Source organism: Xanthomonas sp. BRIP62409 (genome assembly GCF_003992965.1).
GTDB lineage: Bacteria > Pseudomonadota > Gammaproteobacteria > Xanthomonadales > Xanthomonadaceae > Xanthomonas > Xanthomonas euroxanthea.
On the sequence record NZ_QEZJ01000011.1, the window covers coordinates 1 to 57075 of the forward strand.

Annotated in this window: 51 protein-coding genes (1 of these 51 only partly in view); 24 read left to right on the forward strand and 27 right to left on the reverse strand. The window is 66.7% G+C overall.

The features are described from left to right. Positions 1 to 511 precede the first annotated feature (511 nt). Positions 512 to 1063, reverse strand: a complete 552-nt coding sequence (locus tag EO170_RS01905; protein ID WP_104583213.1) for a hypothetical protein — start codon at positions 1061 to 1063, stop codon at positions 512 to 514. 166 nt (positions 1064 to 1229) lie between these two features. Between EO170_RS01905 and EO170_RS01910 the strand changes: the two genes are divergently transcribed. Then, a complete protein-coding gene (locus tag EO170_RS01910) occupies positions 1230 to 1496 on the forward strand; it encodes a DUF3297 family protein (RefSeq protein ID WP_104650193.1) in 267 nt (88 codons plus the stop codon). Positions 1497 to 2025: 529 nt separating this feature from the next. Here the strand turns inward: EO170_RS01910 and EO170_RS01920 are convergent. The 4 genes from EO170_RS01920 to EO170_RS01935 all read right to left on the reverse strand — a co-directional run bounded on the left by EO170_RS01920 (position 2026) and on the right by EO170_RS01935 (position 6515). Beyond that, a complete protein-coding gene (locus tag EO170_RS01920; protein ID WP_126942126.1) occupies positions 2026 to 2787 on the reverse strand; it encodes an ABC transporter permease in 762 nt (253 codons plus the stop codon). Then, positions 2784 to 3728 (reverse strand): ABC transporter ATP-binding protein, encoded by a 945-nt coding sequence (locus tag EO170_RS01925; RefSeq protein WP_126942129.1) that lies wholly within the window; start codon positions 3726 to 3728, stop codon positions 2784 to 2786. Before EO170_RS01925 ends, EO170_RS01920 begins: the two co-directional genes overlap by 4 nt. 442 nt (positions 3729 to 4170) lie before the next feature. Continuing rightward, on the reverse strand, positions 4171 to 5808 hold the full coding sequence (locus EO170_RS01930; RefSeq protein ID WP_104583208.1) for a Na+/H+ antiporter: 1638 nt from the start codon (positions 5806 to 5808) through the stop codon (positions 4171 to 4173). A 386-nt stretch (positions 5809 to 6194) separates the two neighbouring features. Further along, on the reverse strand, positions 6195 to 6515 hold the full coding sequence (locus tag EO170_RS01935; RefSeq protein WP_206513969.1) for a hypothetical protein: 321 nt from the start codon (positions 6513 to 6515) through the stop codon (positions 6195 to 6197). A 324-nt stretch (positions 6516 to 6839) separates the two neighbouring features. Between EO170_RS01935 and EO170_RS01940 the strand changes: the two genes are divergently transcribed. Beyond that, a complete protein-coding gene (locus EO170_RS01940; RefSeq protein ID WP_164739931.1) occupies positions 6840 to 7397 on the forward strand; it encodes a fasciclin domain-containing protein in 558 nt (185 codons plus the stop codon). A gap of 472 nt (positions 7398 to 7869) precedes the next feature. Here EO170_RS01940 and EO170_RS01945 read toward each other — a convergent pair whose 3' ends face one another. The 4 genes from EO170_RS01945 to EO170_RS01960 all read right to left on the reverse strand — a co-directional run bounded on the left by EO170_RS01945 (position 7870) and on the right by EO170_RS01960 (position 12230). Continuing rightward, positions 7870 to 9309, reverse strand: coding sequence for a UdgX family uracil-DNA binding protein (locus EO170_RS01945; RefSeq protein ID WP_126942132.1), 1440 nt, complete (start codon positions 9307 to 9309; stop codon positions 7870 to 7872). 192 nt (positions 9310 to 9501) lie between these two features. Further along, positions 9502 to 10746: a putative DNA modification/repair radical SAM protein gene (locus tag EO170_RS01950; protein ID WP_104650190.1), complete on the reverse strand. Its 1245-nt coding sequence runs from the start codon at positions 10744 to 10746 to the stop codon at positions 9502 to 9504. A gap of 244 nt (positions 10747 to 10990) precedes the next feature. After that, entirely contained in the window at positions 10991 to 11788 is a 798-nt protein-coding gene (locus EO170_RS01955; RefSeq protein ID WP_126942135.1) for a class III extradiol ring-cleavage dioxygenase, read from the reverse strand. 25 nt (positions 11789 to 11813) lie between these two features. Then, on the reverse strand, positions 11814 to 12230 hold the full coding sequence (locus EO170_RS01960) for a DoxX family protein (RefSeq protein WP_104650188.1): 417 nt from the start codon (positions 12228 to 12230) through the stop codon (positions 11814 to 11816). Positions 12231 to 12335: 105 nt separating this feature from the next. On the opposite strand from EO170_RS01960, the gene EO170_RS01965 reads away from it, so the two are divergent. The 5 genes from EO170_RS01965 to EO170_RS01985 all read left to right on the forward strand — a co-directional run bounded on the left by EO170_RS01965 (position 12336) and on the right by EO170_RS01985 (position 18139). After that, positions 12336 to 13229 (forward strand): LysR family transcriptional regulator, encoded by an 894-nt coding sequence (locus EO170_RS01965; RefSeq protein WP_126942138.1) that lies wholly within the window; start codon positions 12336 to 12338, stop codon positions 13227 to 13229. A 92-nt stretch (positions 13230 to 13321) separates the two neighbouring features. Beyond that, positions 13322 to 13891 (forward strand): flavodoxin family protein, encoded by a 570-nt coding sequence (locus EO170_RS01970; protein WP_104583203.1) that lies wholly within the window; start codon positions 13322 to 13324, stop codon positions 13889 to 13891. A 219-nt stretch (positions 13892 to 14110) separates the two neighbouring features. Further along, complete coding sequence (locus EO170_RS01975) at positions 14111 to 15106, forward strand: aldo/keto reductase (protein ID WP_104583202.1); 996 nt, start codon at positions 14111 to 14113, stop codon at positions 15104 to 15106. Positions 15107 to 15224: 118 nt separating this feature from the next. Further along, positions 15225 to 15920 (forward strand): glycosyltransferase, encoded by a 696-nt coding sequence (locus EO170_RS01980; protein ID WP_126942141.1) that lies wholly within the window; start codon positions 15225 to 15227, stop codon positions 15918 to 15920. 149 nt (positions 15921 to 16069) lie between these two features. Beyond that, positions 16070 to 18139, forward strand: coding sequence for a M13 family metallopeptidase (locus tag EO170_RS01985; protein WP_164740883.1), 2070 nt, complete (start codon positions 16070 to 16072; stop codon positions 18137 to 18139). Between the two features lie 110 nt (positions 18140 to 18249). Here EO170_RS01985 and EO170_RS01990 read toward each other — a convergent pair whose 3' ends face one another. Then, positions 18250 to 19176: an oxygenase MpaB family protein gene (locus EO170_RS01990; RefSeq protein ID WP_104583318.1), complete on the reverse strand. Its 927-nt coding sequence runs from the start codon at positions 19174 to 19176 to the stop codon at positions 18250 to 18252. Between the two features lie 543 nt (positions 19177 to 19719). Here EO170_RS01990 and EO170_RS01995 point away from each other — a divergent pair. Then, positions 19720 to 20349 (forward strand): hypothetical protein, encoded by a 630-nt coding sequence (locus EO170_RS01995; RefSeq protein WP_208411946.1) that lies wholly within the window; start codon positions 19720 to 19722, stop codon positions 20347 to 20349. A gap of 240 nt (positions 20350 to 20589) precedes the next feature. On the opposite strand, the gene EO170_RS02000 is transcribed toward EO170_RS01995, so the two are convergent. The 4 genes from EO170_RS02000 to EO170_RS02015 all read right to left on the reverse strand — a co-directional run bounded on the left by EO170_RS02000 (position 20590) and on the right by EO170_RS02015 (position 24811). Continuing rightward, entirely contained in the window at positions 20590 to 22185 is a 1596-nt protein-coding gene (locus EO170_RS02000) for an APC family permease (RefSeq protein ID WP_104583200.1), read from the reverse strand. A 162-nt stretch (positions 22186 to 22347) separates the two neighbouring features. Continuing rightward, positions 22348 to 22719, reverse strand: coding sequence for a hypothetical protein (locus tag EO170_RS02005; protein WP_119128265.1), 372 nt, complete (start codon positions 22717 to 22719; stop codon positions 22348 to 22350). A 35-nt stretch (positions 22720 to 22754) separates the two neighbouring features. Next, positions 22755 to 23531 carry a LytTR family DNA-binding domain-containing protein gene (locus tag EO170_RS02010; protein ID WP_126942147.1) on the reverse strand — a complete coding sequence of 259 codons (777 nt, stop codon included), beginning with the start codon at positions 23529 to 23531 and terminating at the stop codon, positions 22755 to 22757. Next, positions 23528 to 24811: a histidine kinase gene (locus EO170_RS02015; RefSeq protein ID WP_126942149.1), complete on the reverse strand. Its 1284-nt coding sequence runs from the start codon at positions 24809 to 24811 to the stop codon at positions 23528 to 23530. The genes EO170_RS02010 and EO170_RS02015 overlap by 4 nt, the downstream gene beginning before the upstream one ends. A 308-nt stretch (positions 24812 to 25119) precedes the next feature. Here EO170_RS02015 and EO170_RS02020 point away from each other — a divergent pair, with 308 nt between their 5' ends. Further along, positions 25120 to 26334 (forward strand): FAD-dependent oxidoreductase, encoded by a 1215-nt coding sequence (locus EO170_RS02020; RefSeq protein WP_126942152.1) that lies wholly within the window; start codon positions 25120 to 25122, stop codon positions 26332 to 26334. A gap of 23 nt (positions 26335 to 26357) precedes the next feature. Here EO170_RS02020 and EO170_RS02025 read toward each other — a convergent pair whose 3' ends face one another. Next, the gene (locus EO170_RS02025; protein ID WP_119131869.1) at positions 26358 to 26552 is read right to left on the reverse strand and encodes a hypothetical protein; all 195 of its coding nucleotides are present in this window, start codon (positions 26550 to 26552) and stop codon (positions 26358 to 26360) included. A gap of 512 nt (positions 26553 to 27064) precedes the next feature. Between EO170_RS02025 and EO170_RS02030 the strand changes: the two genes are divergently transcribed. Together EO170_RS02030 and EO170_RS02035 are read left to right on the forward strand one after the other, a co-directional pair. Further along, on the forward strand, positions 27065 to 27571 hold the full coding sequence (locus tag EO170_RS02030) for a ferritin-like domain-containing protein (protein WP_104583195.1): 507 nt from the start codon (positions 27065 to 27067) through the stop codon (positions 27569 to 27571). 134 nt (positions 27572 to 27705) lie between these two features. Beyond that, positions 27706 to 28605 (forward strand): manganese catalase family protein, encoded by a 900-nt coding sequence (locus tag EO170_RS02035; RefSeq protein WP_104583194.1) that lies wholly within the window; start codon positions 27706 to 27708, stop codon positions 28603 to 28605. Between the two features lie 242 nt (positions 28606 to 28847). On the opposite strand, the gene EO170_RS02040 is transcribed toward EO170_RS02035, so the two are convergent. Both EO170_RS02040 and EO170_RS02045 read right to left on the reverse strand, forming a co-directional pair. Next, positions 28848 to 29417, reverse strand: coding sequence for a hypothetical protein (locus EO170_RS02040; protein ID WP_115677836.1), 570 nt, complete (start codon positions 29415 to 29417; stop codon positions 28848 to 28850). Positions 29418 to 29679: 262 nt separating this feature from the next. Continuing rightward, entirely contained in the window at positions 29680 to 33234 is a 3555-nt protein-coding gene (locus EO170_RS02045) for a CheR family methyltransferase (RefSeq protein WP_164740874.1), read from the reverse strand. 205 nt (positions 33235 to 33439) lie between these two features. Between EO170_RS02045 and EO170_RS02050 the strand changes: the two genes are divergently transcribed. Continuing rightward, complete coding sequence (locus EO170_RS02050; RefSeq protein ID WP_126942155.1) at positions 33440 to 33823, forward strand: response regulator; 384 nt, start codon at positions 33440 to 33442, stop codon at positions 33821 to 33823. On the opposite strand, the gene EO170_RS02055 is transcribed toward EO170_RS02050, so the two are convergent. The 3 genes from EO170_RS02055 to EO170_RS02065 form a co-directional block, all read right to left on the reverse strand. Beyond that, positions 33817 to 34044 carry a hypothetical protein gene (locus tag EO170_RS02055; RefSeq protein ID WP_164740875.1) on the reverse strand — a complete coding sequence of 76 codons (228 nt, stop codon included), beginning with the start codon at positions 34042 to 34044 and terminating at the stop codon, positions 33817 to 33819. The two genes, EO170_RS02050 and EO170_RS02055, sit on opposite strands and share 7 nt — an antisense overlap. Continuing rightward, positions 34045 to 35325: a sigma-54 dependent transcriptional regulator gene (locus EO170_RS02060; protein WP_164740876.1), complete on the reverse strand. Its 1281-nt coding sequence runs from the start codon at positions 35323 to 35325 to the stop codon at positions 34045 to 34047. 573 nt (positions 35326 to 35898) lie between these two features. After that, entirely contained in the window at positions 35899 to 36084 is a 186-nt protein-coding gene (locus tag EO170_RS02065) for a hypothetical protein (RefSeq protein WP_104535190.1), read from the reverse strand. 213 nt (positions 36085 to 36297) lie between these two features. Here EO170_RS02065 and EO170_RS02070 point away from each other — a divergent pair, with 213 nt between their 5' ends. Beyond that, positions 36298 to 37164 (forward strand): glucose 1-dehydrogenase, encoded by an 867-nt coding sequence (locus tag EO170_RS02070; RefSeq protein WP_104583190.1) that lies wholly within the window; start codon positions 36298 to 36300, stop codon positions 37162 to 37164. Between the two features lie 517 nt (positions 37165 to 37681). On the opposite strand, the gene EO170_RS02075 is transcribed toward EO170_RS02070, so the two are convergent. Then, the gene (locus EO170_RS02075; protein ID WP_126942161.1) at positions 37682 to 38326 is read right to left on the reverse strand and encodes a DUF4142 domain-containing protein; all 645 of its coding nucleotides are present in this window, start codon (positions 38324 to 38326) and stop codon (positions 37682 to 37684) included. A 263-nt stretch (positions 38327 to 38589) separates the two neighbouring features. Here EO170_RS02075 and EO170_RS02080 point away from each other — a divergent pair, with 263 nt between their 5' ends. Next, the gene (locus EO170_RS02080; RefSeq protein ID WP_104583183.1) at positions 38590 to 39753 is read left to right on the forward strand and encodes a zinc-dependent alcohol dehydrogenase; all 1164 of its coding nucleotides are present in this window, start codon (positions 38590 to 38592) and stop codon (positions 39751 to 39753) included. Between the two features lie 86 nt (positions 39754 to 39839). Here EO170_RS02080 and EO170_RS21410 read toward each other — a convergent pair whose 3' ends face one another. Next, positions 39840 to 40007 (reverse strand): hypothetical protein, encoded by a 168-nt coding sequence (locus tag EO170_RS21410; RefSeq protein ID WP_164740877.1) that lies wholly within the window; start codon positions 40005 to 40007, stop codon positions 39840 to 39842. Positions 40008 to 40489: 482 nt separating this feature from the next. Between EO170_RS21410 and EO170_RS02090 the strand changes: the two genes are divergently transcribed. Next, entirely contained in the window at positions 40490 to 40906 is a 417-nt protein-coding gene (locus EO170_RS02090) for a YkgJ family cysteine cluster protein (protein WP_104650172.1), read from the forward strand. Positions 40907 to 40916: 10 nt separating this feature from the next. Further along, positions 40917 to 41135 (forward strand): hypothetical protein, encoded by a 219-nt coding sequence (locus tag EO170_RS02095; RefSeq protein ID WP_104583181.1) that lies wholly within the window; start codon positions 40917 to 40919, stop codon positions 41133 to 41135. A 54-nt stretch (positions 41136 to 41189) separates the two neighbouring features. On the opposite strand, the gene EO170_RS02100 is transcribed toward EO170_RS02095, so the two are convergent. After that, positions 41190 to 41402, reverse strand: coding sequence for a hypothetical protein (locus tag EO170_RS02100; protein ID WP_104583180.1), 213 nt, complete (start codon positions 41400 to 41402; stop codon positions 41190 to 41192). A gap of 346 nt (positions 41403 to 41748) precedes the next feature. Between EO170_RS02100 and EO170_RS02105 the strand changes: the two genes are divergently transcribed. Genes EO170_RS02105 through EO170_RS02120 form a run of 4 tightly spaced genes read left to right on the forward strand, consistent with a single transcriptional unit; the run spans position 41749 to position 46499 of the window. Next, positions 41749 to 42498, forward strand: a complete 750-nt coding sequence (locus tag EO170_RS02105; RefSeq protein ID WP_164740878.1) for a DUF3348 domain-containing protein — start codon at positions 41749 to 41751, stop codon at positions 42496 to 42498. A 10-nt stretch (positions 42499 to 42508) separates the two neighbouring features. Beyond that, positions 42509 to 45181 carry a DUF802 domain-containing protein gene (locus EO170_RS02110; RefSeq protein WP_164740879.1) on the forward strand — a complete coding sequence of 891 codons (2673 nt, stop codon included), beginning with the start codon at positions 42509 to 42511 and terminating at the stop codon, positions 45179 to 45181. Further along, positions 45178 to 45852: an OmpA family protein gene (locus EO170_RS02115; protein ID WP_126942167.1), complete on the forward strand. Its 675-nt coding sequence runs from the start codon at positions 45178 to 45180 to the stop codon at positions 45850 to 45852. Before EO170_RS02110 ends, EO170_RS02115 begins: the two co-directional genes overlap by 4 nt. Next, positions 45849 to 46499 carry a DUF2894 domain-containing protein gene (locus EO170_RS02120; protein ID WP_126942170.1) on the forward strand — a complete coding sequence of 217 codons (651 nt, stop codon included), beginning with the start codon at positions 45849 to 45851 and terminating at the stop codon, positions 46497 to 46499. Before EO170_RS02115 ends, EO170_RS02120 begins: the two co-directional genes overlap by 4 nt. Positions 46500 to 46684: 185 nt before the next feature. Here EO170_RS02120 and EO170_RS02125 read toward each other — a convergent pair whose 3' ends face one another. From EO170_RS02125 to EO170_RS02140, 4 genes are all read right to left on the reverse strand, one after another. Further along, positions 46685 to 48823, reverse strand: coding sequence for a TonB-dependent siderophore receptor (locus tag EO170_RS02125; protein ID WP_126942173.1), 2139 nt, complete (start codon positions 48821 to 48823; stop codon positions 46685 to 46687). An 83-nt stretch (positions 48824 to 48906) separates the two neighbouring features. Then, the gene (locus EO170_RS02130) at positions 48907 to 50175 is read right to left on the reverse strand and encodes a DUF3526 domain-containing protein (RefSeq protein ID WP_126942176.1); all 1269 of its coding nucleotides are present in this window, start codon (positions 50173 to 50175) and stop codon (positions 48907 to 48909) included. Beyond that, positions 50175 to 51611, reverse strand: a complete 1437-nt coding sequence (locus tag EO170_RS02135) for a DUF3526 domain-containing protein (RefSeq protein ID WP_126942179.1) — start codon at positions 51609 to 51611, stop codon at positions 50175 to 50177. The genes EO170_RS02130 and EO170_RS02135 overlap by 1 nt, the downstream gene beginning before the upstream one ends. Next, the gene (locus EO170_RS02140) at positions 51608 to 52348 is read right to left on the reverse strand and encodes an ABC transporter ATP-binding protein (RefSeq protein ID WP_126942182.1); all 741 of its coding nucleotides are present in this window, start codon (positions 52346 to 52348) and stop codon (positions 51608 to 51610) included. The genes EO170_RS02135 and EO170_RS02140 overlap by 4 nt, the downstream gene beginning before the upstream one ends. A gap of 415 nt (positions 52349 to 52763) precedes the next feature. Here EO170_RS02140 and EO170_RS02145 point away from each other — a divergent pair, with 415 nt between their 5' ends. From EO170_RS02145 to EO170_RS02160, 4 genes are all read left to right on the forward strand, one after another. Further along, positions 52764 to 54551, forward strand: coding sequence for a M14 family metallopeptidase (locus EO170_RS02145; RefSeq protein WP_241239376.1), 1788 nt, complete (start codon positions 52764 to 52766; stop codon positions 54549 to 54551). Positions 54552 to 55095: 544 nt separating this feature from the next. Beyond that, positions 55096 to 56265 (forward strand): hypothetical protein, encoded by a 1170-nt coding sequence (locus tag EO170_RS02150; protein ID WP_104583172.1) that lies wholly within the window; start codon positions 55096 to 55098, stop codon positions 56263 to 56265. Positions 56266 to 56275: 10 nt separating this feature from the next. Further along, the gene (locus EO170_RS02155) at positions 56276 to 56704 is read left to right on the forward strand and encodes a substrate-binding domain-containing protein (RefSeq protein WP_104583171.1); all 429 of its coding nucleotides are present in this window, start codon (positions 56276 to 56278) and stop codon (positions 56702 to 56704) included. After that, positions 56701 to 57075 carry the start of a methyl-accepting chemotaxis protein gene (locus tag EO170_RS02160; protein ID WP_126942185.1) on the forward strand. The gene runs 1758 nt beyond the window's last position, so only the first 375 of its 2133 coding nucleotides appear in the window; its start codon is at positions 56701 to 56703; its stop codon lies off the right edge, out of view. Before EO170_RS02155 ends, EO170_RS02160 begins: the two co-directional genes overlap by 4 nt.

Below are 57075 nucleotides of genomic sequence, written 5' to 3' on the forward strand. Positions count from 1 at the left end.
CCTTACCATGAGGCTTACACGGCCCAGCGATTGCCCCGTAGGAGCGTGCCTGCGCGCGCCGAGCGCGAAGGGCTGTCCCGGTAACGCCCGTCGCGCGCAGGCACGCTCCTACGGGGCAATCGCTGGGCCGTGTAAGCCTCATGGTAAGGAGGCCTGCAACATCACGACGGCGGCATCCCCCTCTACACCATGACGCCACGCCGTTGTAGGCGCGCGCCCGAGCGCGAGGGGCTGTCCCGGTAACGCCTGTCGCGCGCAGGCACGCTCCTACCGGGCAATCGCTGGGCCGTGTAAGCCTCCTGGTAAAGAGGCCTGCAACGTCACGACGGCGGCATCCCCCTCTGCACCATGACGCCACGCCGTTGTAGGAGCGCGCCTGAGCGCGAGGGGCTGTCCCGGTAACGCCTGTCGCGCGCAGGCACGCTCCTACGGGGCAATCACCTGGCCGCGGACAATGCCAGCCAGACGCACGCACCCGGGGACCGCTCTCGCGAATCCCCACTCCCGGCCCTCAGAATGCTTCGTTCCCCAGCCGCACCTCGACCCCCAGCAGCGAGGTCAGCGCCAGCATGGCGTCGTCGTCGCGGCTGAGGGCGATCCAGCCGGCATAGGCGTCGCCACCTGTGTTCCAGTTCCACAGCGAGTAGCCGTGCTCGCGCAGACGATCGTAGGCCACCGCCATCAGGTCCGGCACACTCAGATCGCTGGCAAACTCCTCGTCATCCAGGTCGCCACCCCAGTCGATGCGCAGGTTCCAGCGCGCGCTGAGTTCGTCGATGGCGGCAATGAACGCGTCGGTGTCCTTCCAGTCCACAAAGAAACCCGAGCGCCAGTCGATCGCATCCTTCAAGGCCCACAACCAGGCATCGTCGCCCTCGTCGTCATCCAGGTCGGCCTGCGCTTCGCGCCAGGTATCGAACTGACCCAATGCGGTGTCTTCGTCGCCGGGGTTGATCAGCACCAACAGATTCCACACCCGCGCCGGGTGGTCGTCGACATCGTCTTCGTCGCCCTCGGGCTGCAGGCCTTCGTCGTCTTCGTAGTCGGCGCTGTTATCGGGCATGGCGGTCTGGGTCCTCAGGAGTGCAGGCGTGAAGTGTGGAGGCCTGGCGGCGCGCACGCAAACCGCCCGGCGCATGCGCACGCAGTGCCGGGGCTGATCTTCGCAGCGCGGGCCCGTATCCTGTGCGGCCGAAGACGGCCATCCCGGCCGCCATGACGCCTTTCCCATGAGCGATACCCCTCCCGATCATCTGGCCATCGATGCACGCAGCCCGTTCCACGATGCCGACGCCCTCAACCGCGGCATCGGCGTGCGCTTCAACGGTGTCGAACGCGACAACGTGGAGGAGTATTCGGTCAGCGAAGGCTGGATCAAGGTGCAGGTCGGCAAGGCCCGCGACCGTCGCGGCAACCCGATGACGATGAAGATCAAGGGCGAGGTGGTGGCCTACTTCCTGGACACCAAGGGCGACGCCAAGCCTGCTGCCGAGTAAGCGCGGCTGACCAAACTACCTCACGCTGTTCCATTGCAGAGCTGCCGGGCGGCGAGTTTGCTGCGGGGCCCTTGCCCGCCCACCCTCGCAGGACACGCTGCAAGGACGTTCGTGTAGCAGCGATGACTGGCGCATTCGCAACTGATCTGCGACTTGGCTGCAGGGTCCTTGCCCGCCCGCCATCCCGGGACATGCCGCAAGTACGTCCATGCAGGCTCTTACGCGGCATCCATGCCGCGTAAGGTCCCGCCACGGTAGGCGCGCAAGGACCAGTCGCGATGGTCGGTGTTCATGGCTTTCAAACAACCAGCAGACTTTCTGGTGCGGTGTCCTCACCGGTTGCGGGACCGTGTGGCGGCATGGATGCCGCCACCGAGCCTACATGGATGGGTTTACGGCGTATCCCGCGAGCGGCGAGGGCACCGCGCACTCGACCCACTCCGCGATTGATCTGACTTCCGACGCGTTTGACCTGGACGTCCGACGGCATCCACCAGGATGCGGCCGACCAAACCACTGCATCCACCCCTCAGGCCTTGAGCCGGTAACCGCTGCGGAAGATTGCCGCCACCACGCCCAGGCACACCAGCAGGAACAGGAAGGTCATGCCGGTGCTCACTGCGATGTGCACGTCGGCCTTGCCGTAGAAACTCCAGCGGAACCCGCTGATCAGGTACACCACCGGATTGAACAAGGTGACCTTCTGCCACAGCGGCGGCAGCATGTTGATCGAGTAGAAACTGCCGCCCAGGAAGGTCAGCGGCGTCACCACCATCAGCGGGATCACCTGCAGCTTCTCGAAGCCGTCGGCCCAGATGCCGATGATGAAACCGAACAGGCTGAAGGTCAGTGCGGTGAGCACCAGAAAGCCCAGCATCCACACCGGGTGCGCGATCTGGTACGGCACGAACAGCCGCGCGGTGAGCAGGATCAGCAAGCCGAGCAACACCGACTTGGTCGCCGCCGCGCCCACATAGCCGATCACGATCTCCCACCACGCCACCGGCGCTGACAGCACCTCGTAGATGGTGCCGGCCCAGCGCGGCATGTAGATGCCGAACGAGGCATTGGAGATGCTCTCGTTGAGCAGCGACAGCATCACCAGCCCGGGGATGATGAAGGCGCCGTAGCTGATGCCGTCGATGTCGCCCATGCGCGAGCCGATCGCCGCGCCGAACACCACGAAATACAGCGAGGTCGACAACACCGGCGAGGCGATCGACTGGGTCAGCGTGCGGAAGGCGCGCGCCATTTCGAAGCGGTAGATCGCCGCGATCGCATGCCGGTTCATGCGCGCACCTCCACGTTGCGGGCGCCATGCACCAGGTTGACGAAGATCTCCTCCAGCGAGCTCTCGCTGGAATGCAGATCCTTGAAGTCGATGCCCTGCTCGTTGAGCCGGCGCAGCAATGCGCCGATGCCGGTCTGCTCGGCCTGGGTGTCGAAGGTGTAGACCAGGCTGTTGCCGTCGGCCGCCAGTTCCAGCGGCAGATCGCCCAGCGCGGCGGGGATGGCCTGCAGCGGCGCCTGCAGGCTCAGCGTGAGCTGCTTCTTGCCGAGCTTGCGCATCAGCGTGTGCTTGTCTTCCACCAGCACCAGCTCGCCGCGGTTGATCACCCCGACCCGGTCGGCCATGTCTTCGGCTTCCTCGATGTAATGGGTGGTCAGGATCACCGTGGTGCCCTGCTCGCGCAGCCGCCGCACCATCTGCCACATGTCGTGACGCAACTCCACGTCCACGCCGGCGGTGGGCTCGTCCAGGAACAGGATGCGCGGCTCGTGCGCCAGCGCCTTGGCAATCAAGACGCGCCGCTTCATGCCGCCGGACAGCGTGGAGATCTTGTTGTGGCGCTTGTCCCACAGCGAAAGTTCGCGCAGCACCGTTTCCAGATACGCCGTATTGGCCGGCTTGCCGAACAGGCCGCGGCTGAAGCGCACGGTGGCCCACACGGTTTCGAACGCGTCGGTGGCCAGCTCCTGCGGCACCAGGCCGATGCTGGCACGCGCGGCGCGGTAGTCGCGCACGATGTCGTGGCCGTCGGCCACCACGGTGCCGGTGCTGGGGTTGATCAGCCCGCAGATGATGCTGATCAGCGTGGTCTTGCCGGCGCCGTTGGGACCGAGCAGCGCGAAGATCTCGCCGCGCTGGATGTCCAGATCCACCTGCTTGAGCGCCTGGAAACCGCCGGCGTAGGTCTTGCTCAATCCCTGGATGGAAACGATGGGTGTCATGGGCTGTGCATGGCAACGATAAGCGCCACAGGTTAGGCCGCGTGCCGTGACGATGGGAGGGGGTCTGGTGGGATGGTGTCTCCCGACCCGTGGTTTGCCTGGTGCCTGGTGCCCGCTGCACACGGATAAGACCGGCAGGTTGCGCATTGCGTCGGCTCAAGGGCTGCGATGCTTACATCCTCGTGGCGCGCGCGGTGTCGTAGGAGCGCACCTGGGCGCGACGGGGCTGTCCAGAGAACGCCTCTCGCGCCCGGGTGCGCTCCTAGCGCAGCCGTAGTCATCGTCCTGGCCGCTGCGATTTCCGATTCCCGAGCCGGTACGCCTGGACGTGTGTCGGGACAGCCCGGTCGCGCCCTGGTGCGCTCCTACGATGGCCGTGGCCATTGCCTGGCTTTTGCGATTCCCGATTCCCGATTCCCGATTCCCGCGCGCGCAAGCGCGCTCAAGCGCGCTTGCGCGACTCGATCAGATCCAGGTTGCGCACCAGCCGGCGCGACAGGTCATCGGAAATCTCGCGGCGCCTGGCCAGCTTGAACAACTCGTTGCGCTCGGCCACCAGCGCGGCATGGCGGAACTGGCGCAGCGCCTGTTCGTAGGCACCGGCCTCTTCCGGATCGGTCTCGGCCATGTCCACCGCACCGAGCTTGCGTTGATAGCGCTGGCTGACCTGGTTGGCGGCGGCGTTGTAGCGCTCGGCATGCCGGCTGTCCTCCACCAGGCGCTGGCGCAGTTTTTCCACCGCCTCCAGCGCAGCCTGCGAGGCGGCCTTCACCGCCAGGTCTTCCTTGAGCTGTTCGTCTTCCTCTTCGGGCAGCTCCAGCCCGCGCAGCAGCCGCGGCAAGGCCACGCTGGCCACCAGCAACGACACCAGGATCACCGAGGCGGCCAGGAAGATCGCCAGCTGGCGCGCAGGAAACGGCGAGCCGTCTTCCAGCATCAACGGCAGCGTGAGCACGCCGGCCAGGGTGATCGCACCGCGCACGCCGGCCAGCGAGACCGCCACCACGATGCGCCACGGCGGGCTGACATGCTGCTCGCCGCGCCACTGCGCCTTGAAGATGTTCCAGCGCAGCGACAGGAAGACCCATACGAAGCGCAGCGCCATCAGGCTGGCGCTGATGGTGGCCACGTACACCGCCAGCCACCACGGATTGAGGTGCCCGGCTTCCTGCACGCTGCGCACCGCCCCGTCCAGGATGCCCGGCAACTGCTCGCCCAGCAGCACGAAGATGATGCCGTTGAAGGTGAACTGCACCGTGTCCCACACCGCCGAACGCTGCAGCCGCATGTTGCCCGGCGCGTTGCCGGCCATTTCCACGTAGCTCATGGTGACGCCAGCCGCCACTGCGGCCAGGATGCCGGAGGCATGGAAGGCCTCGGCCAGCAGATAGGCCGCGAACGGGGTCAGCAGATTGACCAGGATCGCCGAACCCGGCTCCTCGCCGAAGTGGCGCCAGATCCAGGCCTGGATGCGGCTCAGGCCGAAGGTGGTGGCCACGCCCAGCGCCAGCCCGGCCAAGGCCACCCACAGGAAGGTCAGCGAGGCGGTGGCGATCGAGAAGCTGCCGGTCAGCACCGCGGCCACCGCAAACTGGAAGCACACCAGCCCGGAGGCATCGTTGAGCAGCGACTCGCCTTCCAGGATGTGCATCAGCCGCTTGGGGATCGGCACCTTGGAGGCGATCGAGGACACCGCCACCGGATCGGTCGGCGAGATGATCGCCGCCAGCGCGAAGGCCACCGCCAGCGGCATCGCCGGGATCAGCCAATGGATCAGCAGGCCCGCGCCGACCACGGTGAACACCACCAGCCCCAGCGCCAGCTCGAGGATGGCGGCCTTGTCGCGGAACAGGCCTTGTTTGGGAATGCGCCAGCCATCCAGAAACAGCAGCGGCGGCAGGAACAGCAGGAAGAACAGCTCCGGTTCCAGCTCATGCCCGGCATCGAACACACCCGAGACCACCGCGCCAAGCGCAATCTGGACCAACGGCAGGGGCAAGGAGAACGGCAGGATGCGGATCAGATAACCGCTGGCCGCGACCGCCAGCAACATGGCGAGGACGACATCGATCGAATGCATGGAAAACCCGGAAGAAAAAACAGTGCGCGTGCGGCAACGCAGAGTGCAACGCACCACCACGTGCCAACGGAAACATACCGGTTTGCACCCGGCGATGAAACCTCTGTGCCCCCTGACTGGCGCGCCACAGGCTGCGGCAGAGCTGCCATGCGCCCGTGTCGATGCCACGCGGTTGCCCATCCGTATGGCGCTGGCGCCGTTGGATACGCCAGCGGATGGACGCCGGCCCGATGGTGCGGCAGTACCCTGCCCAGGCCCACGGCCTGACCCGATGGTCGGCCGCTGCAACGCCAGCAACGGCAACACTGCCGACCACGCACACCGCCTGCGAAAAGCGCAGTTGCTGCGTTAGCCGCCTTGCAGGCAGCTCACCGGCGACAACGCGATCAGGCGTGGCGAACGTGCTTCTTCGCATGCAGCGTCGATTGCCGCGTGGTCTCGACCGCGACGATGAAGGTTGCTTCCTGCAGTGTCAGCCTGGAAGCGAGGTGACTCCCCATCACCTCGACCACCCTGGGCTTCTGCCTGAAGGCATACGGCCACTGCGCACCGACCATCTGCTGGCCGATCGTCTTGCCGCTGGCATCTTCCACGAGCGTGAGGTGCACCGGGTAGTTGCCTGCGCCGCCATTGTCGGCATCGTCGGCATCGACCACCTCGATGTGGGCCCGCGAAAACGCGTGCCGTCGATTTTCCGCGTCATGCATCTACGAGCTTTGTGCGTGAGTCGAATTTTCCGCTTCATGCATCTAAGACCTTGTGCGTGATTCGGTGCGCCATGTCGCCCGCGAATGCGGATGCCGGACAGCGACTTTCAACACCATGATCTGCATCCGCCCCCAACAAGGATGGCCGCCGTTGGCGCGAGGCTACACGGCGCAAGTGCGACGTCGCGCGCAGGAGCGTGCCCTGAATGCTGTATCGCGCACGCCTGTGTAAACACGGCGTGATGCATCCGCGCTGCATCCACCCGCGTATCTGAGCACACGATTGCCAACCGGGCAGTCGCCTACCCAAAGGATCGATGCCTCATGAAGACCTCATTCCAGTCGCTTGCCGTCGCCACTGCCATCGCCCTGACCAGCGCAATGGCCCCCGCCTACGCCGCATCGAACCCGACCGTGGGCGGTGCGCCGATGCTGGTGACCAAGGACATTGTCGACAATGCCGTCAACTCCAAGGACCACACCACCCTGGTCGCCGCGGTCAAGGCCGCCGGCCTGGTCGACACGCTGAAGGGGCCGGGCCCGTTCACCGTCTTTGCCCCGACCAATGCCGCATTCGCCGCACTGCCGGCCGGCACGGTGGACACCCTGCTCAAGCCCGAATCCAAGCCCACGCTGACCAAGGTGCTGACCTACCACGTGGTACCGGGCAAGGTCGACGCTGCCTCGTTGATCGCCAAGATCAAGGCCGGTGGTGGGAGCGCGACGCTGACCACCGTGCAGGGCGAGGCACTGACCGCCAAGCTCAACGGCAAGAAGGTCACCATCACCGATGCCAAGGGCAACACCGCCAACGTCACCATTGCCGATGTCATGCAGAGCAATGGCGTGATCCATGTGGTCGATAAGGTGTTGATGCCGTAACTGGGTCTTGCTGTGAAGCAGGCGGTTGCATGCACATGCCTCCCTCGGCGGAACGCAGCCACGTTCCGTCGGTGGATCGACAACGATTTGCGCAAGCCGGCGGTTTAAGCGTGGAGATGAGGCATGACAAGCACTCCGGTAAGCGCGGACGGTGCGCTCGACGCCGGGCGTTCCGGCGGTGCATGCCGATTTCGCACACTGGCCGCACCTGCCTGACGGCCATGTAGCAGTCCTTACGGGCCGCTCTTGCTTGACGTGTTTGGCTACGCTGGCGTTGCACTACAACGCCAGCGCATCAGCTGCACGTTACAACGTGCAGACATTGTTCAATTGCGAATCCGCGTGTGCCTGGAAACAGGGTCCAGGCAGCGCCACCACACCGCGAAGCGGCGGTGAGGACCACTGGCTCGCCAGTGGCCCACTTGGTGTCATCATTCTCCGACACCGTGCGCGTGCACTTGCACGCGCATTTTTATGTCCGCGCCGCGCGCGCTGCAGCGCTCGGTGCATCCAGCAACTGGCGCAGGTCGGCGACAAATCCGCGGTAGCCGTCCTCGCGCGCGGCCTCCGAGCCCTGCCGCAAGACCCATGAGGGATGCACGGTGGTCAGCACCGGCGTGCCGTCGTCCAGCCGCAGCCACTGGCCACGCTGCTGCATCAGGCGGAAGCTGTTTCCCAACACCGCCTGTGCGGCGGTCGCACCCAGGCACACGATCTGTGCCGGACGCAGCTGCGCGCGCTCGGCCTGCAACCAGCCACTGCAGGCCTGCACATGCGAGCGTTCCGGGTTGCGATGCAGACGCCGCTTGCCACGTTGCTCGAAACGGAAATGCTTGACCGCATTGGTCACGTAGACCGTGGTGCGATCGAGACCGATCTCGTCCAGTGCCCTATTGAACAAACGCCCGGCCGGCCCGACGAACGGACGCCCGCTCAGATCCTCTTCGTCGCCGGGCTGCTCGCCGATCACCATCACCGACGCATCGCTCGGCCCCTCGCCGAACACCGTCTGCGTTGCCGGTTGCCATAATGCGCAGCGCCGGCAATCGCGCGCGGCCACGCGCAACTGCGCCAGGCTTTGCGTGGCCACTTCCGGGATCGGCGTTGGCGCTACCGGCACGCGCCGCCGCACCGGCTCGGGCGCACGCTCGGCCATCTCGCGCACGCGCACGCCGGCCTCGCGGATCAGCTCCGGCAGCAAGCGCGCCTCGGGCAGGTTCTTCCAGTATTTCTGCGGCATTTCCTGCCGCATCATGGTCGGGTTGAGCCGCGCCGGATTGAAGATATGCGCGTAGTAGGTGCGCCAGAGCGTCTCCTGCGCATCGTCGGCCGGCACCTGGGTACGCACGGCGCCCTCGCCGAACGTCAATGCCTCGCCATCCCAGCGCACGCTGCGATACGGGGTGAGGATCGCCCAGCGCATGCCGGCGAAGCGGCGCGCGAAAAACGGCCCCACCCGGTCCACGATCCAGTGCTCGGGCTCGAACCACGCCACGAAGTCTTCCTCTTCCACCGGCAAACGCCGAAAGCGCACGAACGCCTTCATCTTGTGGGTGTCGCGCTGCACCGCCTTTTGCCACTGCGTCACCCGATGCACATCGACATCGGTGGCCCGCTCCAGCAGCGCGCGCTCTCCGCTCGCCACCCGCCACAACAAGCGGTACAGCACCGCATGGCGCTGCGGATCGCGATGACACAGCACTGCCCCCGCCATCTGCAGGAACGCGGCCGACACCCGCGGCGGCGCAACCACGGCCGGCAGATCCAGCAGCCCCTGCCCCATCAACAGGCCGCCCTGCGCTCCGCCATTCCACGCGATGGAGTCCGGCTCCACCTGCGCGCACCACCCCGCCCGCGCCAGCGCACGCCATGCGTCAAGGCTCCAGCCCGGCGCAACGTCAGCGTTGAACATCGCGGTGGTCGGGATTGGGGATTGAGGGATTGGGGATTGGCAACAGCGTCGTGTTCCTGGGTAAGCACTGGTGCTGGGTGGCGCCTTTGCGCTTGATGCCATCCTTATCCGCCCTTCGGGCGCCTTGGCCGGCAACAGGGGAGAAGCCAGCCGAAGCGGCGATACGCCGAACGCTGGCGGAGAGCTGCGATCTCAATCGAACAGACTCGCCTGCCTGGGCGCTGGCGCCAGTTGCGCGCGCAAGCGTACCGGATCGTCCAGGCGCTGGCGCGGATGATGGTCCAGCACACTCACGAACGGCAGCAGCTTCTTCATCGGCACCCGCAACCGCGCCAGATCGCCCACCCGCAGGCGCGCATGCCGGCGCGACAACAGCAGCCGGTCCACGTTGCGGGTGCCCAGGCCTGGCACCCGCAGCAGCATCTCGCGCGGCGCCACGTTCAGGTCCACCGGAAAGCGCTCGGGATTGCGCAGCGCCCAGGCCAGCTTCGGGTCCACGTCCAGGTCGAGCATGCCGCTGGACTGGGTTGGCGCGATTTCCTCCACGCTGAATTCGTAGAAGCGCAGCAGCCAGTCGGCCTGATACAGCCGGTGCTCGCGCTGCAGCGGCGGCGCCTGCAACGGCAGTTTGGACGAGGCATCCGGGATCGGGCTGAAGGCCGAGTAATACACCCGACGCATCCGGTAGTTGCCGTAGAGATTGTGGCTGGTGTCCAGGATGCTGCGGTCGTTGGCATCGTCGGCGCCGACGATCATCTGCGTGCTCTGCCCGGCCGGCGCAAAGCGCGGCGGCTTGGCACGGCGCACCTTTTCGGCCTTGCGCTCCAGCTGGTTTTCTTCGATGCGCCAGCGCAACTCGCCCATGGCCGAACGGATGCCGCCGACGCTTTTTTCCGGCGCCAGCAGCGTCAACCCCTGCTCGGTCGGCAGTTCCACGTTGATGCTCAGGCGGTCGGCATAGCGGCCGGCGGCAGCCAGCAGGTCGGGCGCGGCATCGGGAATGGTCTTGAGGTGGATGTAGCCGGCGAAGTGATGCACCTCGCGCAGCTGCCGCGCCACTTCCACCAGCTGCTCCATCGTGTAGTCGGAGTTGCGGATGATGCCGCTGGACAGGAACAGGCCTTCGATGTAATTGCGCTTGTAGAAGTCCAGCGTCAGCGTGACCACTTCTTCCGGCGTGAAGCGCGCCCGGCGCACGTTGCTGGAGACACGGTTGACGCAATACGCGCAATCGAACACGCAGAAGTTGGTGAGCAGGATCTTCAACAGCGACACGCAGCGGCCGTCGGGTGTGTACGAGTGGCAGATCCCCATGCCCTCGGTGCTGCCGACCCCGCCGGTCCCGAGCGAATTGCGCTTGTTCGCGCCACTGGAGGCGCAGGACGCGTCGTATTTGGCCGCATCGGCCAGGACTGCGAGTTTGTCGAGGATTTTCACGCGAGCAGCATGTCGCGCTGCAGTCTCAGCCTGTGAGACTGCAGCGCGCGTCATCGTGAATGCTTCAGAGCGCTGCGCTGCCGATGCTTATCGGCACCATACCTGGTGGTGGCTGCAGTGCCGGCGGTTGCGCGGTGCCCCGTGGCCGCCGGTCCGGCGCGCTGCCTGCACCGTAGACAATGACCACGGTGCAGGCGTGCCGCGCTCGCCACGGCTCAGGCGACGACCGGGCCCGCACACGCGATCAGCATGGATCGCCATCGAACCGGTAGATATCCATCGCCAGAAACCCCGCATCGATGCCGGCATCGATGCGCTGTGCGCCGAGCCGGTCCCCGCCGGCCGCGCCCATCGCCACGTACAGCGGCAACAGGTGCTCGTCGGTGGGATGCGCGCGCGCGGCGTGCGGCGCCTGCCGGCGATAGTCCAGCAGCGCGGCGATGTCGTCCTGGACCAGCTTGCGCTCGGTCCACTCGATGAAGGGCCGCACATACGGCGCCTCGCGCTCGGCGCTGTAACCGTGGCGGAAGTCGTGCAGGTTATGGGTGATGCTGCCGGAGCCGACCACCAGCACGCCGTCCTCGCGCAGCGGTGCCAGCGCGCGGCCGACCGCAAACTGGTGCGCCGGCCCCAGCTCGGGCTGGATCGACACCGACACCACCGGAATCCCGGCGGCCGGATACAGCAGGCGCAGCGGCACCCACACGCCATGATCGAAGCCGCGCTGCGGGTCCAGGTGCGGATGCAGGCCGGCCTGCTCCAGCCGGCGCACGATCTGCTGCGCCAGCGCCGGCTCGCCGGGTGCGGGATACTCCAGTTCGTACAGCGGTGCCGGAAAACCGCCGAAGTCATGGATGGTCGGCGGCTGCAGCGCGCCACTGACCAGCGGGCGGCGGCCCAGCCAATGCGCGGACGCCACGACGATCGCGCGCGGCTGCGGCAAGGTCTGCGCAAGCTCGGCCAGGCGCTCGCCGACCTGCCCCGGCTGCAAGGCGGTCATCGGCGATCCGTGCGAGATGTACAGGGAAGGCAAACGGCTCATGGCGCACTCCTCGGAAGAACGATCATCAGCCTCGACGCGCCGGCTTCAGCGCCCACGCGCCCTCGCCAAGCAGCGATTGCACGACCAGCAACACCGCCCACAGCGCCGGGTATTCCCAGCCGCCGCCCGGATTGGAGAAGCCGAAGCCATTGCCGCCATGCACGCTGATGATGGTGCCCAGCAGCAGCGGCACCCCCAGCAGCCCGACCCAGCGTGCGTAGATGCCCAGCAGCATGGACAGGCCCAGGCCGAGCTCCAGCGCGATGGTGAGGTAGGCCAGCGCGCCCGGCAGGCCGAGCGACTGGAAATAGGCCACGGTGCCGGCCGGGGTGAACACCAGCAACTTGATTAGGCCATGCACCAGAAACAGCGCGCCCAGACTGATGCGCAGCAAGGCCGCGCCATAGGCGGCGGTACGCGGGGAAGCGAGGGAGGTGGACATTGGACGGACTCCAGTGAGGACCTGCACAGCGTATTGCTTACAAATTTCTGATAAATAGCTTCACTTCGGATAATTTATTGCACTCAAGGCAACAATCGGATACCGATGGATACCCTCGATGCGATGCGCGTGTTTGCAGCGGTAGCCGAACGCAGCGGCTTCAGCGCCGCCGCCGATGCGCTGGACCGTTCCACCGCCAGCGTGACCCGGCAGGTCGCCGCGCTCGAGCAACGGCTGGGCACGCGCCTGCTCAACCGCACCACCCGGCGGGTCAGCCTGACCAGTGCCGGCACTGCGTACTACCAGCGCTGTCTGCAACTGCTGGCCGACCTGGACGATCTGGAGGCCACGGTCGGCGCGCAGGCACTGGAGCCGGCCGGCGTGCTGCGCGTCAACGCGCCGGTGAGTTACGGCATCGAGCGCCTGGCCGCGCTGCTGCCGGACTTCTGCGCGCGCTACCCGCAGGTGGAACTGGACCTGTCGCTGTCGGACCGGCTGGTCGACATGGTCGAGGAAGGCTTCGATGTGGCCATCCGCATCACCCGCCAGCCGGCGCCGACCTTGATCGCCCGGCGCCTGGGCACGGTCCGCCTGGTGCCCTGCGCGGCGCCGGCCTACCTGGCTCGTGCCGGCACCCCGATGCATCCGTCCGACCTGGCCGGCCACGACTGCCTGCTGTACCACTACTCGCCCAACGGCGACGAGGTGCGCTTCCATGGGCCCGAGGGCGATAGCGAGGTGCGCCTCCACGGCAACCTGCGTGCCAACAACGGGCATGTGCTGAGCGCGGCGGCGGTGGCCGGCCTGGGCATCGCGATGCAGCCGGACTTCCTGGCCGACGAGCACCTGGCCGCCGGCCGGCTGGTGCGCATCCTTCCGCAGTACGCGCTGGGGGAGATCGGCATCTTTGCCGTCTATACCAGCCGCAGCCACCTGGCCCCGAAGGTGCGCAGCTTCATCGATTACCTGATCGAGCGCATGGGCGATGCCGGGCGCTGATGAGCCCGGCAACAGTACGTCCCGTCGATGGTCATTAACCTGACACGGCATGTGTGGTCACAATCGGCTCCCCCCCGACCACAGGACTGCGCATGAGCAAGATCGCCATCATCTATTTCAGCGGCTACGGCCACACCACCAAGCTGGCCGAAGCCGTGCATGCCGGCGCCGCCAGTGTCGGCGAGGCCACGCTGTACCGCATCGACCAGGACGGCAACCTGCCCGACGACGCCTGGGAGGCGATCGGCGCCGCCGACGCCATCATCTACGGCAGCCCCACCTACATGGGCGGGCCGGCGTGGCAGTTCAAGAAGTTTGCCGACGCCAGCTCCAAGCCGTGGTTTGCGCAGGCCTGGAAGGACAAGATCGCAGCCGGCTTCACCAACTCGGCCTCGGTGAACGGCGACAAGTACGCCACCATCCAGTATTTCTGGACCTTGTCGCAGCAGCACGGCCAGGTCTGGGTCGGTACCGGTCTGCTGCCGGCCAACACCAAGGCGCACGGTCCTCAGGACATCAACTGGACCGCCGGCTCGGCAGGCGCACTGGCGATCTCGCCCTCCGATGCCTCGCCGGAAGAAGCGCCACGCAGCGGCGATCTGGAAACCGCCAAGTTGCTCGGCAAGCGCGTGGCCGAGTTCGCCGGCAAGCTCAAGGGCTGACGCGGCAGCTGGTAGCGTCCGCGTCACGACACCCGTGCATGGCAGTGGGCCCTGGTCTGCTGACAGGTGCGGGTTGTTGGGTCGGTCGCGCGCGTTCGGGTGCGTGATGTCGGGCCCCATGCCTGCCTGCTCGCGCATCATCGCCCGGGCCACATCGCGCTAACGCACGCCGCTGCATCCTTCCCCCTGCCTTCCTTGCCGCACGGAGTTTTCTCCACCATGCAAACCCGCACGCTTGGCCGTTCCGGCCCCACCGTTTCTGCGCTCGGCCTCGGTTGCATGGGCATGAGCGCGTTCTACGGCAATCGCAGCGACGAGGCCGCCTCGATCGCGGTGATCCACCGCGCCCTCGATCACGGCGTCAGCCTGCTCGACACCGCCGACATGTACGGCCCGCACACCAACGAAATCCTGGTCGGCAAGGCCATCGCCGCGCGCCGGCACGAGGTGTTCCTGGCCACCAAATTCGGCATCAAGCTCGATCCCAACGACCCGTCGGTGCGCGGCATCGATGGCAGCCCGGACTATGTGCAAACGGCCTGCGAAGCCAGCCTGCGCCGCCTGGGCGTGGAGCATATCGACCTGTACTACCAGCACCGCGTGGATCCCAACGTGCCGATCGAAGACACGGTGGGTGCGATGTCGCGCCTGGTCGAACAAGGCAAGGTGCGTTTCCTCGGGCTGTCGGAAGCCGCCGCAGCCACCATCCGCCGCGCGCATGCGGTGCATCCCATCACTGCGGTGCAGACCGAATATTCGCTGTGGTCGCGCGAGCCCGAGGACAATGGCGTCTTCGAAACCGTGCGCGAGCTGGGGATCGGATTCGTTCCGTATTCGCCGCTGGGTCGCGGTTTCCTGACTGGCGCATTCGCCTCTCCCGACGACTTCGACGCCGACGATTACCGTCGCCATTCGCCGCGTTTCCAGGGCGAGAACTTCACCCGCAACCTGCAACTGGTGGAGCAGGTCAAGGCGATCGCCGCCGACAAGGGCATCACGCCGGGGCAGCTGGCGCTGGCCTGGGTGTTGGCGCAGGGCCAGGACCTGGTGCCGATCCCGGGCACCAAGCGGCTGGCCTACCTGGAAGAAAACCTTGGCGCGCTCGACGTGGCGCTGATGCCGGACGAGCTCGCACGCATCGATGCGATCTTCCCGCTGCAGGCCGCGTCCGGGACGCGTTATCCGGAAGCGATGATGGGCGCGCTCAGCCGCTGAGCGGTGCGCGTGGAAGCGCACGCCGCCGCGGTGGCCCGGCGATGGCGTGCGCTCACGCCATCGCACCGGCATGGCTCGCACACTGGGCCTCACCGCCATCCAAGCGACACGTCCTGCCATGCTGTCCTTCGTAATCCCCGCCCATGACGAGGCCGCACTGATCGGCCAGACGCTGCAGTGCCTGCACGCCTGTGCGCAGACTCTGCAGCTGGACTACGAGGTGATCGTGGTGGCCGATGCCTGCGAGGACGCCACCGCTGCCATCGCGCGTGCGGCCGGTGCGCAGGTGCTGGAGGTGCAATTGCGCCATATCGCCGCCACCCGCAATGCCGGCGCGCAGCAGGCGCGAGGCGATCGCCTGCTGTTTCTGGATGCCGACACGCTGGTGAACCCGCAGGTGGTCGGCGCCGCGCTGGCGGCGCTGGATGCCGGCGCCGTCGGCGGCGGCGCGCAGGTGCATCTGCAGGGCAGGCGCGTGTGGTTCGAGCGCATGGCGCAGGCGATCTTCGGCGGGTTGTTCCGTCTCGGCGGCATCGCACCGGGCTGCTTCCTGTTCTGCACGCGCGCCGCATTCGTCAGCGCCGGCGGCTTCGATACGCGTTACTACGCCGGCGAAGACGTGGCATTGAGCCGCGCGCTGGCACGCTGCGGGCGGTTCGTGATCCTGCGCCAGACCGTGCACACCTCCGACCGCAAGCTGCGCAGCTTTTCCAAGCGCGAGCACCTGGGCCTGCTGTTGCGCTTCCTGTGGCGTGGGCGAGGCATGCTGCAGACCCGCGATTCCCTGGGCTTCTGGTACCAGCGCCGGCGCTGAACCGCGCGTGTCCGCAGGGCGGCCACGGCGGCGGCGCGCTGCCTTGCGTGGGGACGTGGCGACGGTGGCAATTTACACTGGTATGTCTGTTTTTCGTTTCCGAGTTGCACCGCATGGCTCTTCTGCACCGTCCTGTCCTGATCGCTGCCCTGTCGGCTGCCCTGCTGAGCACCGCCGCGTGCCACCGCGATGGCGCCTCACCGGCAACGACGACGCACGCCAAGGCCACGCCCACCACGCCCAAGCTGGGTGATTTCGGTTTCGATGCGGCGGGCATGGACCGCAGCGTGGCGGCGGGCGACGACTTCTTCAGCTACGCCAGCGGCAACTGGGTCAAGACCACCCAGATCCCGGACGACCGCTCCAGCTTCAACAGCTTCGTCGGCATCGCGATCGAAACCGAGCAGCACAGCCGCGACATCATCGAAGGCGCCGCTGCCAACGACCGCGTCACCGGCGAGGACAAGCAGATCGGCGATTACTACGCCGCCTACATGGATGAAGCCGGGATCGAGACCAAGGGCGTGCGCCCGGTGCAACCGGAACTGGACGCCATCGCGCAGCTGGACGACAAACAGGCGCTGGCGCGCACCCTGGGCGGCCAGCTGCGCGCCGATGTGGATCTGCTCAACTCCACCAACTTTTATACCGACCGGCTGTTCGGCCTGTGGATCTCGCAGGATCTGCATCACCCCGGCCGCTACGTGCCGTATCTGGTGCAGGGCGGCCTGGGCATGCCGGACCGCAGCTTCTATCTGGACGACGGGCGCATGACGCAGATGCGCGAGGCCTACCGCGCGCACATCGTCAAGCTGCTGGAGCTGGCCGGCATCGCCGACGCGCCAGCCAGGGCCGAGCGCATCCTCGCACTGGAAACCGCGATGGCGCGCGTGCACGCCACCGCCGAACAGACCAACAACGTGCAGGCCGGCGCCAATGCCTGGAAACAGGCCGATTTCGCGCGTAATGCGCCGGGCCTGGATTGGGCGCCGTTCTTCGAAGCGGCCGGCCTGAAGGCGCAGCAGGATTTCATCGTCTGGCAGCCCGGTGCGGTGACCGGCCTGTCGGCGCTGGTGCGCTCCGAGCCCCTGCAGACCTGGAAGGATTACCTGAGCTTTCGCGCCCTGGACCGCGCCTCGCCGTACCTGTCCAAGGCCTTCGCCGACGAACGCTTTGCGTTCTACGGCACCACGCTGGAAGGCACGCCGCAACAACGCCAGCGCTGGAAGCGCGGCATCGACGCCACCAACGCAGCCTTGGGCGAAGCGGTGGGCCAGCGCTACGTGCAGAAGTACGTCAGTGCCCAGACCAAGACCCGTGCCGAGGAGATGGTCAAGAACATCGTCACCGCCTTCGGCAAGCGCATCGACGCGCTGGCGTGGATGAGTCCGGAAACCAAGCAGCATGCCAAGGCCAAGATTGCCGGGCTGACCGTGGCGGTGGGTTATCCGGAGACCTGGCGCGACTACAGCGGGCTGGACGTGCGCCGCGACGATGCGCTGGGCAATGTGCAGCGCTCGGAGCTGTTCGAGTACCGGCGCAATCTGGCCAAGCTGGGCAAGGCCGTGGATCACCGCGAGTGGTATCTGCTTCCGCAGGAAGTCAACGCACTGAACGTGCCGCTGGAAAACCGCCTGCTGTTTCCGGCGGCGATCCTGCAGCCGCCGTTCTTCGACCCGGCAGCCGACGATGCGGTGAACTACGGCGCCATCGGCGCGGTGATCGGCCACGAGATCAGCCACAGCTTCGACAACATGGGCGCGCAGTTCGACGAACATGGCGAGCTGCACAACTGGTGGACGCCGCAGGACCTGAAAAAATTCGCAGCCGCCGGCGATGCGCTCGCAGCGCAGTTCAGCGCCTACAAGCCGTTCGACGATCTGAACGTCAACGGCAAGCTGACGCTGGGCGAGAACATCGCCGATGTGGCCGGCCTGGCGACCGCCTACGACGCCTATCAGCTGTCGCTGCAGGGCAAGCAGCCGCAGACCATCGACGGGTTCAGTCCGGACCAGCGCTTCTTCCTGGGCTTTGCGCAGGCCTGGCGCGGCAAGTACCGCGACGCGGCGCTACGCAACGCCGTGCTCACCGACGTGCACGCACCCGGACGCTTCCGCGCGCAGACCGTGCGCAACCTCGATGCCTGGTATCCGGCATTCAATGTGCAGCCGGGCCAGCAGTTGTATCTGCCGCCCGAGCAGCGGGTGCGGATCTGGTAGCAGACCGGCCCCTCACCCCTCGGGGGAGTGCATGGGGCGAGGGTACGGCCACACGGCGCACCATCCTCCGCATGACGCCATTGCCTTGCACTCCAGGCAGGCACCCGCACTCACCGCTGCCCGGGCCACTCCAGCAACATCGCCTGCGGCAGCTGCATGCGGCGGCACGCGCGTGCGGACAGCCCATCGCGTAGTGCGGTACGGAACAGCGGCGACAGACTGCGCAGCAACCGCGCCGACGCATGTGCCTGTGCGCGCTGGGTAGTGGTGCGGCCGAGCATGTCGCTGGCCCAGCCTGGCAACAGGGCGGTACCGGCACCGAGGAACACGCCGCGCGACAGCCCGGCCGCCGGCACCGGCAACTGGATGCTGGTGAGGATGTCGAGCACCTCGCGCGAGCGCGTGTCCATGCGCAGCTGCCCGCGCACGGTGGCGAAATAGGCATCGACCTGCGCCTCGCTGGCGGGTACATCGGCCGCGCCCAGCGCTTCGGCGACACGTCGCGCTTCGTCGTAGTAGCGGTCGGCGATGCTTGCCGGCACGTCGCGGCAATAACGTCGGCAGCCCTGCAGAAAACCGTAGGCCTCGGTGACGTGCACCCAGGTCAGCAACTGCGGGTCGTTGGCGTCGTAGGGCACGCCGTCGGCGGTGTGGCCGTGGATATGCGCATGGATGCTGCGCACGCGGGCGATCAACTGCTCGGCTTCGGCGCGCGGGGCATAGGTGGTGCCGGCAACGAAGTTGGTGGTGCGCCGCAGCCGCCCGATCAGGTCGGCGCGGAAGTTGGAATGGTCGTAGACCCCGGCCAGCGCGCGTGGATGCAGCAACTGCAGCATCAAGGCGCACAATCCGCCGGACAACATGCCGGGAAATTCCGAATGCACCCGCCAGGTGACGCTGTCGGGCCCGAAGATGCCGGGATCGCCGAGGGGCTGGTCGTAGTCGATGGAGCTCTGGCCACGCGGGAACGCGCCCAGCACCCAGCGATGGATCTGTCGGGCGGCAGGGGCAGTGAGGGTACGCAGGACGGCTGACATGCATGCGAGCATACCCAGCCCGCTGCAAGACCGCGTCGTGGCCTTAAGGGGCTGGGATTGGGGATTCGGGATTCGGGATTGGTGAAAGGCGGCTCTGTGTTCGCTGCTCGTCTCCATGCGCATCGACCGTCTCGACGGGTGCGCGCCCGCCTGTCGCCGGGCCCTGCGCGGCAGGGATGCTTGCACGGCGCTCACGCGATCTGCACGCCGGAATCGATTGCGCGCCGGTCGCACCCGCCTCGATTACGGATGCACGCACGCAAGCGCGAGTGTGCAGTGCAGCAAGAATGGCCACGCACTGGCGCTGCAGTCGTCCGGCAAACGCTGCGAAGCGCCTGAATACCGCGATTTGTGCGCAGGTGCGCAGGATTGGCCGCTCATCGGATCGCGGCAGGCATTGCCATGCACAGCGAAAGTGCTAGAACTAGGGCCGTCCGAGCGCCGGCCTGCATCACTGCCAGCCATTGCCCGGCCGCTCCAGGGCACCGGCGCTTTGCCGGGTGCAGCAAGTCGTTCGTACCAGCCATCCGTCAGGAGCTTGTCATGATCGCTTTGTTCCAGGGTTTGGGCCTGCTGTTGCAGGACAACGCACTCCATCGACTCCCCTTCGACGAGCAGGTCGCGCACTGGCGCGAGAAAACCGACGACCAGCTCGACCAGGAGCTCAATCTGCTCAAGGTGGCCAAGAAACAATGGGTGATCGCCTCGATCATCGGCTGGCAGGCGATCTCGCTGGTGTTGCTGGGCGTGATCACCCATCAGCTGTGGCAGAACGACTACCACCTCACCTTCAGCCGCGTGGTGATCATCTTCACCTCGTGGGCCTCGATCCTGTTCGTCATGTGGTACATCGCCGATCTGTTCGATCACAGCGCCGGTTTCGAACGCTGGCTGCGCGCCTTCAACAGCCGCGCGCGGCTCACCCCGGACGCCGACTCGGTCGAGTGCGTGGCCGATGCGCTGGACATGACCCGTCGCTACCCGGAAGTGCTGCGCTACAAGCAGGAAGTCAGTTCCAGGCGCGAATTGCGCCACGAGGACATCGTCAACATGCGCGAGATGGGGCGGCTGCGTCGCTACACCGAGTTGCTACGTGATCTGGACCGCTTCGATGGTGCGCCACGCCTGGTGACCAATACCAATACCCATAGCGCAGCGGCGACACTGGCGTAGCGGTCAAGCGATGGATGCGGTGGTTGCCGCAGGGCATCGGCAATGCGGCGCGCCGAGCGAAAACAGGCGGATTGATCGGCCCGATCTGATCGCTCCAGGGCGTGCGCTGCCAAGGCAGTGCCAATCGCTGCACCGGCGTGCGTAGCGACCAACAAGAACGGCCGGTGCAGCGCACCGGCCGTCGTCGTTTGCGGCGCCTGGAGACCGCGCCCGGTCGATCCGTTGTCAGCAAGCAGGCGCTTACGCCTGCGCGACGGCCTTCTCCACCGACGGCGTGCGCCAACCGCTGCGCACACCCCAGAGGTAGAACACCGCGCCGACCACCGCGACCACGGCCAGATCGGTACCGTAGCTGAGGTAGCCATGCCCGCCGAAGTCGCTGCTGCCGGCCCAGGACAGCAACGCGATCGTCGGCAGGTAGCAGATCATCCAGGCCGCGCCCTTGAGGTTGCGCCCGAGATCCGGCCAGCCCTGCTTGGCCTGGTAGTAGCAGTACACCGGCAGCGCCACGACCATCAGCAGGATGATCTCGCCGGTCAGCGGCCAGCGCGCCCAGTACAGCAGCTCGGTGGCCATCACGAAGGCCACGCCGGCCAGCACCGGCAGCGCGGCGATGCGCAGCGGGCGGTGCAGTTCGGGCGCATGACGACGCAGCGCCATCGCGCTGATCGGGCCGGTGAGGTAGGAGATGATCGTCGCCACCGAGATCACCGCCGCCAGCGTGCCCCAGCCGCGGAAGAAGAACAGGAACACGAACGACACCGCCAGGTTGAAGAACATCGCCATGCGCGGCACGCCCCAGACCGGGTGCAGCTTGCCCAGCACCGACGGCATGGTGCCGTTCTTTTCCATGCCGTAGACCATGCGCGCGGTGGTGGCGGTATAGGTGATGCCGGTGCCGCTGGGGCTGACGAACGCATCGATGTACAGCAGCATCGCCAGCCAATGCAGGTTGACGATGATGGCCAGCTCGGCGAACGGCGAGCGGAAGTCGATGCCGTGCCAGCCGGCCTTGGCCAGCAGGTCCGGCGGCACCGCGCCGATGTAGGCCACCTGCAGGATCACGTAGACCACCGTGGCCAGCGCGATCGAGCCCAGCACCGCGAACGGAATGCTGCGCCCCGGGTTGCGCGCTTCACCGGCCAGGTTCACCGGGCTCTGGAAGCCGTTGAAGCTGAAGACGATGCCGGCGGTAGCCACCGCGGTGAGCACCGCGGCCAGGTCGATGACATGCGCATCGCCGTGGATGCCGACGCTGAAGTTCTCGCTGTGGAAGCCGCTGGCGATCAGGGCCACGCCGGTCGCCGCCGGCACCACCAGCTTGAACACGGTGATCAGGGTATTGGAGCGCGCGAACAGCTTGACGCTCCAGAAATTGAGGAAGAAATACACCAGCACCAGCACCGCCGAGATCAGCAGGCCGGGCACCGACAACTCCCCCGCCCCGCCGGGTGCCTGCACATACAGGCCCTGCGCCCAGGCCCATGGCCAGGAGGCCATGTACTGCACCGAGGCCTCGGCCTCGACCGGGATCACCGAGACGATCGCGATCCAGTTGGCCCAGCCGGCGATGAAGCCCACCAGTGAGCCGTGCGAGTAATGGCTGTAGCGCACCATGCCGCCGGACTCGGGGAACATCGCACCCAGTTCGGCGTAGGACAGCGCGATGGTGGTGATGATCGCCGCGCCCAGGATCCAGGCCCAGATCGCACCGGGGCCGGCCAGGCCAGCGGCGCGCCAGGCGCCGAACAGCCAGCCGGAACCGATGATCGAGCCCAGGCCGGTAAGCATGAGGGCGAAGGGGCCAACGTCGCGGCGTAGCGATTGTTCGGACATGAGAGCCTGACTGTGAGGACGCCGTGAACCGGCAACAAGCCGGCAATGATCGCAGAAGCGGCCGCTGATCGTCAGTGCGTATTCAGGCTTGGGTCCGGTTGCGGCCTGCCTCACGACAGGGATGAAGCGTCGTTGCGCCAGTTCCGGCGTCAGACGCCTGGCTCAGCCATGGCAATCGGCGCCGGGCGCGCTGGTATCCACGCAGGTGCGCGCCTGACGCGGGATGCCGTGCAGCTCGCGCACCTGCCCGGGTGCCAGCGCAAAGCTGTCCAGGGTCCTGCGTGCGCAGGCCGGCGTGCCCGCAGCCTGCCCGGCGGCAGACGCAGCGCAGTGGTCCTCGTAGACCAGGTAATGGCAGCGGCCGCTGCTGCTGGCCAGGCAGTGCACATTGAGATCGGTGGCAGTGGCCAGGGTCTTGCTGAACAGCACGTCCTGGCCGTTGCTGGTGGCGCGGGTGATGGAGGTGGTGCCGTTGCGGTCGTGGCAACCGGCCAATGCCAGCAGGCAATACACAAGGGAGGCGATCAGGCGCATATCAGCAATCCTTTCAGTCGATGCGATCGGGGGAATTACATGCCGCGGAACAGGCTCATGAAGGGCTGGCTGACGGTGAGCGTTTCGCTGCGCCCGCGCAGCGCCAGCCGGCCCTTGCCGGTGTCCTCGCGCACCACCGAGGCGACCGCCTTCATGTTAACGATGGTGGAGCGGTGGATCTGCTTGAACACCTGCGGGTCCAGCACGTCGAGCAACTCGCGCAGCGGCGTGCGCAGGATCGCCTCGCCGGCGGCGGTCATCACCGTGGTGTATTTCTGATCGGCCTGGAAATACGCCACCTCGTCCAGCGCGATCAGGCGCGTTTCGCGGCCGCTGCTGGCGGTGAGCCAGGCCAGTGGCGGCGCGGCGCTGGCGGCGGCAGGGCGCGCGGACAGGCGCTGCAACAAGGCCTCCAGCAGCTGGCCGTCCGGCTGGCCGGCGGCGGCGCGCTGTTGCACGCGCTGCCAGGTGGCCTGCAGGCGCTCGCGGCTGATCGGCTTGAGCAGGTAGTCCACCGCGCCGTGTTCGAACGCATCGATGGCGTACTGATCGTAGGCGGTGACGAACACCACCTGGGTGCGCGGGCTGACTTCGCGCAGTGCACGCGCCACCTCGATGCCGGTGAGCCCGGGCATGCGGATATCCAGGAACACCACATCGGGCTGCTGCGTGGCGATGGTTTCCAGCGCGCTGGCGCCGTCCTCGCATTCGCCCACGATCTGCAGTTGCGGGCACACCTGCGCCAGCAGGGTCAGCAACGATTGCCGCAGCAGCGCCTCGTCTTCGGCGATCACCGCACGCAGCGCGCTCATGCCTGCACCTGTGTGGCATGAATCTGCGCAGCGGGCACCGGCGGCGGCATGATGGACGCGGGCAGCGGCAAGGTGATGGTGGCGGCCACACCGCTGGGGAAGTTGGACACGATGGCAAAGCTGGCCCTGCCGGCGTAGATCAGCTGCAGCCGCTCGCGCAGGTTCTTCAGGCCGATGCCGGTACCTTGCGTGTGCGTGCTGAAGCCCTGGCCATCGTCGGCCACGGTCAGCGTGGCATGGTCGTCGATGCGACGCGCCAGGATCCACACCGTGCCGCCGCCGGGCTTGGGTTCCAGCCCATGCTTGATCGCATTCTCCACCAGGGTCTGCAGCATCATCGAGGGCAGTTGCAGCGCGCGCAGCTCGTACGGCACCTCCACCTGCAGCGCCAGCCGCGTGCCCATGCGGATGCGCAGGATCTCCAGGTAGGCCTGGGTGCGCTCCAGTTCCTCGCCCAGGGTGGAGATGGCCCCGTCGGCGCTGGGCAGCGAGCTGCGCAGGTACTGGATCAGATGGCCGATCATGATGTCGGCGCGCGGCGGGTCGGTGCGCGCCAGTACCTGCGCACTGGCCAGCGTGTTGTAGAGGAAGTGCGGCTCGACCTGGGCATGCAGCAGATTCAGGCGTGCCACGGCCAGTTCCTTTTCCATCACCGACTGCTCGGCCGCGGCCTGTTCGTCGCGGCGCTGCTCGCCGACCCGCCGCACCACCGCGCGGTTGATCGCCTCGGCGTTCTCGTAATTGCTGCCTTCGTCCACCGCAAACAGGTCCACCCAGGCGCCGGCGTCCGGCTCGCACAGCACGGTGACGCTGCTGGTGCCCTGCCCTGGCGTGATCGTCACCAGCACCTGGTTGCGCTTGATCGCAAAACGCGCGAACAGGTTCCAGCGCGAGGGCTGGCGTCCTTCGTAGGGGTCGATGCGGCGCACCTTGGCGCGGATCAGCAGGCTGCCGGGCGCGCACTCGATGTCCTGCACGCGTGGCAGCACGCGCACCGCCTCTTCGACCACGGCGAAGCTGGCCTGCACGTCCAGCGGCACTTCGATCTGGCGCCGCTGGCGGGTCGACAAGGTGTCGTGATCCAGCCGCCCGGCGATCAGGCGCACCCGCCGCACATGGGTGATCGCACTCATCAGGGCCAGGGTCAGCAGCACCACGCAGATCAGCCCGAAGAACGCGCCGGTGGAGCCGAACAGCTGCGCCCACATGACCCCGGCCACCACCAACGCCGCCGCCCAGGCGAACACGATACGTACGATCAGGAAGACGCTGGCGGACACGGGTGGCGACTCGTCGGGTTGGGACGCGGCGAGCATAGCCGGCAAGCGATCGGACGAAAGCCCCGGGCGACGAATGGCCGTCAGCGCGGCCCCAATTGCCCGGATCGCGGTGCGAAACCCGGCCCGGCCGGCGATGGCAGGCGATGACGCGCGCGGTATGCTCCAGGTCCGCAAGCGGCGGCCACCGGGCGTCGCGCGCGGCGACGCAGCTCCTGGCTTCTACCGATGCTGCGTGGCGCGCGCGGCGCGTGGCCGGTCGCGCAGGCGCCGTGGTCCCGATCATCTCCTCCACACCGCTCAGGAGTCGCATGCACCGTCGTCATTTCCTGCACAGCGCCGGTCTTGCGCTTGCGGCCGCTTCCACCGGAAGCTGGGCCGCGACCGGCAAGGCGGCCGCTGCGCCGTCTTCGCCATTGCCCGCCATGCCACCCGGCACCCTGCCCGAGCAATTCGCCGCAGCGCTGCCGCTGGCACCGATCCGTGCGGCCGTCGATCGCATCATCGCGATCAACGGCTGCACCCGCCCGTTCCGTGCGCAGGGGCCGCGGATCGAGGCCGAGCGCATCGGCCGCAAGACGGTGGTGCACAACTATGGACATGGCGGCAGCGGGTGGTCGCTGTCGTGGGGCGCGGCCGAGCACGCGCTGCGGCTGGTGCGCGCGGCCGATGCGGATGTGCGCGAGCTGGCGGTGATCGGCTGCGGTGCGATCGGGCTGACCACCGCGCTGGTGGCGCAACGCGCGGGCCTGCGCGTGCGCATCTATGCGCGCGAGCGCCTGCCGGACGTGCGCTCGTTCTACGCCACCGGCGTGTGGTCGCCGGACTCGCGGGTGTGCACCAGCGAATATGCCAGCGCCGATTTCAGGACCCGCTGGGAAGAGATGGCGCGCATCTCGTTCCGCCGCTACCAGACCCTGCTGGGCCTGCCGGGCGAGCCGATCGAATGGCGCGATGGTTACGCGCTGTCGGATGTGCCGTTCGACCAGCCGAGCGCATCGGCCGAAGCGCACGAGCCGGACTACCCGCCGCTGGAGCGCGAACTGCTCGACGATCTCGGCCCGCGCTCGCAGCCGGTCGCGCCCGGCAGGCATCCGTTTCCGGTGCCGTTCGTGCGTCGCTACAGCCAGTTGACCTTCAACCTCAGCGCCTATGCGCGGCTGCTGATGGACGACTTCCTGCAGGCCGGCGGCGAGCTGCAGACGCGCAGCTTCGAGCATCCGCGCCAGTTCGGCCAGTTGCGCGAAAAGATCCTGGTCAATGCCACCGGCTACGGGGCGCGTGCCTTGCTTGGCGACGACAGCGTCATCCCGGTGCGCGGGCAGACCGCGCGCCTGATTCCGCAACCGGAAGTGACCTACGGGCTGGTGTGGCGTGGCCACAATCTCAACGTGGTGCCACGCCGCGATGGTGTGCTGGTGCAGGCGCAGGGTGCCAACGATTTCAACAACCCCGACCCCACGCCGGATCACGCCGCATCCGCGGCAGCGGTCCGCGAGCTGGCGCGGCTGTTTCCTCAGGCCTGAGTCGCCTTGCCTGCGCGCTGCAGTCAGGACTCGCCGAGCGAGGCCTGCAGCGCGTGGGCCAGTGCGGCATCGCCGCTGACCAGCTCGTCCCAGCGCAAGGTCACGCCGTTGCGGCGGCCTTTTTCGACCAGCTTCAAGCCCTGCGGGTCGATGATCAAGGTGTAGGCCTGCTCGCCGATCTGCAGCTCGCGGCGTAGCGGTTTGTCCAACGGCGTCATGGCAGCCTCCGGGGCAAGGACGAGCCATCGGTTGTAGCGCATCGGTCCGCAACGGCGTGCATCCTCCGCCGTCCATGCTGCACGGTGCCGATACTGGCGCGAATCGCCGGCCTTGCCTTCTGCGCAAGGTGGGTGCGTGATGCGGCAGGTAGCGCATTCACCATGCGCGGTGCACGGGCGCAGCTTGAGAAAGTGCCCCTGTCATTTGCAGCGCGGCCCCACCACGCGGCGCCATCGCATCGGCGACCGCGTGTGGCCGGCGCAGCGTACGGCACAGGTCGCCATCGCATCGGGATCACCGCATCCACCAATTGCGCTAACACGCCGACAGCTAGCGTAGCGACCATGCGAGACAGCGTGCATGTGCACGACCCAACGCTGCATGCCACGCGTCATGGCAGGCAGCGTGCCGTCGAGGCGATGCAACTGCTGGCTCGCGCGCATCGAAGGGCAAGACCCACACCCGGTGCACCGCATTGTTCATCCATCCATTCATCCCCTAGGAGCCGCCCATGGCGATCAAGACAATTGAAGAGCTTTTCGTCCACGAGCTGTCGGACATCTACAGCGCAGAAAAGCAGTTGACCAAATCACTGCCGCGTCTGGCACGTGCGGCAACCGAACCCAAGCTGGTGGAAGCGTTCAAGCTGCACCTGGAAGAAACCCAGGGCCAGATCGAACGCATCGACCAGATCGTCGAACTGCTCGGCATCAAGCTCAAGCGCATCAAGTGTGCCGCGATGGAAGGCCTGGTCGAGGAAAGCCGTGAGGTGATCGATGAGATCGAGGAAGGTCCGGTACGCGATGCGGCACTGATTGGCGGCGCGCAGAAGGTGGAGCATTACGAGATCGCCTCGTACGGCACCATTGCAGCGATCGCAAAGCAGCTGGGCTACACCGATGCAGTCACCTTGCTGCTGTCCACGCTGGAAGAAGAAAAAGCCACCGATGAAAAGCTGACCCTGCTTGCCGAGCAAGGCGGCAATCAGAAGGCATCCAAGCCCAGCAAGGCGGCCTGATGCCCTGCGCAGGCGGCGCTGCCGCCTGCGTTTGCCTGCATCTCGCAGGCAACCCCCACCCGTAGCCAGCCTCAGGTTTCTGCACGCATGCCGCGTTGCAGTTGTCGCCGGGCGCCAGCCAGGAAACACGACCCATGTTCATGCATAACAAGCGTTTGATGTACACCGTACGCGTCGCCGAACCCAATCCGGATCTGGCCACGTTGATGCTCGAGCAGTTCGGCGGGCCGCAGGGCGAGCTTGCCGCGGCGATGCGGTACTTCACCCAGGCACTGGGCGAAAACGATCCGGGCCGCAAGGATCTGTTGTTCGATATCGCCACCGAAGAACTGAGCCACCTGGAAATCATCGGTTCGATCATCGCCATGCTCAACAAGGGCCCGAAGGCCGTGTTGTCCGAGGGCATGGAAGAGGCCATGGAGATGCGCTCCATGACCCAGAACAGCACCAGCCACACCCAGCAGATCCTGTACGGCGGCGGCCCGGCGCTGGTCAATTCCAGCGGCGTGCCGTGGACCTCGGCCTATGTCGATTCGATCGGCTGCCCGACCTCGGACATGCGCTCCAACATCGCTGCCGAAGCCCGCGCCAAGTTGGTCTACGAGCGTCTGATCACCGTCACCGATGACCCGGGCATCGTCGATGCACTGCGCTTTTTGATGACGCGCGAAGTGGCGCATCAGAAATCCTTCGAGAAGGCGCTGTACGCGATCGAACCCAACTTCCCGCCGGGCAAGCTGCCGGGCGACCCGCGCTTCACCGACGTCTACTACAACATGTCGCAGGGCGAAGGCGATACGGTTGGCCCCTGGAATGCCGGCGAGCAGTGGGACGTGGTGGAAGACCGTGAGCTGCAGTCCGCGGTGGACGGCGGCGATGGCTCGGCCACGGTCACGCTGGATGCAACGCAGACCGAGGCACTGGATGCGATGTCGCTGCGCCTGCTGTCCAACCCGGAGCTGGATCGGGTGACCGGTGCAGACCTGGGCGCAGGCCCGGGGGCCGGCTCCACCACTGGCGACATCCAGCGCTGATCGTGCTCGACAGCGGTCGCTGAGATTAGCCCGGGTCGTTCGCGACCCGGGCTTTTCAATGCGCGACATACTTTCCGTTGACGGTCCTGCAGGTGGCTGTTGCCGCACCTGGGCACATCATCTGCCACGACCACGCACTGCAGCTGGCGCGCTAAGCGACGCCGACCCGTGTGCAACGCGTTACCGAACGATAAAAAAAGAGGTCCACCGGGCCTCTCGTTGTCACTGCCTGCCACCACGCCTCACACCGGCGCGGCCTGTCGAGCCTGCGCATCGGTCCACTCGGGCCGCACGTCCGCCGCGGTAGTGCAACGCTCCAGCCGCCAGGGCAGGAGGTGACGCATCGCCTCCTCGCCACTGCGCTGCAGCCACTGCGTGGCATCGCCGTCGACGCATAAGGGACGCTGTGTCGGCAGGCTGGCCGAGGACGCGACCAGCAGTGAGAACCCCATCTGCAGGCGGCCGCCGATATCCATGACATTGCGCAGACCTGCGGCGTACAGCGCACCCCCGTCCTGGCTCAACCAGGTTGCCGAGGTGGCGCCATCTGCCGATGCGGTGCAGACGAATCCGCACAGTGGGATCAGGCAGCGCTGGGTTTCCCAGATGGCGAGGTCGACCCGCCCCAACCACTCCGGCTCCTGGGTATTGATCGAGCGCTGCTGTCCCGGCGCACGTCGACCGAAGGTTGCACGCTCCTCGCGTCTGCCGCCACGGTCGGCAACCAGAATGTCGGCATCGGCACCGACACCGATCTCGACCCAGGCATTGCTCGCAACGCGGCCTGACAACTGAAGGATGCGCGTAATCATGTTGACTCCACTGTGCAGCTTGATGACAGCAGCAGCTACGCACAATACGCGCCAAGTTTTTCGATCCCGCACACAGGCGTCCTGCAACGGTCTTGGATGACGGCAGCGGCAGCGGCGGCGCTGCGAGGTGCGAATTGGTCGCAAACATCTGCACGCACGCGCAGGATTTTCCGTGCGGGTGCGTGGATGTGCACTGCATTCGCACATCGGCACCGTAGCGCCTGCCAGCGTGCGCAGAGACTGCACGCACGCGTGCGCTCGGCTATGGATCGTGCAGCGAGGTCAGCGGCAACTGGATCTCGCATTCCAGGCGTGTATCGCTGAGCTCGTAACGCGTCTGCGCGCCATGGCTGTACGGCAGGGCCTTTTCGATCAGGCGGCGGCCGAATCCGCTTGCCTGGTCGCGATCGTTGCGTCGCTGCTGGCTGGCGCCTTCTTCGGTCCACAACAACACCAAGCGCGCCGAGGCGTCGTCGTTGGTCACCACTTCCCAGCGCACCGACAAGGTGCCGGTCGCTACCGCCAATGCGCCATGCTTGAGTGCATTGGTCGCGAGCTCGTGCAGTGCCAGCGCCAGCGTCTGCACGGTGGACTTGCGCAGTGCCACCTCCGGGCCGTCCACCACGATGCGCCGTTGGTCGGGCTCGGCACCGAGCGCGTCCAGCTCCATGCGCAGCAATGCGCCAATGGTGGTGGGCGCGTTGTCCGACTGCGACAACAGCCCTTGCACGCGCGACAACGCCGAGAGCCGGTCGTCGAACCTGCCGGCGAATTCCGGCATGCTGTGGCTGGTCTGTACGGTCTGCTTGGCGACCGACTGCACCACGGTGATCAGGTTGCGGGTGCGATGCTGCAATTCGCTGACCAGCACGCGCTGCTCATCCTGCAGGCGGCGCAGGTTGTCCGATTCGGTCGAGGTTCCCAGCCACTCCAGCACTTGGCCACGTTCGTCCAGCACCGGCGCGCTGCGCGTATGGAACCAGCGGTAGCGGTGCTCGGCTGCATTGAACAGGCGGTGCTCCACGTCCAGCCCGCCGGTGCGCGCACTGTCGTGCCAGGCATTCAAGGTCAGCTCGCGCTCGTCCGGATGCACTGCCTGCAACCAGCCCAGCTCCAGACTCTGCCCATCGTGTTGCCCGGTATAGCTGGACCATTGCGGGCTGGACCAGGTCCAGCGGCCGCCATCGCGCGAACGCCACACCAGTTGTGGAATCCCTTCCATCAAGGTACGCAGGCGCTGCTCGCTGCTGCGCAACGCGCGCTCGGCGCGCGTCAGCGGGGTGACATCCATGAAGGTCAACACCGCGCCGCCGATGAAGTTGTTGACCGTGCGGTATGGCAGCACCCGCACCATGTAGCGGGCACGCGTGGCGGGGTTTTCCACTTCGCGATCCAGCACCGCCAGCGTGCGGATCACCCGGCGCACATCGTCCTGCAGTTCGTCGTAGGTCACGTGCAGCTTGATGTTGCTGATCGGCCGGTGGATATCGCTTTCCACCAACGGCAGGATGTCGGTCACCGCGGGGGTGAAGTTGGTCACGCGCAGCTCGTTGTCCAGGAACACGGTAGCGATCTGGGTGCTTTCCAGCAGGTTCTTCAGGTCGCTGTTGGCATGCGCCAGTTCCTGCACGCGGTGGGCCAGCTCGCCGTTGACCGTGGTGACTTCCTCGTTGACCGACTGCAGCTCTTCCTTGGAGGTTTCCAGTTCTTCGTTGGCGCTCTGCAGTTCTTCGTTGAGCGACTGGTATTCCTCGTTGGAGGACTTGAGCTCTTCGTTGGTGCTCTCCAGCTCCTCGATCATCGACTGCAGCCGCTCGCGGGTCACGCGCAGCTCGTTCTCCAGCGCCTGCACATGTGCGTTGTCGGACACGGTGTCTTTCGGCGGCGCCAGCTCGGCCAGCTCACGCGCTTCCACTTCCTGGAACAGCACCACGTAGCCGCGCGGCACCTCCGAATCCGAGGTCGGCTCTACGAACAGGTCCACCGCCAGGGTCGCCGCATCCTCGTGCATCTGGATGCCCTTGGCCTGCACCAGCGTCATGTCCGCTTCGGCACGGCCGAGCGCGCTGCGCAACTCCAGCCGCAGGTCGCGGTGAACGAGGTTGAGCAGGTTGAGGCTGGGCGCGCCGCCGCCGGGACGGATGAAGCGTCCGGCCTGCGAGGAGAAATGCAGCACATCGAAATGCTCGTCCAGCACCGCATAGGCCGGCGCGTAGCGGTCGGCGATGCGCTCGCCGGCAAGCACCAGTGCATTGCTGACGCTGCGCTGCTGGCGGCTTGCCGCCGGCGCGTGGCCGTCCAGTCCGGGCGCGGACGACGGGAAGGGGGCATGCATGCGGCTGTCGGCATCGATCTTCTGGAACACGCGGAAGCTGCGCTCCACCGGTGCGAACAACTTGGCATGCCGCGAGACGTTTTCGGCATTGCCCAGGAACAGGTAGCCGCCCGGCTTGAGCGCAAAGTGAAACACCGGGATCACCCGGTTCTGCAGCTCGGCATCCAGGTAGATCAGCAGGTTGCGGCACGACACCAGGTCCAGCCGCGAGAACGGCGGGTCCTTGACGATGCTGTGCTGCGAGAACACGCACAACTCGCGCAGCTGCTTGCTCACCACATAGGTGTCGCCTTCCTTGACGAACCAGCGCTGCAGGCGCTCCGGCCCCACATCGGCGACGATGCTGGACGAATAACGCCCCACCCGCGCAATGGCCAATGCCCGCCCGTCGATGTCGCTGGCGAAGATCTGGATGCGTGGCGCCACGTCCAGCGTCTGCGCATGCTCGCGCAACAGCATCGCCAGCGAATACGCCTCTTCGCCGGTGGAACAGCCCAGCACCCACACACGCAGGTGGTCACCCGGCTGCTTGCCCTGGAACAGGCGCGGAATCACCTGCTGCTCCAGGAACTCGAACTCGCGGCGGTCGCGGAAGAACTGGGTCACGCCGATCAGCAGATCGTTAAACAACAACAGCGGTTCGTCGAAGCGGCTGCGCAGCTGCTCCAGATACTGCTCCAGCGTGTCCGCCTGCACCACCTGCATGCGGCGCTGCACGCGGCGCAGGAACGTGGCGCGCTTGTACCCATGGAAATCGTGGCCGGTGGCATTGCGCAGGATGCTGGCGACCTGGCTGAGCTGATCGTTCTCGCTGCCGTTGCGCACGCCCACCGCTGCCGGATGACCGAAGCGATGGTGGCGCTGCATGTGTGCGGCGATGCGTGCGGCAACCCGCGGCAGCGGCAGGATGTCGTCGCTGATGGCGGCCGGGTTGCCCGCATTGCGCAGATCCATGCCGTGCAAGGACGGGTCGTCCACCGCCAGCGCCAGGCCGCCACACTCCTTGATGGCTGCGGTGCCGAGGGTGCCGTCGCCATCGAAGCGCCCCATGATCACGCCGATCACGTTGCCGTCCTGGTCATGCGCCATCGAGACGAAGAAGCTGTCGATCAGGCCGTGATCGCTGGCGTCCTCCAGCGGGCGCAGCCGCAGTCGGCCTTCTTCCAGGGTCACCAGCGTCTGGCTGGGCGGCAGGTAGATGCGTCCGGGATGCAGCGCATCGCCATCTTCAGGTGCCAGCAGCAAACTGGATTGCGGGCCGAGCAACTCGCGCAGGCGCGACTCGTCGAGCAGGTGGCGATCGCGCAGCAACAGCATGATGACCAGATTGGGCGCGCCGGCCACTGCGTCGAGCAGTTCGGCCAGGCGCGTGGCGTCCAGGCCGTCGGCACCGACACCGAGAATGAACAACGGCGGTGGCGTCACGGCATCGGGCGCAGTGGCCGCTGCGGTGTCGTCGCAGGAGGTGTCGTCGTTTGTCATTGCAGCCATCGCATCAACGGCGCCGGGTGTCAGGCGCAATCGTCAATGATGGCGTAAACCTGCCTCTACCGCTACGCGGCGTCTGAGCGGTACAGGCACTGCACGCGATGGGTCTGGAAGCGCCTGCTTACGCGCGGCCTTAACCGACACGGCGCGCACTATGGCGTGCGCGTCGCCGGACCGCGCCATCGCGCGAGGAATTCCCATGCTGGACAATCCACTCAACGGACTTCGCATCCTCGTGGTCGAGGACGATTACCTGCTGGCCGAATCACTCAACGACCTGTTGGTGGAGGCCGGCGTCTGCGTTCTCGGACCGGTGGGCAATGTGCCCGAGGCGCTGTCGCTGGTGACCTCCGGGCAGACCATCGACGGCGCATTGCTCGACGTCAATGTGCGTGGCCAATCGGTGTTCCCGGTGGCCGATGCGCTGCTGCAGCGCGGGGTACCGTTTTCGTTCTGCTCCGGCTACGACCGCTACACGCTACCGCCGCGGTTTGCGCACCTGTCGTACTGCATGAAGCCCTACAACCCACGCACGATCACCGCGCTGCTCAGCAGCCAGACCCAACCGGCCGAGCATTACTGATCGGTGTTGTCGGTGGACACCGCACCGTCCTGGCGCAGGGCGCGCTCTTCCTCGCCGAGCTGGTTGAGCAACTCCACCGCCGACTGATGGGTGGCACGCAATGTCTCCATGGGCTTGGAGGTCTCGCTGCGTAATGCATACAACGCAAAGCCCATCACGTTGAGGCGGTTGCGCAGCTGATGCAGCAGCTCGCGCCGCCGTCCATGCGATGCGTCGCTCACTTACGCGTCCTTGTCGCTGAGCCGGTTGTGCAGCGTGCGCACGCTGATCCCCAATTCGCGCGCCGCCGCCTTCTTGTTGAAGCGCGTGCGCGCCAGTGCCGCCTCGATCATGGCGTCCTCGGCCTGGCGCATGGTCCACCCCGCCGGAATCAGCAAGCCGTCTTCGTCGGCCTGCGGCACGGTCTGCACCACATCCGGCGCGCTCAACAGGTCGCCGTCCGAGCGCAGGTACAGGTAGCGAATGAACGAGCGCAACTCGCGCACGTTCCCCGGCCAGGCGTGGTAGGCCAGATAACGCAGCAACGATTTGGTCGGCAGCTTGCGGGTGCCGTACTTGACGTTGAGCTCGTCGATCACGCGCAGGCCCAGCAGACGCGCGTCGCCGCGACGCTCGCGCAGCGGCGGCACCTGGATCGGGTATTCGTTGAGCCGGTAGAACAGATCCTCGCGCAGCACGCCGTGCTCGCGTTGTACATGCTGGTGCGTCGCCGCAACGACCCGCGCGTCCAGCGGAATTTCCTCGCTGCCGCCCACACGCATGAAGCTGCGCGACTCGATCGCGCGCAGCAGGTAGACCTGCAGCCGGGTCGGCATCTCGCCGATCTCATCCAGGAACAGCGTGCCATCCGCCGCCTGCTCCAGGAACCCGGCATGCCGACGATCGGCGCCGGTGAAGCTGCCACGCTCGTGGCCGAACAGCTGGCTGGCCAGCAATTCCTCGGGAATGGCGCCGCAGTTGACCGGCACGAAGCGACCACGCCGGCCGGAGACCCGATGGATGGCGCGCGCGACCAGGTCCTTGCCGGTGCCGGTTTCGCCGGTCACCAGCACATTCAGATCGGTCGGCGCCACGCGCACGATGTCCTTGCGCAACAGCACGATGCTGTCGCTGTTGCCGATGATGCCCAGGTTGCCCTGCTGCGCCTCACGCAGGCCGCCGAGCACGCGTTCCAGCCGTTCGGGCGCGAACGGTTTGGTGAGGAACTCGCTGACGCCGAACTGCTGCGCGCGGCCCTGGGTTTCGTAGGCGTAATCGCCCGAGACCACCACGATCTGCGGCGTGTGATCCGGGTCGAGCCGTTCGATGAGATCGAAACCGCTGCCGTCGGGCAGGCCAACATCCACCACCAACAGGTCGGGAAAGTTGCTGTCCAGCCAACGGCTGGCTTCGCCAAGGGTGTGGATGCCCTTGGCACGGAAGCCGCTATCGGTGGCTAGCTCAACCACCTGATCGCAGAACTCCACGTCGTCGTCGATGATGGCGCAGGAAAGACGGTCCATGAGCGCTTCTGTCCGCAATGACTAATACATGTTCAGTTGAGAATTGTGACGGCGGCGCGAAAAACGCGCCTGCACGCCACCACGAAAATCGCACATCGCTGTCACGGCCGTCCGGCCACCTGGCGCTCGCTTCCCCAGAGTCGAGCTCGCCGTAGAAGTTTGCCCGAAGTACGCAGGGCAACGCGGGATTACGCCAGTGCCAAGCGTCACGGTTGGGGTCGGTCGACGCGTCGAATGCGTCGAAACGCCAAACAGCGCAAGCTTTGATGGGGATGGGAGCGCGGCCTGCGCGCGGGCGCGGCTGGACCGAGCTGCTGGATCAGCTCGCTTGCGCCGTGATGTGGCGGCGAGGCGGTTGAGGGGCGATGAGGCGAGCCGAGACGCTGGTTGCAGCGTCGCGCAACCGCGGCTTCAGGGCCAACGGATGCAAGCCGTGATCGCGAGGTGTGACCGCTAGCCTACGCGGCAGGCGTAGAGACAGTGTGCATGGATCCGCCACGCCAGCGCCATGACGCGGCGCGCGCTTGCGTGCGCCGGCATGACGGACGCCGCAACTGCAGCATTGCGCGCGACTCAGCGCTTTTCTGAGCCGTCCGGGCGTTCGTAATCGTGTTCAGGGTCGGCCTTGTTCACATCGCGGTCTTCATCGGGCATGTCGTGGACCTTCCACTCCACATCCTCGTTGCGCTGTTCCTGCGGCGTAAACGGCTTTTTCTGATCATCGTCCGGACCCCACGGCTTTTTCGGTTCACTGCCCATCGTCGTTCTCCTGCGTTGTGGTCATGAGCCCACGCTAGGCCGGTGCGCATTGCAGAGCAGTGAACAAAGCTGCGCGGTGGCGTGAAGCGAGCGGCGCGCGCGCAAGCGGCGGGGGCACCGCACACGCCGCCGACATCGCCTAGCCCGTGCGTTTACGTTTGCGTGCGCACACTGCTGCATCACAGTGATGCGTCATCTCGTCAGGAGACAACAATGCCCGTACCCAACTACCCCCGCCCACCGTTCAAACCGCAGCAACAGGGTTTCCCCGGGCGTACCGAAAAGATGGACCCGCGCCCGGACCATGGCGAAGACAGTTATGTCGGCCACGGGCAGCTCACCGGCAAACGTGCGTTGATCACCGGCGGCGACAGCGGCATCGGCGCGGCCGTGGCGATTGCGTATGCACGCGAGGGGGCCGATGTGGCAATCGCCTATCTTCCCGATGAGCAGGAAGACGCTGCCAGAATCGGCGCATTGATCGAGAAGGCCGGCGTCAAGGCGTTGCTGGTGGGCTGCGATATCAGCGACCCCGCCCAGGCCGCTGCGTTGATCGACAAGGTCAACAGCACCTTCGGCGGCCTGGACATCCTGGTCAACAACGCCGGCTACCAGCAGTATTTCGAAAATTTTGAAGACATCACGCTGGAGGAGTGGCGTAAGACCTTCGACACCAACGTGCATGCCGTGTTCCATCTGGTGCAGTTGTCGGTGCCGCTGATGACCGACGGTGGCTCCATCATCAACACCGCCTCGGTGCAATCCAAGAAACCGACGCCGAACATCCTGCCGTATGCCGCCACCAAGGGGGCATTGGCCAACCTGACCATTGGCCTGGCCGGCGTACTGGCCGACAAGCACATCCGCGTCAATGCGGTATTGCCGGGTCCGATCTGGACGCCGTTCATTCCCGCCGGCATGGATGAGGAGTCGGTGGAAAACTTCGGCGGCCAGACACCGATGGGCCGCCCCGGGCAGCCGGTCGAGCTGGCATCGGCGTACGTGATGCTGGCAGCCGATACCGCCAGCTACACCTCGGGCACCTTGCTCACCATTGCCGGCGGCGCCGTCACGCTGTAACCCGCCCAACGTTGCACCGCATAGTCAAGCCCGCCTCGCTTCCTTTCCCAGGCGGGCTCTTTGTTCGATCAATAAAAAGTCTGTTCACTCGCAGCACCGGCCATATCGGTGTCCAATTGGTGCGATGTGGCCAGCAAGTGTGCACTGTCGATGAAGTAAGCGACTCCTCCGAGCGTATGCTCGACCGTTGCAGCGCCTGATGGATTGCGCCCGGACGTTCGTTGTCGCAGGACGGTCGCCTAGTCGAGATGGCAGTCCCCTGCAGCTGCGTAGACACGGTGGCGTGTTCGATGGCCTGCTGCGACAACGCCAGGCCGCGGGATTCGAGCAGGCGGCGCCTGACGCGTGATGACGACCGTGTTGCGACAAGGTCGTCCGGCAACGGCTGAACCTGCGGCCTGCGGCGTACATGCGCAATGCGCGCCGCGCTTGCCCACAACGGCAACAGGCAGCCGAAGCTGCCTGTTGTCCGTGTTCACCGCATACGCTGCGGTGCGCGATCAGCGATCGCGGTGGATCAATGCGCCTGGTTCGCCTTGGCCCGCAGTGACTTGGCATGTTCCAGATGCTGGGCGATGGTCTGGCGTGCACGCTGCAATTCCTTGCCCAGATCGCTCGATCCCGGCTCGCTGGCCAGCTGTGCGTCTAGCAACGTCAATGCCTGTTCGTGGCTGGTCACGCTGGCCTGCAGGTACTGCGTTTCGAACTCCTTGCCGTCCAAGCCTTCCAGGCGCTTGCGGGTGCCATCGGCGCGGCTAGACGCGGCCTGCGCCAGCGTGCCGCTGCGATCGGGCGCGAAACGGCTGAGGTCGGTCAACGCTGCGCTGTGTGCCTCGTCCATCTTGCGGGCAAACTGCAACGTCTCGCCTTCAAGGCCCTTGACGACCGCCAGCTGCGCAAGCGTGCGCTCCTGCTCGTTGAACACCACCAACGCACCCAGTGCCTGCTTGCGATCGCTGGACAGCGTGGCGGCTGCACGCAGCGGGTCACCATGCGGCGGGGTGCTGCCGGCCTTGGCCGGCGCACTGAGCGACTGCTGTTGCACGTCGCGGTCGTTGTTCGTCGGGCAGGCCGTTTCACCGGTGTCGCCCTGACGACGCTGCCACGCCTTGTACGCCACGTAGCCCACCGCGCCGGCGGTCAGCATCTTGAAAATTCCCATCGTTGTCTCCTTGATTGATCGCGCAAGGCGCGGTCGTTGATTGTCGGGGTCGTATGGTCGCTGCAGGCATGAGCTGCCGGCGATCCAGCGTGGCAGTCGAGAGTGCGAGTGCGTGGGTTATCCAGACGTGACACGCGCATCAACGCCGCGTCGCCAATCGGGCGCGTCCACACCGTGCGCACGTGCCGTGCTGATGGACTTAACGGCGCGCCGCCAACACTGCACGGCGTTGCCGCATACCGACGGCCTTACGGGAGATCTCCATGCTTGCCCTCAACTACCACGGCTCACGCGATGTGCGGGTCGAAACCGTGCCGGATCCGACCCTTGTCGAACGCGACGATCTCATCCTGCGCGTCACCGCCACCGCCATCTGCGGCTCGGACCTGCATCTGTACCGCGGCAAGATTCCGGACCTGCGGCATGGCGATATTCTCGGCCATGAGTTCATGGGCATCGTCGAAGACGTCGGCCCCGATGTCACCGCGGTCAAACCCGGCGACCGTGTGGTGATCCCGTTCGTGGTGGCCTGCGGACGCTGCTTCCACTGCATGCTGCAGGAATTCTCCGCCTGCGAGACCACCAATACCGGCAAGGGCGCCGCACTCAACCACAAGGACATGCGCCCACCGGCGGCGCTGTTCGGCTTCAGCCACCTATATGGCGGTCTGTCCGGCGGGCAGGCCGAGTACGTGCGCGTGCCCAAGGCCAATGTCGGGCCGTTGGTGGTGCCCGATGCATTGCACGACGAGCAGGTGCTGTTCCTGTCCGACATTCTGCCGACCGGCTACCAGGCCGTCATCGATGCCGGGGTCAAGCAGGGCTCGACAGTGGCGATCTTCGGCGCCGGCCCGGTGGGCCTGATGGCCGCGGCATGCTGCCGCATGCTGGGCGCCGAGCGCATTTTCATGGTGGACCGGCATGCGTACCGGCTGGACTTCGCGTCCAAGGCCTACGGCATCATCCCGATCAACTTCGACGAGGTCGATGACCCGGCCGATGTAATCGTGTCGCAGACCGATGGCCGCGGCGTGGACGCCAGCATCGAGGCAGTGGGATTCGAGGCCGAAGGCAGCGCGATCGAAACCGCGCTGACCAACCTGAAGCTGGAAGGCAGCAGCGGCGTGGCGATTCGTCAGTGCATTGCCGCAACGCGCCGCTGCGGTGTGGTCAGCGTGCCGGGCGTGTATGCCGGCTTCATCCATGCCTTCATGTTCGGCGATGCCTTCGACAAGGGCCTGAGCTTCAAGATGGGCCAGACCCATGTGCAGAAGCATATGCCGTACCTGCTGGAATGCATCGGCAATGGCGACCTCAAGCCCAGCGCGATCATCTCGCACCGCATGCCGCTGGCCGATGCCGCGCGTGGCTACGAGCTGTTCGACAAGAAGCAGGACGATTGCCGCAAGGTGGTGTTGACGCCGTAACCGCCAACAGCGCTGAAGACGCTGCAAACGCAAACGGCGCGGTCGATGACCGCGCCGTTTGCATTGCTCGTCGATGTGCGGCCTGGTCAGTCCAGCGGCTTGGCCGGCACGAACGGCGACACCGGGTCGCTGGCCGGAAAGGTTTCTTCCAGCGCATCGTCCTGCAAGGCGTCCTGTTTTTCCTTCTCGCTGCGTTGGTCGTCGTGATCGCCAGCCGAATCGGGCGCAGCTGCGTGGTTGTGGTCGATGGTCATGGGTTCTCCTGTCGCGTGGATGCGGACCACCCAACGCTACGGTGGTCCGGCGACGGCACAGGTGAAAAACGTCTTCGCATCGGCACGACAAAGGCAACCGTTTAGGGATGCATCCAGCCAGGCGGCGCGTTGCGGGCGCTGTTGCACGCTGGCAGCCGATGATCGCTGTGGATCCGGCAATCCGGCCGTGACGCAACGGAGCAACAAGGCATGCGTAGATGGATGCGCCCTGTGCGTCATGTCTGTCTGCGCATTGCACCGTTCGACATCGCCATCATGATCGGCATGGCGCGCGTTTATCTCCTTACCTGCCTGCCTTCTGTCGATGCCAACGTCGCAGCGTCGATGACGCACGCATACGACCCGCACCATTAAGTGCCTCGACCGATGCCTCCGCGCGCGGCACCCGCACCGCAGGCCCATACGCAATGCACGCATCGCAGTGCCGACGACGCGGCCACCCAGGGCACTGCCGCAGCGCAATGCCCGTCTGCTGCATCCAAGGCAGGGGCCGGTTCACACCCCGGCACGCCCAGGGTGTATGGTGCAAGGGCGGCCGGACTCCGGTGTCGCCTTCACTCTATCTGGCCTTTTCCATCAAGAATCTCTGCGAACGCTGCGATGCCGTCTGTTGCCGGCTCACCGTCATGGTCGATCCATCCGACCGCATCCCCAACCACCTGACCAGCGTGACGCCGCAAGGCTGGCACGTGATGGCGCGTGACGAGGAAGGCTGGTGCGTGGCCATCGACGCGGCGCGCATGTGTTGTTCGATCTACGAGACGCGGCCGGCGATCTGCCGGCGTTTCGTCATGTCCGGGCCGTATTGCCGCGACGTGCGTGCCACCTACGACGACCAACGCCGGCGGGGCATTCCCTTGACGCTCTACAACGCATGAGGATTTCGCCATGAACAACTCCCGCCGTCAGTCGATGACCGTGAGCAATCAGCCAGGCAAGCCACGGTTGTCCGAGCAGCGTCTGGCCGCCGATCTGGAGGCGTTCCAGCAATCCGGCGGCGCGATCGAGCGGCTGGGCGATACCCCGCTACGTCGCGACAAGAAGCGTGGCGAGCCCGAGACCACGCCTGCGGTCGCCGTCAAACCGGCAGCTGCCAACGCCAAGTAAGCGTGCGCGGCGCCTGCCGGTACAGCCGGCCCGCCGCAACCTGCAACCCTGGTCCTACAGCAGCTGCGCGCGATCGATCGCGCCAAGCCCTTGCGCCAGCGAGGCCATTTCATTGGCCAGGTTGATCATGTTGCCGCCGGCCTGTGCTGCGATGGCCATGATGCGTTGATACGCATCCCAGAAGTCCGGTCCACGGCCATAGGCATCGTGGAACCCTTGCAGCTCCAGGACCAGCAGATCGGACACTTGCATGTCGGAGTGGTCCATTGCGTTCCCTCGTTGGGGGTTTCCCGGCCCGCAGCTTATACCCGTTCACCTGGCAAAACCGGCGCGATCAGACCGCCGGGGATTGAAACCTGAATTGGTTAGAGAGGGTGACCGGGGTGACATCACTGCGCAATTTCCACCGCTGCCGCGCTGGGTGCGCCTGGCACCGTGGCGCCCCACGGCGCCAGGCAGCCGCCGGCACCTGCCGCGGAGAGGAGCCGGCTCAGCCAGCACCAACACGGCTGAATGCCGCCAGCCCTGCCCGCAGCCACAGGCGCTCCGGCCCTGGCGCGGGCGCCGAACCACGCACATTCCCGTGTAAAATGCGCGGTCTTTGACCGGACCAATGGCGAAAGCTGCTCCACGGGCGCCCTTGTCGGGCCCGGCGTTCATTCGCCTGCTCGCTCGCCTCACCGATGCCCACGTTGCCCAGTCCAACCATGCGCTCGCCGACCGGCTCAGCCAATGGATCGACTGGACGCGCGCGGTCGCCGTGTCCAAGGCGCTGGATGGCAAGCTGCCCGAGATCGAAGCGCTGCCCGAGACGCGCCGGCTCGACGTCGAGGCTTGCGCACGCGTGCGCACCGGGCTGGCAACCAGCAGCGTGGTCGACCTGGATGCCGTGCTCGCGCGCGTACGCCGCGATGCGCGCAGCGCCGCCGCTGCCGGCAGCGACGCAGCGGCAGCCTTGCCTGCGCCCGACTATGCCCCGTTCCGCCAGCACTACCTGGCCATGCAACGCGCAATGCGCACCGCCACCGGCGACCTGCGTGGCCGCCTGCGCGACATGCTGGCCCTTGAGTCCGGGCAGATGGCGCGGCTGGCCGAGGTGGATGCGGTGATGGAGCTGACCTTGAGCCCGCGCGAACAAACCCTGTTGAACCATGTGCCGACCCTGCTCGGTGCGCATTTCGAGCGTCTGCGCGATGCCGCGCAGGCGCCAACCCCGGCAGCCGACGGCGACGCCGCGCCACGCGCGGTCTCCGACGGCTGGCTGGATGTGTTTCGCAAAGACATGCAGAGCGTGTTGCTCGCCGAACTGGATGTCCGTTTTCACCCGATCGAAGGCCTGCTTGCAGCGCTTCGTACCCGCTAACTGGGACCTCATGTTCAGAACTCTCGTTCACCTGTGTGTGTTTGTCGTCGGCCTGTTGGCGGTTTGCTGGGTCGGCATCGGTTATCTGGGCTCCAATCCGCTGGGCGCCTGTGTCGCAGCGGTGATCGGCGCCTGCTATGTGGCCGGCGCGCTGGAGCTGTATCGCTATCGCCAGGCCAGCGCCACGCTGGACGATGCCGTTGCCGCGTTGACCACCGCACCAACGGCATTGAGCGAGTGGCTGGAGCGCCTGCATCCAAGCCTGCGCAATGCGGTGCGCCTGCGCATCAAGGGCGAGCGCGTGGCGTTGCCGGCACCGGTGCTGACACCGTACCTGGTCGGCCTGCTGGTGTTGCTGGGCATGCTCGGCACCCTGCTCGGCATGATGGCCACGCTCAAGGGCACCGGTTTTGCATTGCAGAGCGCCACCGACCTGCAGGCCATCCGCGGCTCGCTGGCCGCACCGGTGGAAGGCCTGGCGTTTGCGTTCGGCACCTCGATCGCCGGCGTGGCGACCTCCGCAATGCTGGGGCTGTTGTCGGCGCTGTGCCGGCGCGAACGGCTGCAGGCAGTGCAGCGGCTGGATCTGAAGATCGCCTCCGAGCTGCATCCGCACTCGGACGCGCACCAGCGTGGCGAAGTGTTCAAGTTGCAGCAGCAGCAGAGCGCGCTGATGCCGGCGCTGATCGATCGCCTGCAGACGCTGATGGGCAGCATCGAGCAGCAGAGCATCGCCGCCGATGAGCGCCTGGCCGCGCAGCAGGCCGAATTCCACGCCAGGAGCGAGGCGACCTATGCGCGCCTGGCCACGGCGATGGAGCACGCGTTGCAGGCCGGCGTGGCAGAAAGCGCACGCGCGGTGGGCGCGGCTCTGCAGCCGGCGATGGAAGCGACCATGACCAGCATCGCGCGCGACACCGCCGCGTTGCATGAGCGCCTCACCCATGCCGTGCAGCAGCAACTGGACGGCATCACCAGCGGCTTCCAGCACAGCGCCAGTGCCGCGGCCGCGCACTGGACCACCGCGCTTGCCACGCAGGAACGCGCGCAGCAAGCGCTCGACACGCAGCTGCAGAACACGCTGGAGCAGCTCGCACAACAGGCCACTGCGGTGCAGGACGGCGTCAGCAGCGCCGTGCAGCAGCAACTGCATGCGCTCAATGACGGCTTCCAGCACAGTGCGCAGACGGCCGCCGACCACTGGCAGGCCGCAGTGGCCGCGCAGGAACGTGCCCAACACGCACTGACCGAGCAGTTGCAGGCCACGTTGGCGCAGATCGATCAGCGCAGCATCACGGTGCAGGACGGCGTGAGCCACGCGGTGCAGCAGCAGTTGCACGCCCTCAATGACGGCTTTGACCGCAGCACCGCCGCCGCTGCCGACCACTGGGCAGCGGTGCTCGCCGAGCAGCAGCGCGCAGGTGCCGCGTTGAGCGCGCAGTTGCACGCCACGCTCGACCAGCTCGCGCAGCAGACCACCGCGCTGCAGGACGGCGTGCACCAGGCCGTGCAGCAACAACTCGATGGCCTGAGCAATGGCTTCGAAAACAGTACCGCGGCGGCTGCCGCCACCTGGACCGCGGCAGTGGCCGAGCAGCAGCGCGCAAATCAGGTGCTGACGCAGGAATTGCAGGGCACGCTGAGCCAGTTCGCCAGCACCTTCGACGCACGCTCCAGCGCCCTGGTCGATGCGGTGTCCAGGCGCATGGATCAGTCCAGCAGCGAGACGGCCAGTGCCTGGAACGATGCGCTGGCGCAGCAACGCGACGCCAGCGCCGCCCTGGCGAGCCAGCACCAGGGCGCGCTGGCGGCCGCCACCGCCAGCTTCGACACGCATGCCGCCGCCCTGGTCGGCACGCTGCAGCAATCGCATACCGACCTGCAGGCCGCGCTGGAAGCGCGCGATTCCCAGCGCCTGGCGCTGTGGAGCGAGCGCTTCACCGCGATGAGCGCGGAGCTGACCACCCAATGGGAACGCACCGGCGAACGCGTCACCCAGCAACAGCAGGCGATCTGCGACACCCTGGCCAGCACTGCCAGCGAGTTGTCCACGCAGGCGCAGGCACAGGCCAGCGCCACCATCAGCGAGGTGGCGCGCCTGATGCAGATCGCTTCCGAAGCGCCCAAGGCCGCCGCCGATGTGGTGGCCGAACTGCGCCAGAACCTGTCCGAAAGCATGGTGCGCGACACCGCCATGCTGGAAGAACGCAGCAAGCTGCTCGCCACCCTGGACACCTTGCTCAACGCGGTCAATCACGCCTCCACCGAACAACGCGCAGCGGTGGATGCACTGGTCACCACCTCGGCGGACCTGCTGCAGCGCGTGGGCACCCAGCTCACCGAACAGATCGGCAGCGAGACCGGCAAGCTCGGCGCGGTGGCCGCGCATGTCAGCGGCAGCGCGGTGGAAGTGGCCAGCCTGGGCGAAGCCTTCGGCGTGGCGGTGCAGCTGTTCAGCGGTTCCACCAGCGAGCTCAACGCGCGCCTGCAGCACGTCGCCAGCGCCCTGGACGCCTCGCTCGCCCGCAGCGACGACCAACTGGCGTATTACGTGGCGCAGGCGCGCGAGGTGGTGGACCTCAGCATGCTGTCGCAGAAGCAGATCATCGAAGAACTGCGCCAGCTCGACCGCGGCCGCGGCGATGCCGGCGAGGCCGCTGGCGACGAGGCCAGCGCGGCATGAGCGACGAGATCGACATCGACGGCGACTCGGGCACACCGATCTGGGCCGCCTTCGGCGACCTGATGTCGGTGCTGCTGGGGGCGTTCGTGCTGATCCTGGTCGGGGTGATCGGCGTGCAGCTGCAGCTGTCCAGCCGCCTGGATGAAGAGGTCAGACAGCGCCAGGCCGAAGCGCAGCGCCGCAAGACGCTGGAGCAGGCGCTGGCCGCGCCCCTGGCCGCCGGCCGCGTGACCCTGGTCGATGGCCGCATCGGCATCCGCGGCAATGTGCTGTTCGCCTTCAATTCCGATCAGTTGCAGCCGGAAGGCCGCGAGGTGCTGAAGACACTGGCCGCGCCGTTGACCGAGTATCTGGCGGCGCGCGAGGAGATCCTGATGGTCAGCGGCTTCACCGACGACCGCCCGGTGCTGGGCGGCAACCGTCGCTACGCCGACAACTGGGAACTCTCCGCGCAACGCGCGCTCACCGTGACGCGTGCATTGATCGCCGAAGGCGTGCCGGCCGCGTCGGTGTTCGCCGCGGCCTTCGGCTCGCAGCAGCCGGTGGATTCCAATGCCGACGAAACACGCCGCGCCAGGAACCGCCGCGTGGAGATCGCGCCGATCGCGCGCCCTGCCACGTCGCATGCGTCTTCTGCCGCCAAGCCCACAGCGGCCGCAGGCACGCGATGAGCACGCAGGCGACATCCGCGCACGCGCGCCTGCAGCGCTGGCGCAGCCAGGGTGCCGACCAGCTGGATCCGGTGCGGTTCCACCTGATGGAGACGCTGGCCGCGCGGGCCGGCACCCAGGCCGAGGCAGTGCGCCAGGTGCTGGAAGAAAAGCTGGGCAGGCTGGTCGATGCGTATGCGGCAACGGTGAAGCAAGCCGCACGCCGCCGTGTCGCCAGCGCTGCCGCACAGCCGTCGCAACGCAGCGCGCTGGGCGCACTGGCCGAGCAGATGGCAGGCCATGCCGCGTTGATGGAAGTGGACAGCAGAAAGACCGCCACGGCCGACGCCACGCCGTTTCCCGAGCTGCCGGCGCTGGAGGATTTCCGTCGCACCTGGACCACGGTGCGCACCGCCAGCCAGGTGCGGCAGTCGCTGCAGGACGCCCCCAAGGACGCCGGCCCGCTCAATTCCAGCGTGCTGGTGCACCGCTGCATCAGCCTGATGCGCGAGTGCTCACCGGGCTATCTGCAGCACTTCCTCGGCTATGTCGATGCGCTGTCGTGGCTGGAACAGCTGCACAACGGTGGCGCGTTGGCCAGCGAGGACACCGCAGCCGTGGCGCCCGGCAAGAAGCGCAGCAAGCGTCCGTCCACGCGGCGCAGCTAGCGCGAGCAATCACGCACGCTGCGCTGCACGCGCGCGCCGCTGGCGGACACCAGCCTGGCGCACGCACGGTGCGGTGGCAGCCGGTCCGACCGCCTGCCTTTCGTTCGCACCCACCCTGGCCGTCGCGTGCTCCATCGACCACGCAGGAGCGTCGATCATCGCTCAGCGTGGCATCGCACCGCTGCTCAAAACCGCAGCCGCACACCCACCGTCCAGCTGCGCGGCGCGCCGGGATACACCCACTGCTCGCTGTAGGAGAACGCGGCGTAGCGGCGGTCGGTGAGGTTCTCGACCTTGGCATACAGGCGCAGGCGCTCGCTCAGGTCGTAATGGCCGACCAGGCGCCACACGGTGTATGCAGGCAGCACGAAGTCGGTATTGCTATCCACCGAGCCCAACCGCTCACCGGTATGCGACACGCCCACGCCCACCGCCGCACTGCGCTTGCCGGTCAACGGCTGCTCATAGTTGAGGAAGGCATTGCCGCTGAAGCGCGGCACGTTCGGAAAGCGGCGTCCCTCGGCCAGTCCGGTACCGGCGGCAGCTGCGCTGCTGCGCGTGACCTGCGAGTCGGTATAGGCCAGGCCCACCGAGGCGGCCAGACGCGGGGTCAGCCGCCCGAGCAGATCCAGCTCCACGCCCTGGCTGCGCATCTGGCCCACCGGCAGCGAAAAACTGGTGTCGGCCGGATCCAGGCTCAGCACGTTCTTCTTGTCGATGCGGAACGCGGCCAGCGTCGCTTCCAGGCCATCGCCGGGCTGCACGTACTTCAGGCCGGTTTCCAGCGAGCGGCTTTTCTCCGGCGCAAAACTCTGCCCGTCCGCACCCACGCCGCTGTTGGGACGAAAGCCGGCCGCAGCACTCGCATACAACGACAACGCCGCGTCGACGTGGAAGGTCACGCCGGCACGCGGGCTGACCACACCGTCGGAGGCGCGCTGCGTGGCGCCGCGCAGCTGGTTGTCGAGCGCCTGCTGGTAGTGGTCGTAGCGCAGGCCGAGCAAGGCCTTCCAGCGCGCGCCCAGATCGAGCTGATCCTGCGCATAGACGCCCCACACCTGCTGGCGTTCTTCGGTGTCGGTGATCGTGGCCAGCCGCCCCGGCTGCGCAACGCCGTACTGCGGCGCAAGCACGTCGATGCTGTACGGCGTGGCCGCAGAGCGGGCGCGCTGCTGGAAGCGGCTGTCGTCGAAGCGATTGCCATCCACGCCGAACAACACGTTGTGGGTGACGCCACCCATCTGCAAGCTGCCAAGCAATTCGGCACGCGCAGCGATGTCGCGGCCCTGGTAATCGCGGTAGCGGCGCTCGCGGCGCAGCGTGCGCTCGTCGGCCTGCAGCGTCCACGGTTCGGTGGAAAACCCGCGCATGCCGCTGTCGCGATAGGTCGCCCCGCCCTGCAGCGACCAGGTCTGGTTCACGCCATGCACCACAAAGACCTGGTGCCCGGTGGAATGCAGGTCGATATCGCCATCGCGCGGCTCGCCCAGGAAACGCCCGGCCGGCAGCCGATTGGCATCGCCATCGATGGCGGTGACGCCGCGATCGAACGGCGCATGGATGCGCACGAACTCCAGCTCGTAGGACACCGTGGTATCGGGCGTCGGCATCCACAGCAGCGAGGGCGCCAGCAGCGTGTTGTCGCTGTCGACGGTGTCGCGGAAGCTGTGCTGATCCTTGTGCATGACATTCAGCCGATAGGCCAGGTTCTCGCCCAGCGGGCCGGTGCTGTCGAGCGCAGCGCGATAACTGTCAAAGCGCCCCGCCGACAGATCCACGCTGTGCTGCGGCTGGAACAGGGGCTTCTTGGTGACGATGTTGACCGCCCCGCCCGGCTCGCCCCGCCCGTACAACGCCGAGGCCGGGCCCTTGATCACCTCGATGCTTTGCGTGTTGGCGCCATCGCGCAGGCCGTTGTAGCCGCGGCTGGCGTTGAAGCCGTTGACCATGTAGTCCGAGCTGAAATTGGGGTCGCCGGTGAAGCCGCGCATCGAATAGCTGTCCCACAACCCGCCCAGGTTGTTGGCCTTGGTGATGCCGCTGGCCAGCTCCAGCGCGCCGGCCAGATCGGTGACTCCGGCGTCCTCGAGCAGGGTCTGGTCCAGCACGCGCGCACTGATCGGCAGATCGCGCAGCGGCGCATCGGTCTTGGTGGCGCCGGTCACGCTCAAGGCGCGGTACGGCGTGTACTGGCTGCGCACCTGCACCGTATCCAGATCGCGCGCCTGCGGCTCGGCGGCGGCGGCAAGGGGGCTGACGCCTGCGCAGCTCAGTGCACCGAGCAAGGGCAGCGTGTTGGACAGACGGCGGCGCGGGGTGGACATCGGGCAGGACTCCTGAAGCACCCGGGCACGCTGGGCCCGGGTCGCACGTGAGACAACGAAGGTTGAGGGGTGAAACGCAGCCGCTATGACGCGGGATCGGCACTTGCATCGAAACCTGGCGCGCGCCCGAAGTCCTCGCGCGTAAAGGGCCGGTCGCGAAACAGATAGCCGTAATAGAACGTCCGCAGCGCACGGTGATAGGTGCGGATGCGATCCTGATACGCCAGTTGCGCACGCAGGTCGGTGGCTGCCAGGCGCGTCAATGCAGCCTGCAACGCCACCGGTGGCAACACACTGGCCACGCGCTGCGCCAGCGCTTCGCGGCGCTGCAGGCCCTGGCGATACGCCGCAACCTGTGGCGCCACCTGCTGATCGCCGTTTTCGTGGAAGGCGAAATACCACTTGTAGTGGAACGCCCCGGTCAGCGGCGCCGAATCGGCCCACTGCGGGTTCTGCGCGTAGAAGGCCCGCATGGTGTCCTGGCGTGGAATGTCCCAGGCATGGTTGACCGCCTCGCGCTGCAGCCGCGCGATCTCGCTGCCTTGATTGACCGGCACCGCCTGGTTGATCGCCACATGCGCCAAGGCCGGCGCCACCAGCGCCAGCACCACCCAGCAGGTCGCCAGGGCGGTGGCATGCGCGGCCGGGCGCCAATGGATGCGCCCGACCAGCACCGACAGCAGCACCCAGAACAGCAGATAGGCGCAGGTCAGTGCCAGCACCGCGAGTTGTTGCAGCAGCGGCACCGCATTGACACTTGCCGCGATCACAAACGGCACGCTCAGGCAGGCCAATACCGCAGCTGCACGCACCACCACGCGCCGCACCAGCAACGCCGTGCCCGCACCCGGCAGCGCCGCCAGCATGCGCGCGCGTCCGGCCTCGCGCTCACCCGAGCGCAGATCGAACAGCAGTGCGATCACGAACAAGGGCAGCAGGAACACCAGCACGAAGGCGTAGTCGAAGCGCCCGGCCAGTGCCAGCTCCGGGTTGTAGCTGTCGCCATCGTGGATCTGCGCCTCCAGGCCCAGCGCGCGCACACGCAGGATGTACGGCGAGACATCGCGCATGCCCACCGCGGCAAATGCCAACGGCGTGGGCAGGTCCCAGGTCGGGTGGAAGCTGTAGTAGGCCGCGCTGCCCGCGTCGTTGGAGCGCGCCACATAATCCTGCACCGCCGCGATATCTTCCTGTTGCAGCGCCGCGATGCGCGCAATATTGGCGCGCTGCGCGGCGATGACATGCTGGCCGGAGAGCAGGCTGCACACGGTCAGCACCGCCAGCAACAGCAAGCCGGCCAGCACGGCGCGTGCGCGCAACAACAGCAGCAGTTCGTATTTCCACAGCAGCATCAGCGCGCCACTCCCACACGCCGGCCCGCGGCGACCAGCATGCACAGCGCAGCCAGCAGCCAGGCAGCGACCAGGCCGAGCGCGGCGCCGGCGGCCCGCAGCACCTCTGTCGTGGCCGGCGGCTGGAATGCGAACACCGGAATCTGCTGCCAATGCGCGGAGGAGATGCGCTTGCGTTGGTCGGCGCCGGCATCCTGCGAGGTGTCGTCGGCCATGCTCACCGCATCGGCCTGCAGCTGGTTGAGCTGCTGCACCAGCGTGTAGCGGTAACGCTCGGCCTGGGCGAGAAACCGCTCGTGCGCACGCAGGTCGGTTTCCGCCAGCGTCATCGACAACGCGCGCACCGCAACCGTGGGGCTCAGCAAGGCGAACGTGCGCACCAGCAGATTCTGTTGCTGCTGGATGGCCGAATCACGCGCGGCATAGCGCTCGAACAGGCTCGCGGTGAGCCGCTCGCCTTCCAGCGCCAGCAGGCCCTTGTAGTTCACCGGCAGCTCTTCCACCCGCTGCACGCCATAACGCGCCAGCGTCTGCTGCTTGAACTGCGCAAAGTGCGGGTCATCCGGGTTGTGGCTGTCGCCGAGCGTGCGCAGGTCGCGCTGGATCGCCACATCGGTTTCCAGCCGCGTCGGCAGGCGGTACGCCGCACTGGCCGCATCCGGCGCCACGCGCGGCACCAGCAGGGCCAGCCACACCCACACCGCCAGCGACACCAGCAACGCATCGCGGCCGCGCCGGCACAGCATCGACACCGACAGCACCAGCGCGCACCACACCAGCAGATACACCGCATACGCCAGTATCAGCAGTGCGACCCGCAGCGCCTGGCCCGGCAACAACGCAACCGGCACCAGCCCGACCAGGGCCGGCAATAAACAGGCCGCCGCCACCGCGGCAAGCGCCAGATATTTGCCGCCGAACAATTGCCGGCGCGTGGCACCCTGCAACAACAGCGCACGCAAGGTGCCGGTCTCCTGCTCGCGCGCCACCGCGCCATAGCCCAGGAACACCAGCAGCAGCGGCGCCAGCACCTGCAACACGAACGCAGGCGTCAGTTGTCCGAAGCGCACCAGCAACGAACTCTGGCGCACATCGCCGAAGTTGGCGGTGTTCTGGCGGTGGCCTTCCAGGAACATGCTGTTGCCGGTGAACGCGTCCACGCCGGCATCGAACGCAGCCAATGCAGGCAGCGGGCGATAGATGAAATGGCCGTAATGCACCACCCGATGCGGGTGGCGGTCCGGCTGCGCCTCGAAGGCCTGCTGCGCGGCCAGTTGCTGGCGCGCGCGGAACGCGGCCACCTCGCGCTGATGATGCGCAGCGGTCAATGCCGCCACCAGCGTGAGCAGCATCAGCAACACCACACCGATGGCAGCGGAACGATTGCGCGCCATGTAACGCAGCTCTTCGCGCGCGACCAACAGCACCGCACTCATGCAGCCCGATCCTGCTCACGCGTAAAGCGCGCATGCAAGGTGCGCACGTCGAAGCCGCTGTCGCCGGCACCGATGTCCCCGGCGATGCGCCCGTGTTCCAGGAATCCGATCCGGTCCGCCACCTCCACTGCGCCGAGCAGGTCGTGGGTCACCATCAGCACCGCGCCGCCACGCTCGCGCACGCTGCCGACCAGCCGGTTGAAGTCGGCGATGGCGCGCGGGTCCAGGCCGGAGGTGGGCTCGTCCAGCAGCAGCACCGGCACCCGGCGCAGCGTGGCCACCGCGATCGCCACCTTCTGGCGCATGCCCTTGGAAAACCCCGCCAGCCGCTGGCGCCAGGCCTCGTCCTGCAGACCGGCAGCGGCCAGCGCCTGGCCGATCTCGGCCTGGCTGCGGCGCTGGCCGGCCAGCGCCAGCAGGTAGTCGGCATTTTCCAGCGCGCTCAAATGCTCGTAGAGCGCGACGTTTTCCGGCAGATAGGCCAGCCGCGTACGCGCGGCGCCGGGGTCGGCGACCGGGTCGATGCCATCGATGCGCAGGCTGCCGGCGCTGGGTTTGACGAAACCGAGCAGGCTGGAAAGCGTGGAGGACTTGCCGGCGCCATTGCCGCCCAGCAAGGCGTAGACGCTGCCGGGGGCGACCTGCAGATCCAGCCCCTGCAGCACGGCGCGGCCACGATAGGCCACATGGAGGTTGCTGATCGAGATCGCGGGAGCGGCGTGGGGACTGGAAGGCATGGCAAGGCAGCAGTTCAACAAAATGATACGTTATCACATTTCGATTGGGGCCTGGAATGCGCCGTCATCGCGAGACGACAGCTGCCCGATACCGCCGCGACCGTCAAAGCGAGCGCCGCCGGTCAAATGTTACTGTATTACGCAACCACCCCGGTGCCTGCAGGTGTTCGGCAGTCCCTGCGACGCGCGGCTGCACCTGGAGAGACCCACCACCCAGGCACGCAGGCAGCTGGAACCTTGATGCGGCACGGCGCTCTTCAAGCGCCGCCGCCGTGCCGGCGCAGCCATCCAGGATCAGCACGCCTTGCCACGTCTTCCCCCTCAATCGAGATCCCGTACGTCCCACATGACTTCCGATACGCGCCCCTTTGCTCCGCACGCTTCGTCCCTTCCCGCACGCGCCCGCGACAACACCATGGCCGAGACCACGACCACGGCCCGCGGCGCCACCCGTGCCGCTGCCGGCCTGCTCGCCGCAACCCTGTTCACCGCCGCGCAGGTGGGCGCGAAGTCCATCGACACCAGCGCGCCACTCCCGCCGGTGCGCGCCTGGCATGGGGCCAGCGAGGCGTTGATCGCCACGCCGGACGATCCGTGGAGCACGCCGGCGGAGCGCAGCGATTTCGCCAGCACGCCCAGTTACGACGAAACGCGCGCCTGGCTGGAACGCCTGGTCGCCGCCTCGCCGCTGCTGTCGTTGGAGGTCTTCGGCAAGAGCAGCGAGGGCCGCGACCTGCTGCTGGTACGCGCGCACAAGGGCGCGCCGGGCAAGCCGGTGGTGCTGGCGCAGGCCGGCATCCACGCCGGCGAGATCGATGGCAAGGATGCCGGCCTGATGTTGCTGCGCGATATCGCCCAACGCGGCAAGGACACCTTGCTCGACCAGGTGGATCTGGTGTTCGTGCCCATCCTCAATCCCGATGGCCACGAGCAACGCGGCCCGCTGATCGGCGCGGCCTTGCGCGGCCCGCAACAGATGGGCTGGAACACCACCACGCGCGGCATCAATCTCAACCGCGACTACCTCAACCTGGAAGCGCCGGAAACCCGCGCGATGGTCGCGCTGCTGCACACCCTCGACCCGGCGCTGTACATCGACCTGCATGTCAGCGGCGGGCTGGATCATCAGTACGACATCACCTTCACCTTTGCCGGCTGGGGCACCTACGCACGCTCGCGTGCCACCGCCGACTGGCTGCAACAACGCTTTACGCCGGCGGTGAACACCGCGCTGCGCAGCCAGGGCCATGCACCTGCGATCTATCCCAGCCTCATCGACGAAGACGCGCCGCGCTCGGGCCTGCGTTACTCGCCGGAAGGGCCGCGCTATTCCACCGGGTATGGCGACTTCGCCGGCATCCCCACCGTGCTGGTGGAGAACCACCGCCTGAAGTCGTACCGGCAGCGCGTGCTGGGCGACTATGTGCTGTTGGAAGCAGCACTGCGCGTGGTTGGCCGCGATGCAAGAAAGATCGATGCGGCCAAGCGCGCCGATCGCGCCGCCCGCCCGCAGGAGTTGATGGTCGCCTGGGAACGCCTGCCACAGCCGATCGCCCAGGTGCCATTCAAGGGCGTGACCTATACCCGCGCGTTCTCGCCGGTGACCGGCCGGCAGGAACTGCGCTGGGAAGGCCGCGACGAAACCTGGACCATGCCGGTGATCGGCTACCGCCAGACCCAGGCCGTAGGCTATCCGCTGGCCTGGTGGATCCCGCCTGGCAACGACGATGTGATCGCACTGCTGCAGGCGCATGGCATCGCCTACGAACGCCTGCAACAGCCGCGCCAGCTCAGGGTGCAGCAGATCCGCGTGGTGAAACAGGGCCACGCCCAGATACCGCAGCCAGACGAAGCCGACGAAACCTTCGCCGCCGGCAGCATCCGCGTGCCCGCCGATCAACCGATGCGCATGCTGGCGGCCGCGTTGCTGGAACCGGCCAGCAGCGACTCGCTGCTGGCCAGCGGACGCTTTCGCAATGCCGGCAGCCCCGATAGCGGCCTGTACGGCACCGAGCTGGTGGATTTCACCGAGCGCGTGCTGCACAACGACGCCGCCCTGCGCGCCGCGTTCGAACGCAAGCTCGCAGACGATACCGCCTTCCGCGCCGATGGCGATGCGCGGCTGCAATGGATCTATGCGCGCTCGCCGTACGCGGCGATCACCGGGTGGCGTTATCCGGTGCGGCGTCAGCTGGTGGAATGAAAATGTCGCATGCCGGTTGCAGACGGGGGCGGCAGTAACCGTTTCCAGTCGCGCGTCAGCCGTTATCTGGCGACGCGTGCATGTAGCCGAACAGACTTTCGAAAGCGGCCAAGCATTCGCGCCAAGTAACTAGCGCGTTTGCCCGGAATAACTCAACAACGCCACGCCTGGCCTGCCAGTGCGTGGCGTTTGTTTTTTGCACACGCACGCGCTCCGAAGGGGGCAAATGCCGGTTTCTTCCGCCTAAAACGCACTGTGGCTGGTGTCACTCACTGGGTTCCACCGACGCGGACGATTATGTCCGTAGATAGTCACGTCTGCTGTTTTAAACGCGCCAATCAATTGCCTCGATAGAGCAAAACTATCGCCCGCTTTTTTTGCGCGCGTTGGATTCTTAACCGGCCAATCCCGATTGTAAAAATCCTGCTAAAGCAACGATGCAGACGGCCGCTACCGCATTCCAGGGCGTCACGGCGCCCATCTCCGTTTTTGCCCGCGCGCCATCGATGGTGCTGCGTCCATCACCCACCCAGCCGAGATTTCAATGAAATTGACCGTCAAGCTTCTCAGTGGCGCCATCGCCCTGGCATCGTCGACCTGCGCCTACGCGCAGCAGGACGCGATGTTTTCCTTCAGCGGCTTCGGCACGCTGGGTGTGGTGCATTCGACCGAGGACCAGGCCGACTTCACGCCCGACATCCAGACCGTGGAAGGTGCCGGCGCCAGTCACTCCACCTCGGCACGCCCGGACTCGCGCATTGCCGGCCAGGTCAACGCCAACTTCACCGAGAAGTTCACCGGCGTGCTGCAGGTGACCAGCGAATACGCCGAGCGTGCCGATTACACGCCGAAGGTCACCCTGGCCCACGTGAAGTATCAGTTCGGCCCGCAGTTCGCCGCGCGCCTGGGGCGCATCACCGCGCCGCTGTACATGCTGTCCGAATACCAGCGCGTCGGCTACGCCACGCCGTGGGTGCGTCCGCCGTACGAGGTCTACAACTATCTGCTGCCGATGGACGGCGTGGAAGGCGTCTACACCATCAACGCCGGGCAGAGCGTGGTCAGCGTGCAGGGCTTCTATGGCCGCATCGACTCCAAGAAGGCCGACGTGGACGCGCTGCGCGGTCTGGCCATCGGCCTGGAATCGGGCGCATCCACCTTCCGTGCCGGCTACATCGTCGGCACCAGCACCTTCGACACACCGTCGCTGGATCGCCTGTTCTCGGCCTATCAGCGCATCAATCCCGCGCTGGCCGATCGCCTGACCACCTATGGCGTGGACGGCAGCTTTGCCAGCGTGGGTTACGCCTACGATCCGGGCAACTGGTTCCTGCGCAGCGAAGTGATCCGCGCCGATTACTCGCCTTCGCTCAACGGCAAGACCACCTCCGGCTATCTCAGTGTCGGCGGGCGCTTCGGCACGCTGACGCCATCGATCACCTATGCCAACGTCGATCGCAAGGGCCCGAGCATCGCGCCCGGCCAGGATCCGGTCGGCGTGATGACGCGCGCACTGGCGCAGGCCGAGAGCGGCCGTCACAGCTTCACCGCCGCGCTGCGTTGGGATGCGCGTGAGAGCGTTGCGTTCAAGCTGCAGGCCAGCCACATCAACAACAACGCGGGTTCGTTCGGATCGTTGAACAACATCCAGCCGGGCTTCCGTCCGGGCGGCAGCTACAACCTGCTGTCGGCCTCCGTCGACTTCGTGTTCTAAGAGAGCCCCCATGACCATTTCCAAGTGTTTTGCAGTCTCGCTGCTTGCCGCGTTGTCGCTGACCGCGTTCTGCGCCAATGCCGATGTCGTGGTGGTGATGGCGGCAAAGGGCGGCCCGGACAGCCTCAGCGCCGCGCAGGTGTCGCAGATCTTCCTGGCCAAATCCAGCAGCCTGCCCGGTGGCGGCGCAGCGGTGCCGATCGACCAGGAAGAAGGCGTGGCCACCCGCGATGAGTTCTACAAGAAAGTCGCTTCGCGCGATTCGGCGCAGCTGAAGTCGTACTGGTCGCAGCTGATGTTCACAGGCAAGGCGCAGCGTCCCAAGCGTGTCAGCGGCGACGACGCGGTCAAGAAGGCCGTCGCCGCCACGCCGGGCGCCATCGGCTACATCAGTGCCAGCGCAGTCGACCCCAGCGTCAAGGTCGTCCTGAAGCCGTGACCCGCCCCCTGCTCGAGACTCACGTCATGAGACGCATCCTGTCGCTACCGTTGTTCTGGAAAATCCTGATGCCGGCCGCGGTGGCGATCCTTTGCCTATCGAGCTATGTGGCCTTCAGTACGCTGGTGTTCCACCGCAACAACGACCGCCTGGAAGCGGTACGCGACGTGCATTTTCCGTTGCTCGACGCCATGACACGCAACGTGGCTGCGCTGGACAAGCTCATCAACGGGCTCAACGGCGCCGCTGCCGCCGGCGATGCCGACATGTTGGCGGCCACCAAGCCGGTGGCCGAAGAGATCCACGCTTCCTACGTGAAACTGCAGAAGGCCGATCCGGCCAATGCCAGGGAGCTTGCCCGGCTGGGCAAG

Coding starts and splice junctions, on each gene's coding strand:
- EO170_RS01905 (WP_104583213.1), bottom strand. CDS start 1,063: ATGCCCGATAACAGCGCCGACTACGAAGACGACGAAGGCCTGCAGCCC.
- EO170_RS01910 (WP_104650193.1), top strand. CDS start 1,230: ATGAGCGATACCCCTCCCGATCATCTGGCCATCGATGCACGCAGCCCG.
- EO170_RS01920 (WP_126942126.1), bottom strand. CDS start 2,787: ATGAACCGGCATGCGATCGCGGCGATCTACCGCTTCGAAATGGCGCGC.
- EO170_RS01925 (WP_126942129.1), bottom strand. CDS start 3,728: ATGACACCCATCGTTTCCATCCAGGGATTGAGCAAGACCTACGCCGGC.
- EO170_RS01930 (WP_104583208.1), bottom strand. CDS start 5,808: ATGCATTCGATCGATGTCGTCCTCGCCATGTTGCTGGCGGTCGCGGCC.
- EO170_RS01935 (WP_206513969.1), bottom strand. CDS start 6,515: ATGCATGACGCGGAAAATCGACGGCACGCGTTTTCGCGGGCCCACATC.
- EO170_RS01940 (WP_164739931.1), top strand. CDS start 6,840: ATGAAGACCTCATTCCAGTCGCTTGCCGTCGCCACTGCCATCGCCCTG.
- EO170_RS01945 (WP_126942132.1), bottom strand. CDS start 9,309: ATGTTCAACGCTGACGTTGCGCCGGGCTGGAGCCTTGACGCATGGCGT.
- EO170_RS01955 (WP_126942135.1), bottom strand. CDS start 11,788: ATGAGCCGTTTGCCTTCCCTGTACATCTCGCACGGATCGCCGATGACC.
- EO170_RS01960 (WP_104650188.1), bottom strand. CDS start 12,230: ATGTCCACCTCCCTCGCTTCCCCGCGTACCGCCGCCTATGGCGCGGCC.
- EO170_RS01965 (WP_126942138.1), top strand. CDS start 12,336: ATGGATACCCTCGATGCGATGCGCGTGTTTGCAGCGGTAGCCGAACGC.
- EO170_RS01970 (WP_104583203.1), top strand. CDS start 13,322: ATGAGCAAGATCGCCATCATCTATTTCAGCGGCTACGGCCACACCACC.
- EO170_RS01975 (WP_104583202.1), top strand. CDS start 14,111: ATGCAAACCCGCACGCTTGGCCGTTCCGGCCCCACCGTTTCTGCGCTC.
- EO170_RS01980 (WP_126942141.1), top strand. CDS start 15,225: ATGCTGTCCTTCGTAATCCCCGCCCATGACGAGGCCGCACTGATCGGC.
- EO170_RS01990 (WP_104583318.1), bottom strand. CDS start 19,176: ATGTCAGCCGTCCTGCGTACCCTCACTGCCCCTGCCGCCCGACAGATC.
- EO170_RS01995 (WP_208411946.1), top strand. CDS start 19,720: ATGATCGCTTTGTTCCAGGGTTTGGGCCTGCTGTTGCAGGACAACGCA.
- EO170_RS02000 (WP_104583200.1), bottom strand. CDS start 22,185: ATGTCCGAACAATCGCTACGCCGCGACGTTGGCCCCTTCGCCCTCATG.
- EO170_RS02005 (WP_119128265.1), bottom strand. CDS start 22,719: ATGCGCCTGATCGCCTCCCTTGTGTATTGCCTGCTGGCATTGGCCGGT.
- EO170_RS02010 (WP_126942147.1), bottom strand. CDS start 23,531: ATGAGCGCGCTGCGTGCGGTGATCGCCGAAGACGAGGCGCTGCTGCGG.
- EO170_RS02020 (WP_126942152.1), top strand. CDS start 25,120: ATGCACCGTCGTCATTTCCTGCACAGCGCCGGTCTTGCGCTTGCGGCC.
- EO170_RS02025 (WP_119131869.1), bottom strand. CDS start 26,552: ATGACGCCGTTGGACAAACCGCTACGCCGCGAGCTGCAGATCGGCGAG.
- EO170_RS02030 (WP_104583195.1), top strand. CDS start 27,065: ATGGCGATCAAGACAATTGAAGAGCTTTTCGTCCACGAGCTGTCGGAC.
- EO170_RS02035 (WP_104583194.1), top strand. CDS start 27,706: ATGTTCATGCATAACAAGCGTTTGATGTACACCGTACGCGTCGCCGAA.
- EO170_RS02040 (WP_115677836.1), bottom strand. CDS start 29,417: ATGATTACGCGCATCCTTCAGTTGTCAGGCCGCGTTGCGAGCAATGCC.
- EO170_RS02045 (WP_164740874.1), bottom strand. CDS start 33,234: ATGACAAACGACGACACCTCCTGCGACGACACCGCAGCGGCCACTGCG.
- EO170_RS02050 (WP_126942155.1), top strand. CDS start 33,440: ATGCTGGACAATCCACTCAACGGACTTCGCATCCTCGTGGTCGAGGAC.
- EO170_RS02060 (WP_164740876.1), bottom strand. CDS start 35,325: ATGGACCGTCTTTCCTGCGCCATCATCGACGACGACGTGGAGTTCTGC.
- EO170_RS02065 (WP_104535190.1), bottom strand. CDS start 36,084: ATGGGCAGTGAACCGAAAAAGCCGTGGGGTCCGGACGATGATCAGAAA.
- EO170_RS02070 (WP_104583190.1), top strand. CDS start 36,298: ATGCCCGTACCCAACTACCCCCGCCCACCGTTCAAACCGCAGCAACAG.
- EO170_RS02075 (WP_126942161.1), bottom strand. CDS start 38,326: ATGGGAATTTTCAAGATGCTGACCGCCGGCGCGGTGGGCTACGTGGCG.
- EO170_RS02080 (WP_104583183.1), top strand. CDS start 38,590: ATGCTTGCCCTCAACTACCACGGCTCACGCGATGTGCGGGTCGAAACC.
- EO170_RS21410 (WP_164740877.1), bottom strand. CDS start 40,007: ATGACCATCGACCACAACCACGCAGCTGCGCCCGATTCGGCTGGCGAT.
- EO170_RS02090 (WP_104650172.1), top strand. CDS start 40,490: ATGCCCGTCTGCTGCATCCAAGGCAGGGGCCGGTTCACACCCCGGCAC.
- EO170_RS02095 (WP_104583181.1), top strand. CDS start 40,917: ATGAACAACTCCCGCCGTCAGTCGATGACCGTGAGCAATCAGCCAGGC.
- EO170_RS02100 (WP_104583180.1), bottom strand. CDS start 41,402: ATGGACCACTCCGACATGCAAGTGTCCGATCTGCTGGTCCTGGAGCTG.
- EO170_RS02105 (WP_164740878.1), top strand. CDS start 41,749: ATGGCGAAAGCTGCTCCACGGGCGCCCTTGTCGGGCCCGGCGTTCATT.
- EO170_RS02110 (WP_164740879.1), top strand. CDS start 42,509: ATGTTCAGAACTCTCGTTCACCTGTGTGTGTTTGTCGTCGGCCTGTTG.
- EO170_RS02115 (WP_126942167.1), top strand. CDS start 45,178: ATGAGCGACGAGATCGACATCGACGGCGACTCGGGCACACCGATCTGG.
- EO170_RS02120 (WP_126942170.1), top strand. CDS start 45,849: ATGAGCACGCAGGCGACATCCGCGCACGCGCGCCTGCAGCGCTGGCGC.
- EO170_RS02125 (WP_126942173.1), bottom strand. CDS start 48,823: ATGTCCACCCCGCGCCGCCGTCTGTCCAACACGCTGCCCTTGCTCGGT.
- EO170_RS02130 (WP_126942176.1), bottom strand. CDS start 50,175: ATGCTGCTGTGGAAATACGAACTGCTGCTGTTGTTGCGCGCACGCGCC.
- EO170_RS02135 (WP_126942179.1), bottom strand. CDS start 51,611: ATGAGTGCGGTGCTGTTGGTCGCGCGCGAAGAGCTGCGTTACATGGCG.
- EO170_RS02140 (WP_126942182.1), bottom strand. CDS start 52,348: ATGCCTTCCAGTCCCCACGCCGCTCCCGCGATCTCGATCAGCAACCTC.
- EO170_RS02145 (WP_241239376.1), top strand. CDS start 52,764: ATGGCCGAGACCACGACCACGGCCCGCGGCGCCACCCGTGCCGCTGCC.
- EO170_RS02150 (WP_104583172.1), top strand. CDS start 55,096: ATGAAATTGACCGTCAAGCTTCTCAGTGGCGCCATCGCCCTGGCATCG.
- EO170_RS02155 (WP_104583171.1), top strand. CDS start 56,276: ATGACCATTTCCAAGTGTTTTGCAGTCTCGCTGCTTGCCGCGTTGTCG.